Genomic DNA, 57,671 nt, shown 5'->3' on the forward strand with positions numbered 1-57,671 from the left:
CCTGAACGCGGAACCTTGACACAGCGGAGATCCGCATCCGTTTATCTTGGTGCGTTGACTACTCTCCCATTTTTTCGTCTAAAAAATTCATTGCCAACAAAAACAGAAAGTTTCCCCAGGGGCGCAGATTTGCAGCTCATTTTATTGATTGAGCGCCGCGATGGTGTTTCTCGCGTTGCTCAGCCAAGCCTCACGTCGCATCGAAAAGGGTTGCCAGATGAAAACAGAACCTGAAAATCTCGCCCGTATTATCGAGACTGTTGCGGATGCCCCCACAGTGTATGACGCTCTGATCGCGCTTCAAGAGATTTATAATGTCAGTTTCATCACCTACCATCTGACAGCAACCATCATCAGCGAACTTGATGCACCATTCGTGCAAACGACCTATGGGCCTGAATGGATCGCTCGGTATCTTTTAAAAAGATACGTCCATATCGACCCTGTGGTTCAGCAGGGTTTTTTACGGCAGCTTCCATTCGATTGGCGTGAGTTCGACATAACACCCGAAACGGCTGAATTCTTCGATGATGCGCGGCAGTATGGCGTGGAGGGCTACGGTTATTCGATCCCGATTACCGACAAGGCCGGGCGACGCGCGATTTTCTCTATTAATGCGGCTCGACCTACCACCTCTTGGGACAAGTTTGTTGCAGATAACCGGGCAGAGTGGATTGAGGTCGCATATCGGGTCCATTTGAAAGCGATCCACGAAATCCACGGCGGAAAAGATCCTGTTCCCGGTCTGAGCACGCGTGAGCGTGAATGCCTTTCATGGGTGGCGCGCGGAAAGGACCACAAGGATATCGCACTTATCTTGGGCATTTCTGAGCATACCGCGAGAAGTTATCTTAAATCGGGACGTACGAAGCTTGGATGTGCAACTATTTCATCCGCGGCGGTCCAGGCGGTGAAGTTCAGGTTGATTAACGTCTGATACTACGATGGATATCAAGGCTTCGACTCAATCCCTCGATATAGCTCGGCGGTCACACGCATCGGCAATACCCTCGATTGTATGCGCTCATCTGAGCAATAGGCGGCGGCGATAAACGGTGCATTCTTTCGTGCTTTACAGTCCGGAGATTGCCTCGTGTATTTGCTTGTCCAATCTTACCAATATCACCGCTATGCAGGCCTTTTGGAGCAATCATTCCGACTGCGGAAACGCGTTTTTCATGATCGTCTCGGCTGGCAGGTCAACGTCGATCACGACCTTGAACGCGATGTCTACGACGATTTGGGGGCCGTCTATCTCATATGGTGTGACGATGACGCCCGAACTCTCTACGGCACATTGCGACTGATGCCAACAACAGGGCCAACATTGTTGCATGACGTTTTTGCCCGAACCTTTCCGAACACGGATCTTGTGGCTCCGAGCATATGGGAAGGTACGCGGATGTGTCTGGATGCTGAGTTGCTCATGAAGGTTGCGCCAACACTCAGCCCATCGAGAGCTTTTGGCTTCCTCTTATTGGCTTTATGTGAATGCTCCATTGCACATGGTATCGAAACGCTGGTTTCAAATTATGAACCGCAAATGGCGAGAGTATATCGACGCGCGGGATTGATGGTGGATGAGATCGGGCGCGCTGACGGATATGGCCGGTTTCCAGTTTGCTGCGGGATCTTCGATGTCTGCGAGGAAACGCGGCAGCGAATGCAGACGGCGCTTCGAGTTACGCGACCTTTATATATACCTTTTTCGTCGGAACGATCGAACGCGATGGCAATGCCCGCGCTGTAAAGCTCCGACTTTGATGGGAAGAACCTCAAAACAAGAACCAGTCCGGTAATTGTCATATGATTTACCGGGCAGAACACCCAACTTAAAATTTCTGGATTGAAGACTTTGCTTATGAAGATTTGGCTACGCAAATTGATCGACACGACCTCCATGATGAAAAACAGACGGGCAACGACTGATCTGCTTGATGGCCTTACACGAGACTTGGGGTTCGATTGTTATCGCGCGACGATTGTGCGTCATACCGGACGGGGGAATTGCATGCTGTCCAACGCGCCAAGGGAGTGGCTGGACAAATATTGGCGGGAACGTTTCGAAAGGCTTGATCCGATTCCGACCCTTGCCCGCAAGAAAATGGAACCTTTTGTCTGGAGTTTCGAGCATGAACGTAAAGTCGCACGTGGGGCCAAACGGGTGTTTTATGTAAGTGCGCATGAGGCTGGCATCAGAGCGGGCATATCAATGCCGGTGGCCACGCCTTTTAACAATCTGTTCATATTCACTCTTTTCACCGGAGACGTCACTTTACCCCGCAAATTCAAACTTCAGCCTGTCCTGACGGCAAACGCAATGTCTCTGCTTTACGTCTCCATCGACACTACCGGAGCAGCATCGTCCAAACCACAGGACATCGAACTCACAGGAAGGCAGTCGATGGTGCTCAAATGGGTCGCAGAAGGGAAAACGACTAAAGAGATTGCGATCATCGAGAACATGACGCATCACAATGTAGATTTTCATCTAAGGAAAGTGCGCAAGATTCTCAAGACCGTGACTCTTTCTCAGACGACGGCGTTGGCAACGAAGCTGAAGCTGATTTGACACGCCCTTGCTCTGCAAACATCTCCGGTGATTTCGAGACGAAGGCCCTAGCACGCGCCTCCCTTCGTCGCAGCATCATCTATATGATGAAAACGCGTACTCAGTTTCGGCGACAATAAATTTGCGCGTTCTATCCCGAGATTTTGGTCATTCAAATACAGTTAGCCTGAGTGGTCGGCACGGCTTAAGCCTCCGGTGTTTTTCGGGCGGAGCTCATACAATCTACGATGGCCATCGGGAGCATCCGATGAGCGAACCTGCCCTGCCTACTCCATACGCTCGAGCTGGCGAATAAACTTTCGAAATATCAGGACCGATCCCGTCAATCCCTCGCACGCGGAATTGAGTAAATATCCTCGTCACAGAGGGTTTATATGCTGTGCCGAAGTTTTTCGATATGCGCCCTGCAGAGCGTTTCGATCAGGGTATGAAGTTCAGCCGTCCGTTCCTGAAGCCACGCAAGCGCCTCTTCACTGATCTCGAACTGTTTTGAATAGCGCGCCTTGACGTAGGCCTCGTTGAGGATGTTGTACCATGCGGTAAAGCGCTGGTGGTCACGCGGCCAGATATCGACCAGCCGCCGGTCACGATCCTCGGAAAGCCCGCGCAGGAATTTCAGATTGTGCGAGGGCGGAGAATAGTTGGTGAGTGTGAGGAGATAGCAAGAGTAGGCGGATTCGACTGCCTGGTGCAGAGTGAAGGCTGCAAGGTTGAGGTAGCCCGATTTGATGTAAAAGTCCGCACCTTCCAAGAAACCCATCGCATTCCGAAACTGCTTTTCAAAATGGTCCTCTGCCACCCTGAGCGCATCCGCTGGGCTGAGCGGCTTTGGTTCGGCCAGTGGTCGGTCATCGAACTCGTAGAGAATGATGCCTTCACGGGCGAGATCGACAAAGAAGTACTGCCCGTCATGCAAAAAATTGCTGATCTCGCGGGCGCCATGCACGATCAGACCAACAGGCGTTTCGATATCCTTATCCCACATCAGCCGGTCGGTGGCCTTGTCCCAGTATTTCGGGTCGGCCAGTTCCTTGTTGCTGACGATGACCAGAATATCGAAATCTGAACGATAGCCTTTCGAGGTATGCGGTTCGTCAACAAAGGTGCCGCGGGCATAGGAACCAAACAGGATGATCTTGTAGATCCGGCCGTCTTTCTTCGCATCCGACTTCGAACGCTCAACCACGCCAGCAAACTCTTCATGGATGATGCGGACGACCTTTTCCAGTTCGACCTGCTTTGCCTGCGGAAGATGTCCGATATCCGATTTCATCGCCTTCACCATCGATTCTTCTGAACCGTCAACTTAACCGAGATCGCTAGACCATTGCTACTCCACAATCTCGTAGTGGTTGCGGGGCGGTTCCTTTCGATCCTCCTACTATGCAGGCTTCAAAGAATCGTGGCAATCATTAATCACCGCCGGCTATCAATAATGCATCTGGACCAAGGAGATCGATGGCACTATCCTTCGATAAATAACTGGCCTCCTATGGCTCTGTTTGTACCTGTGACGGAAGGAACTGGGATGGATCTCCGCCAAATGAGCACGTTCGTGGCCGTCGCGGAGGAACTGCATTTCGGGCGTGCCTCGATCCGGCTCAGCCTCGCCCAGCCCGCAGTCACCGCCCAAGTTCAGGCGATTGAGAAGGAACTGGGCGTTTCACTTCTCATTCGTTCCACACGCCGCGTTCAGCTAACACCGGCGGGCTCCGTTTTTTATGAGCGTTGCGTCCAACTGCTTCGCGATGTCGATGAAAGCTGTGCAGTCGCGCAGGCGGTTGCTGGCAAGGCTGCCAGCAAGATCACCATCGGCACCATTCACCCGGCAACTTTCGGTCTGTTGCCTGATTTTCTTGCGCGCATCGGCCGACGCTACCCAGATATTCGCATTCATATCCGCAACGGCACGACGGAATCCATCGTGCGCGACATTGAGCGTGGACAGGTCAATATCGGTTTTGTTCGTCCACCGGAAAATAATGGCGCGTTGCGATGGCAGGCCATAACTGAGGAGCGGTATTTGCTGGCCGTCTCCAAAGAGAATCCTCTGGCTGAAGCGCAGACCATCACACTGGACGACCTGCGTCGCCAGAAAATCATCTCTTTCTCCCGCTCGAACCTGTCTTATACTGAGCGGTATTTTCTCGACACCTTTCGCGAACACGCACTTTCAGACCGGATCGCCTACACCTGCGATGATACCTTATCACTGATCGCGCTTGTCTCTGCGGGCGTCGGTGTGGGTTTCGTTCCAGAATGGGCTGCGAACCTTCCGAACAAAAACTTCCGATTAAAGCCGGTCGAGGAAGTCGATTTGCGCATCGGTCTTGGACTTGCATGGAGCAACCAGGACCCCACCGCCAATCGTGACGACGTCATAGAGATCGGACGACAACTTGCAGCCCAGATTGCGAAAGCGACCGGTCGTAAACAGCGCGAGTGAAAACCACAAACGGCACTGCCGTTGATCCCAATTGTAATGTGCACTTTGCACCTGAAGGGTCCCTAATGAAAATTCCGGCTCTTCACCTTTAATGTATCGATATGCAAATCGGGAATATAAATGTCCCTCGCCTGCACCGCTGGCTTCGGATTATCCCGAGGATCGGGACCTCCGCCATTCTTAACCTCGTCTCCGCGCCCGTAGGACAACGGAAAGTCACCATTTCGCTCTCCAAGGTTTCTAAGGTTACTTGAGAAATCAAACAGCTTCTGGGCAACGAGATGCACCACTTCCCCCTCCTTTTGAATCTTCCCATGGATGCCCATCATGCTGGCGGTCATCAACACGCGCCTCTGACGCTCGAACAATGAAGGCCAGACAACGGCGTTGACTATGCCTGTCTCGTCTTCCAGGGTCAGGAACATCACTCCCTTCGCGCTGCCCGGTCTTTGCCTGACCAGCACGAGGCCAGCGGTCCACAGCCACTTGCCATCTCGCTCGCCCATTGCTTCAGCACATGTGACTATGCGTTTGGCCTTGAGATCGTGGCGAAGAAAAGACAACGGGTGCGCTCTTAATGTCAGCCCAGTATGCGAATAATCTTCAACGACTTCCCTGCCCTCGGCCATCGATTTCAGGCTGACATCAGGCTCCTGCATCTCGGAAACTGTTCTCGCTTCCCGCTCAGCCGCTGCAGCCCACAGTTCCAACGGCTCATCACGCAATGCTTTGATATCCCATAGTGCCTGCCGTCGTTCGAGTTTTAGCGAAGGCAGGAATGCATCTGCCTCTGCCAATTTCACCAGAGATGCCGTTGGTACACCCGAGCGCCGCCACATATCGTCTGCACTCTCAAATGCCTGGTTGGCACGCGCGAGAATGATCTTGGCAGCATCGTTTTGAGATAGCCCTTTGACAACACGCATACCAAGGCGCACGGCGAAACGGTCAGTTCCCGCCATCGGCTCCATGGTACAGTTCCATCTCGATGAGTTCACACACACGGGACGAACCTCGACACCATGCTGACGGGCATCGGTGACGATTTGGGCCACGCTGTAGAACCCCATAGGCTGGCTGTTGATGAGTGCCGTGCAGAAGACATCGGGATGCCAACACTTTACCCATGAAGAGGCATAGGCAATCAGAGCAAACGAAGCCGCGTGTGACTCCGGAAATCCATATGAACCAAACCCCTCAAGCTGGCTGAAGGTGCGTTCGGCAAATTCGGCGGAGTAGCCGTTTTTCACCATACCACTGACGAGTTTGTCCTTGAACTTCGAAACCCCGCCTGTGAATTTGAACGTAGCCATGGCGCGGCGTAATTGGTCTGCTTCACCCGCAGAAAAACCAGCACAAACCATTGCCACCTTCATAGCACTTTCCTGAAAGAGCGGGACACCGAGGGTTTTGCCAAGCACGGCTTCCAGTTCGGGTGTCGGGTATTCAACCTTCTCCTTACCTTCACGACGACGGAGATAGGGATGGACCATGTCGCCCTGGATGGGGCCGGGCCTGACGATCGCGACCTGCACCACCAGATCATAAAATGTCCTCGGCTTTAACCGTGGGAGCATGGACATCTGCGCACGGCTTTCGATCTGAAACGTGCCAAGAGTGTCGGCTTTGCGGATCATGGCATATGTCCGTTGATCCTCCTGTGGAACATCTGCCAGCCCCATGGGAAGTGCTTTATGCTCGGCCAACAGTTCGAACGACCGCGCCATGCATGACAACATACCCAGCGCGAGGACATCAACCTTCATGAACTTCAAAGCTTCAATGTCGTCCTTGTCCCATTCCACCACCTGTCGATCATCCATGGCCGCTGGTTCGATCGGCACGAGATCGTCAAGCCTGTCCTGTGTCAGCACGAACCCACCCGGGTGCTGGCCAAGGTGCCGAGGCGCACCCATTAACTGGCCTGCGAGGTCGAGCGCCAGTTGCAGCCGATAGTCCGACGCATTCATGTTGTTTTCTTTGAGTTGCTTCTCGCCGACACCATCTCTGGACCACCCCCATATGCCAGAGGACAACTGGCCGATAAGGTCTTCAGGTAGACCCAAGGCTTTTCCTACATCACGCAGCGCACCCTTTGCCCGGTAGCGCGTGACCGTGGAACAAAGAGCCGAACGGCTACGACCGTAGGTTTCGTAAATCCACTGGATGACCTCTTCACGTCTGTTGTGCTCGAAGTCCACGTCGATATCCGGCGGTTCGTCGCGTTCCATGGAGGCGAAACGCTCAAAAAGAAGATCAGAGGTTTCAGGGTTGATCGAAGTTATCCCGAGACAGTAGCAGACGGCAGAATTGGCAGCCGACCCACGCCCTTGGCACAGGATGTCTTTGGATCGGGCAAACCGCACGATTGAATATACCGTCAGGAAATACGGCGCATATTTCATTACCCTGATCAAATCGAGTTCGTGCAGGATCGCCTTACGGACTTTTTCAGGGATACCCTCGGGATATCGATCCGCAGCTCCCTCCCAAGCAAATTTCGTCAGCGATTGCTGGGCATCTAATCCTGGAACCATCGCCTCTTCGGGATACTGGTATTGAAGTTCGCTCATGTCGAAACGGCAACGGTCAACGATCTCGCGCGTCCGAGCCAAGGCCTCTGGATACTCGGAAAACAGACGATGCATTTCCTCTGGTGCTTTGAGGAAACGATCCGCATGGCGCTCACGGTCGAAACCGACATTGTCGATTGTCGTGCGGTTTCGTATGCAGGTGACAATATCCTGAAGCTGCCGTCGCGACGGATCATGGAAAAGGACATCGTTTGTTACGACTGTCTTCACTTTGTGGCGGAAGGCCATGTTCGACAGATTATGGAGGCGAAGTCTGTCGCGTGGTCTACGACGAAGACACAAGCTTACATAGGCACGGTCACCGAAGACGGCTGAAACCCTGCGCAACTGGCTCGCATACACATCATCCGCTTCATCCGGGAGCAATATCGCAATCAGTCCGTCGTTATAGGCTTCGACATCGGTGAGATCGAGGATGCACCTGCCCTTTCCTCCCCGGCTCTTTCCCAACGACAGCAGGCGCGTCAGGCGCGAGTATGCAGGACGGTTCATTGGGTAGACAAGGATCGACATGCCGTCTGCAAGGTCAAGACGACACCCTACCACCAGGCGAACACCTGTTTTCTTTGCCGCTTCCCAAGCTCGGACAATGCCCGCGAGCGAATTACGGTCGACGACACCGAGCGCATCAATTCCGAGTTCGGCAGCACGCGCAAACAACTCGTCTGCACTGGACGCACCACGCAAAAATGAGAAATGTGTCGTGACCTGAAGCTCGGCGTAGTTCATCCGAATACCCCATGTACGAACCACAAATGCGAGCCAGTTTCGGCATCTACGCCATCGCCGGCACGGTAGACCCAGTACCGCTCACCTGTCTCATCTTCGACAACGAAATAGTCTCGCACTGCCTGACTTTCTCGTGGCCTTCGCCACCATTCTCCGAACACCCGCTCAGGACCGTCAGCGCGTTTGACGCGTCGACGTTTTCCCCGCCAGGTGAAAACCGCAGGTGGTTGGTCCGGGAGCAGAGCAACGACTTCGATGCGTTCCGGATACGGCAAAAGTCTTGAGGGCCGTGGCCATTTCGACGCCCAGTCAGCACCCGTCTCAAGGGCAGTCGGCGCGATACGGAGGACGGACCTTTCCGGGACATCGGACGCAACTGGCGTCATCCGATACAAACGTTGTCCTCGGTTGCCGAGAATGTCCACAAGAGGCGTAATGTCAACGACCTCTTCCTCGATCAACGAAGACGCCGTTTGCTTTTCCTCCAAGGGCTCGGCCATGATTGCGACAAGCACCAGCTTCTCGATACCAAAGCCGGGGTCGATCTTTTCGATGCGATCACACAAAAGCTTGGAGAGACGTGCCGGATCGCGGACTGGTTTGGCGAGCCCTGCACGCAGGCACTGGCGCGTATTGTCAACACGATGGATTTCGAGGTCGGATCGTCGCACACCAAGACCACGTTTCTCCAGCTCACTGGTCAATTGCGCCACCAAGCGGCGAACGTACTTTTCGATCGTCTCGGCAGCACCGATTGGTTCCTGAAAATTACGAAAGACCTCGACAAGTTCTGGAGTTCGAATTGGCTCGATCGGTTCAGCAACCCGGCCAAATAACTGGTCCAAACGTCGTGCTGGCTCAGGGCCAAATCGAAGGGTCAATGGCGCTCTCGGCATTGCCGACAGTTCTCCAACCGTCTCCACACCGAGAACGCGAAGACTTTGAATCATGTCTGCGGGAAGTCGAAGACAGTGGATAGGTAGACTAACGACTGCTTTTTGGACTTCACCAATGGGCACGACTGTCGTTTCGGTGGACGTTAGCCTGGCAATGGCATGAGAGGTTCCCCATGTGTCGGATACGGCCGCACGCGCAGTTAGTCCTCGAGCACGCAGCATGTTCACCAGACCGGATATCAGCATCGCTTCACCACCACGAAGATGGTCTGCGCCCTCGGTATCCATGACGATGCCATCACAACCATCGACGGCAACTACCGGGCTATACTGCCTCAGCGCCCAAAGAGCCAAGCGTTCGAGAGCGGCTGCATCTGCTACGGGATCAGCGTCAATCAACACCAGGTCAGCAATCACTGCCTGGGCTTTGCTAGCCGACATGCCAACACGCAGTCCAACTTTTCGAGCCGCTGCATCTGCAGCAGACACCCATCGTTTTGAGCCGGACCTGGATATTACCACCAGTGGTTTTTCAGCCGGCACGGCTCCCTCTCCATGTCGACGTATTCGATCCGTCGACAGAAACGGGAAGTAAACAGATACGACCCTCGGCATCACAGGCTCCTAATTCAAACTCAGCACACTCGCCTGCTTTTACTCTTATCAATTCGGCCAACCATCGCGCCCTTCCGACGCCTGCGACGGGTAAGTGCTCAGATGGCAAAACACTGATCCGCCATCTCGTCGTTGAAGCTGTTGGACTTCCATAATCTGAGGCTTCGTTCTGTCGTCGCCATCGTCGAACGACGAGCCCCAAACTGCCCGTTTTCTCGGCCGCCAGGTGCAGGCGGCGGGATGCGGTCATCGGAAGCCGGACTAATTCTCCAACGACGGCTCCAAACCCGCCAAAGGAAAGTCCCTCCTCCATCGAGGCGAGCACATCCTCATCCTTGTTTCCCTCGCAGTAGATCACCCGATCCGGATGAAGTCCGGCTTGCGAAACCGCCGGGGCAAAAAGGTCAGGGCGCGTAAGGCACCAAAGGATTTTTCCCTTTGATCGGGCGGCGATACCCGCTGCGAACAGCGCGGCCGCCGCACCGTCAACGGTACCTGCGCCACCACCTGCGAACTCATGGATAGCACCAAGGGCTATCCCACCGCCTGGGAGATGGTCGTCTATCTGACGAACACCAAACGGTAACGTCACAGCCTTATGCGCAGAGCCACCTTCGAGATGAGCTATACTTTCCCTCAGGTCATCGATAACTCTCGAACTGCGCGCATACGACATCGTCCGCGGACCGCCTTGGCTCACGTTGGAACATGGACTTCATGTCCAGAATTGCTAATGTTCTTCTTTTGTTCTTTTCCTGAATATGAGTCAAGCACATCGAATTCGCCACACAACCAGCTTTCGGGCATTTTTTCGCGGAAACATGTGCTGAATCAGCAAGGTAACGATTGTGTGGAAAATTTATTTCGTAAGGCTTAACTGTCAGTGCCCCCACAAAGACGACCCGGTTAACGATGTAAACTGCGTAGAACCCTGCAGCTCTGAACGACTTCAGAGAATTATGATTGTCCGGCGCGCTTTGATCTCGGCATCCTCTCGTGCCGAAATTCAAACGCTTTATCCCTGTGTCTGCCAAACGCCCTGTCCATGAGGATCGCTAACAGTCACCGCCTTTTTATTAAAAACCCCAATAGCAATACCCTCACATGAGGGCACAGTTTTGAGGGTATTTCGCACGATCAGCAGCAAATGCATGCTGCCAACCACATCATATTGGAGTCATCATGTATCTGATCACCCAAGCGTCCGGATACCGAAGCGATGTGCGTTCTTGCCCAACTGACGCCGAAGACCGGAACACCAAGCCTCTCCACACATCAACGCACTCACTAAACCGAGCCATTCTGCGCTCGAACTGGCGCCATTCTTCGGCGCGAACGGAAAGAAAACTGTAACGGCAGAGAAATCATGACTTACCAGAATGCTACTGAGGCCTTTGTCGCCTTGCAACCCGCACCGTATGTTGTCGAGAAAATCTGTAGGTGGAACCTGAAGGTCTGCCTGTCGATTACCGTACGCGAGGACGACCGGCTTTTGGACTTCGAGGATGGATGCGCGATCATCAGAGTAGTCAAGGATGGCCTGATTTTTCGGATTTCCGCCAGAGACCTGGTCACGTTCTACGGCATTCGAACGCTGATAGAGGGAAGCTTGGGCAAGCTCCCGTGTGGTTCCATCCGATCAATTGAATGGCTGCCAGCGCAAGGCGTTCCATTTCGGGCAATCTATGAACACCTCGGCGATAGATTTGGACACAATACGAATCCCGTAGCTCTGCCGGATCAACAGAGAAGGTGAGCCCGGACATCAAACGGGATGGCGCAATTCTGTGTTTTGGCTCTTCATGCCCTCCAGCGACGGCCGACTTTCGATATTGGGGCAGTCGTCCGCATTGTGGACTGTTTCCTGGTCGTCCCTATGCTTTTCCTTCCCTTTCTCCGAAGTGACACCTATCGGGAGACACTGCGAGCGCGATCAATGGCTCGCTGCTGGCGTTCAGCAATGATTTCCTGACTGCTTTCTACTCGTATCGCCTGTTGCAAGACCTGCAGGCGCTCCCGCATCGCCTCGAAGGCGCGGTGTTGCGCCGACGAAACGCAATTGATGACGTCTTTCTCGCCACGCAGAATCGCATTCCTGCCGAAACGCTCATCGAGCGCCCGGCTGACCTCTGCAAATTCCCGGGCGACGTGTGGCTCAAGAGAACCCACAGCGACACCGCGCTTGACGCTCTTGCCCTTCGTCTGCTTGTTCGCATCGCCCACCAGCTTCCGCAGCGCATCCTCAGCCGCCTGCGACAGGCCGGGAATGGCGACGGCCATGCGCCGACGCTCCTCGGCGACGGCTCGGGTCTCCGTCTCCAGGGCAGTGGCCCACGACGCGCCCAGTGAGCGTACGCGGCTGGCGAGTTCCGGCACAGCCTGAAGACCGTCCTTTCGTTCGCGACCGGAGGCAAGCAACCTCTCCATGATGCGATCAGAGCCACGCAACGCACCATACGCTGCGGGATCGCAGTTGATGGCCGCGGCGATCCTCTCACCGGCAACGCCTTGTTGAACAAGCTCCTCGATCTTGCCAATCGCCCCAGCGGGGTCGCGCCAGATAAGCACTGCGGTCTCGGCGAGTGCCGCGCGATGGTGACGGTAGTGTGCGAGCGCGCCAGCACGCATGCGCGCCTCTTCTTCCACTGGGGTCTTGAATTCGGTCACGGCGGCGAGCAACGGCAGCATGGGTATCGCTTCCTTTCCGACCTCGACGCTCGCGCCCGCAACGATCTTCGAACGATCCTGTTTTTCGGCCAAATGCTGTTCTTCGGAAAAACGCCGGACGACCGAGAACAACCGCAAGAGTTTCTCGTGGCGCTCGGGTGCAATATCCTCGGGCATGCGAGATGCCATATTGCGCTCGGCAACCGCATCGGCCTTCGTGGTGAAAGCGCTCCAGCCGAAGCGTGCGGTCAAGGCGTCATTGACGGCCTTGACCTCCTGGACCAGTTGACGGTCCTCGACGGCATAGGCGAAAGCGGTCTTGTAGGCATCGTCCCCTCCCCGTTCCCGGATTCTTTCGATTTCGACGAGGCGCGCTGTTGTCTGCTTGGAGAGAGCGGGGATCGACAGGGACATATCAGCGCGGCGTTGCTCCTCGCGGACCCCGAAGCGCTCTGCATGGCGGCAAAATTCGGTGGCATGGGCGCGGGCCAGCGGCACCAATTCCGACAGTGCGGTGGTGGCCTTGTCGCGCTCGTCACGAGCAGCACGGCCATCGATCATAAGGTCGGAGCCGCGAAGGCGGCCAAGCCTATCTGGTGCTGCGGCAAGGCTTTCTGCAAGTTTGCGCGGTTCGTTTGTCGCTTCCGATGCCAACGCATTCAAACGGGCAAGTGCTATATCCGGAGCACGATAAATCTTTTCGAGCACCGGAAGCAAGATCGCTTCCCGCTCCTTCCACCGGTCCGAGGCGATCTGCGCCCGGCGTGTATCTTCATCAACGCTACGGGCAAAGCTGGTGGTGGGCGGAATCAGATGTTTTCTGGTCGCCGGAATTTCCGGTGTCAGAGGTTCGGTGCGGTCTTCATGATACGCAACGCGCCGTTCGTGCTCGATCACGAAACCGAGCGCGACGCTCGCCCGCTCCCAGAGCTTCGCCAGCCTCAACCGCTTTTCCGCAATCCACGCCAGCCGCCCCGAAATGCTCTCTTCCATCCCGGCTGCAATCCCGGCGACGGTGTCGATGCCACGCCGCCGTGCAAAATCTTCCGTATGCGCCCGGTAACCGTCCTCACTTTCGAAATCGAGCGTGGTGGTCTTGGCGCCCGACCGGCCAAGACGCTCGACGAGCTGATTGAACAATGCCGGCCGGTGGCTCTCATGCTCGATCCGCCGCGCACGGGCTTCGGCGGTTTCCTTCAATTCTGCGGTCCAGATGTTTCGCTTGACCTCCCTCTCTTCGGTTCGCTTCTCACCGGTCTGCTCATCGACGACGGCGACCACGACCTTGACCTTTTCAACACCATTCTTACGCAACGTGACAGTATCGCCTTCTGCGACACCGGCCTCCTCCAGAGCCGTCGGCAGACTAACACCCCAAAGCCGATGGACCGCACCGTCATCGGCTTTCACATCGGCATAAGGGCTTTCCTTGGCATCCTCATCCTGCGGCCGGAACTTCGCATTGCCAGTTTTGACGAGTTCACCGGTAACGCCAGCCGCATGATCGGCACGCAACTTTTGTCCCCATTCCGGCCTCAGTTCAAAATCCTCGCGCGCCGCATAGAGATCGGCGCGATCACGATGGCGCGTCATCGACACATAGGTCAGATGCTGGTCCATCATGCCAGTGGCAAGCACGAAGGCCCGGTCGACGGTCGCACCTTGCGATTTATGTATGGTCGCGGCGTAACCGTGATCGATGTTGCGATAGCTGTCCTCGCTGATCATGACATCGCGGCCGTTGTCGAGCCGGACGCTCAGGAGTGAGCCATCGCGTTTGCAACCTGTCGAGATGACTGTTCCGAGCATGCCGTTCTTCACATATTGCGGACCGAGGTGGCGCGCACGCGGTTCAAGAAATCGGGCGTTTTCCAGGAAGATGATCCGATCGCCGACGGCGAATTCACGAACCCCGCGCGCCGTCTGAAAGTCGCTGGCACCGGTCAGTGCGCCCTCCTCCATCATCACCTGGCGCAAAGATTCGTTGAGACGCTTCACATCCTCATTGGTATGGGCCAGCACGAGCAGTTCGTCGCCACGAAGCTGGGGGGAAGCTCCCCTGTCGGCGGCGTTCCGCAACAGCTCACGTCTGGCATTCGTCCAATCCGCAACGATACGGTCGACGATTTCGGCACGTGTCTCGGCTTCTGTGATGCGGCCCTGCTGCGCATAGGCATCGACACCGTCTCTGACATTGCCACGCGCGAAGAGACGAGAGGCCTCGCGCGCCCACGCTTCGCGCTGGCGCCGCACGCCGGCAAGTTCAGCAAAACCGATACGGTCACTGATCGCCCGAAACGCTGCACCCGCCTGGATCGGTTGAAGCTGCATGGCATCGCCGACCAGAACAACCTTTGCGCCTGCATCCTCGGCAGCCTTCAGTACCCGACCCATCTGTTGCGATGAGATCATGCCCGCCTCGTCGATGACAAGCACATTGCCAGGTTCGAGCAGGTCGCGCCCGTTGGCCCATGCCAGTTCAAGGGAAGCGAGCGTCCGGGATTTGATGCCGGAACTGTCCTCCAGCCCCTCGGCGGCTTTGCCGGCGAGTGCTGCGCCGATCACCCGGTGGCCATCCCCTTCCCAGGCAACACGTGCCGCAGCAAGCAGCGTCGACTTGCCTGCGCCAGCCAGTCCGACAACGGCAGCAATGCCATTGTCGCCTGTCACATGCCTGATAGCATCGACCTGCTCGGGATCGAGCCGGAATGGCTTTTGCGGATCCTGCGTCTCGACGTTCGCAATTGCCCCAGTAACCGCATCCGCCCCTACAGCAAAACCCGAGCGCTTCGACAGGGTGTTCGCCGACCGCGCCATGTCGTATTCAATGCGCAGGATCTCGCGGGTGGTGAAGACGGCAGGCTCCGCCACCTTGGTAGTCTCTGCGTCGACCTGCTGCGGCTTCAACAACACGAGATGATCTGACGCCATCAGCCGCGCGCGGATATTAGAAAAGTCGATGGGATCGTCGACATAACGGTGCAACGCTTTCGCGATATCCCTCTCGTCGAAGGTGGAGCGTTCGTTGGCAAGTTGCTTCAGCAAAAGCTCCGGATCGCTGAGCAACCGGTCCGCCATCTCCTGCCGACGGGCAAGATTGGCGGGCGCGAAATACATCTCGATCCCCTTGCGGGCGAGCGCCGCCTTTTCAGGCCCGAGATGCTTCTGAGCGATACCATCGAGCCCTTGCTCAGCATAGGAGCGGCCGTCGAGACGGATGTCGTGGCCCGCAAGTGCCAGATGCCGATTGACTGTCTCCGCCCAAGCGATCTTCCACGCCTTCATGATTTCCTTGTCACCGGCCCAGAGCTTGTAGACGATCCTGCCGTTCGGGCGGTCGGGCGTGACAACCCGCAAAGGCGCGCCATTCTCACCGAGCACAGGCACCTTCTTCTTGCCGAACCCCTCATCGGTGAGAGGCCGCAGACCTGTCATCAGGTGTATATGCGGGTTGCCATCCTTGTCATGAAACACCCAATCGGCGACCATGCCATTCGGCGTAAAATTGTCCGCCACGAATTCGCGGACCAGGGTGATGTTCTCGGCCCGCGTGAGTTCTTCCGGTAGCGCGATGATCAACTCGCGGGCGAGCTGCGCGTCCGGTCGCTTCTCGAAAGCATCGACGGCATTCCACAGCGCCTCGCTGGAGCCGGCGACGGATTTCCCGTCGATCGCACTCTTTAGCCAGGCTGGGATATGATCAGGAAGCGCAAGTTCCTCGTGCACCAGTTCGGACGCCCCGCCCCTGTAGCTGAAGGAGGTGCCTGCCTGTTCGTCCATCATCCTTGTGCGATGCCGATAGGCGGCGGCAGAAACGATGCTGCGTCCTGCTCCTCTTCCGATCACCTGCGCTCTGACGAACATGATCGCCATTAACGTCTCCTGCCCTTCCAAGCACGTCGCGCCAGCGACGTATATTGCGCCCTCAAACCGATCGGACCGCAGGTCCGATGCCGCGGTTCGGAAGACGGTGCGGTTCGGAATTCTGGCATCGGCGCTTTGGGGGCTTGTGCAAGGTAGCTTATTTAACTACCGTATTCTAGTCAGTCTAATCGATAAAACGGAAATCCCAAAAAGGCGAAGGATAGGTGTATGGCCTCAAAATCATCAATTCTGGATATCGACACACAAATCGAAAAGCTGCGCGAACGGAGACGTTCTCTAATAGTTAAGTCCGCCGATCGCTTTGCCAGGGCCGCCACGAGGTGGGGGCTGGCGGAGATGGAGATCACCGACGAGGAGGTCGATCGAATCTTCGAAGAGATCGCCGCGCGATTTCGAAAAGACGAAAAGAAAGGCTCTGGTGGCGCAGATGCTCCAACGCATCGACCGGGAGATAGTGGGGCTGGAGCGCCGGAGGCGGTTTCAAATGACGGCTGAGCGCAAACAGGAGGCTCGCGAGAAATTCCTGCTTGGCGGTATCGTCGTCAAGGCGGGCCTCTCGAAAGTCGACCGGGCACTCCTGCTCGGCGGCCTGATTGAACTGGCACGGGTGGCAATTGGCTCGCCCGAACACCGACGACTGCGCGATATCGGAGAAAAGGCGTTCAAGGCGCCCGCGGTAAAAAGCGACCCCACCCATGCCGGGGAGATGCCGGAATGGCACTGAAAGGAAAACTGCATCCAAGCCTTTTGCTTATGCTCGTCCCGATTGTTGTCACGGCGATCACCGTGCATATCGTCGGATGGCGGTGGACTGGATTGACGACCGGCATGTCAGGCAAAATGGCGTACTGGTTTCTGCGCGCCGCGCCGTTACCGGCGCTTCTGTTGGGGCCACTCGCTGGCCTGTTGACGGTGTGGGCCTTGCCGATGCACCGCCGGCGGCCGATCGCTATGGTGAGCCTCTTGTGCTTTCTCGGTGTTGTCGGCGTCTATGCCTTGCGAGAATACGGGCGTCTCGCTCCTTTCGTCGAGCGGGGTCTTGTCAGCTGGGACCATGTGCTTTCCTATCTCGACATGGTTGTCGTGGTGGGAGCCTTGGGCGGTTTCATGGCGATTGCAGCCTCGGCCCGCATCTCCACAGTCGTTCCTCAATCGGTCAAGCGGGCGCGGCGCGCGACCTTCGGCGATGCCGATTGGCTTTCAATGTCGGCGGCTGGAAAGCTCTTTCCGGCTGACGGCGAGATTGTTGTCGGTGAACGCTACCGCGTCGACAAGGAAATCGTGCATGAGCTGCCCTTCGATCCAAACGATAGTTCGACATGGGGACAAGGCGGCAGAGCCCCGCTTCTTACCTATAAGCAGGATTTCGACTCCACCCACATGCTGTTTTTCGCCGGATCGGGTGGATACAAGACCACCAGCAACGTCGTGCCGACGGCGCTACGCTATACCGGGCCGCTGATTTGTCTCGATCCGTCGACAGAGGTCGCGCCGATGGTGGTTGAGCATAGAACCCGAGCGCTTGGCCGCGAGGTAATGGTGCTCGATCCGACGAACCCGATTATGGGCTTCAACGTGCTCGACGGCATCGAGACATCTAAGCAAAAGGAAGAGGACATTGTCGGTGTCGCCCACATGCTGCTGTCCGAAAGTATACGCTTCGAAAGTTCGAGCGGCGCCTACTTCCAAAGCCAGGCACACAACCTTCTGACGGGGCTGCTAGCCCATGTCATGCTCTCACCGGATTATACTGGGCGGCGGAACCTGCGCAGTCTGCGCCAGATCGTATCCGAACCAGAGCCGTCGGTGCTCGCCATGCTGCGCGACATACAGGAGAATTCCGCGTCTGCCTTCATCCGAGAAACCTTGGGCGTCTTCACCAACATGACCGAGCAGACATTCTCCGGCGTCTATTCGACGGCGTCGAAAGACACACAATGGTTGTCACTGGACAGCTATGCCGCACTGGTTTGTGGCAACGCCTTCAAAGCCAGCGATATTGTCAGTGGGCAGAAGGACGTCTTCCTGAATATCCCCGCGTCAATCCTGCGATCCTATCCGGGCATCGGCCGGGTGGTCATTGGCGCGCTGATCAATGCAATGATACACGCCGATGGAGCCTTCAAACGGCGGGCGCTGTTCATGCTCGATGAGGTTGACCTGCTTGGCTACATGCGCCTCCTGGAAGAGGCACGCGATCGCGGTCGTAAGTACGGGGTCTCGATGATGCTGATGTACCAGTCCGTCGGCCAGCTTGAGCGACATTTCGGGAAGGATGGCGCGACCTCGTGGATCGACGGCTGCGCCTTTGCCTCCTATGCCGCGATCAAGGCACTCGACACAGCCCGCAACGTTTCAGCGCAATGTGGCGAGATGACAGTCGAGGTGATGGGAAGCTCGCGCAACATCGGCTGGGACACGAAGAACAGCGCGGCGCGTAAATCGGAGAATGTGAGCTTTCAGCGGCGGCCGCTCATCATGCCGCATGAGATCACGCAATCGATGCGCAGGGACGAGCAGATCATCATCGTGCAGGGACACAGCCCGATCCGCTGCGGTCGTGCGATTTACTTCCGGAGAAAGGACATGGATGCTGATACCCAGGCAAATCGTTTCGTCAAGCTCAGCCCGTAGGTGGTTACGAGGCTGCCCCTGACGCACCGAATCTAGAAGCCGGCAGCCCGCAAATTGCGGACGAGCGTAATATCCTGTTCAGCCAAGTTATTCGAATGACGTGCGGCTGAATAGATTTGTAAATCTTAATTTTCCCGATCGGGATTTTTTGTCGACGCTTCCGGCTAAATTCGAAATATTTTCCCGATCGGGAAAATTTTGTAGACACAGCGCAGATCTTTCTGTTATTTTCCCGATCGGGAAATAAAATGGCAAAACAAGTCAGAAGTCCAGCCGACATCGGCGCCTTGGTCCGCAGCACACGCAAGGAGCAAAACTTGCGACAGGACGAACTTGCCGGCGTTTCGGGCGTCGGCCTCCGATTTATCGTTGATCTCGAAGCAGGCAAGCCGACAGCACAGATCGGAAAAGTCTTGCAGGTTCTGCAAACGCTCGGTTGTTCGATCGATATTTTGGCTCCTGGGGAACGTAGAAAATGACGGTAAGGGTTCTCAATGTCTGGTGGGATGGTCGCATTGTCGGGCAATTCACCCAAGACAGACATGGCGATATCGGCTTTGCCTACACCGAAGCTTGGCTTGATGACGAAAAGGCGCTTCCGCTGTCTGCCTCCCTCCCAAAGCGCCCGACGCGTTTCTCTCGCCGTGAATGCCGACCATTTTTCGGCGGCTTGTTGCCCGAGGAAAGCCAACGCCTTGTTGCGGCGCAAGCACTGGGGGTTTCACCTGCCAACGACTTCGCGCTTCTTGATCGCCTCGGCGACGACGTAGCAGGCGCCCTTCAGCTTTTGCCGGAAGATCAAGAGCCGGTCGCAGCAGGATCTATCACGGACCAGCAGCCGGCATCTCTTGATGAGGCCGGAATTGTTCGCATACTGGACGCACTTCCAACGCGGCCCCTATTGGCCGGCCAGGAAGGCTTGAGGCTGTCGCTCGCCGGTGCGCAATCCAAAGTGCCGCTTGTTTTGATCGACGGCCAGCTCGCACTTCCAGTTCCCGGCCAGGCAACAACGCATATTCTGAAGCCGCCAATCGCGCGCTTTCCAGGAACAACTGAGAATGAAGCCTTCGTGATGAGGCTCGCAGAAGCGATCGGCCTTGATGTTGCGCCTGTCGAACCCAGATCGGCGAATGGGCGCCCATTTCTTTTGGTCGAGCGTTATGATCGCTATCGCGATGCCGAAGGTCTGGTTCGCCGCATCCACCAGGAGGACTTCTGCCAAGCACTTGGTGTGCCGCCTGAAACGAAGTATGCCAGCGAGGGAGGGCCGACCTTTAAGGATTGCTTCGAGCTGTTGCGTCGGGTCTCTAAGCGGCCGAGCACGGAGATCGCAAAACTCTTGGACGCTGCGATTTTCAACCTTATTGTCGGAAACGCAGACGCACACGGAAAGAACTTCTCAATTCTATACGACGACCAGGGTCCGAGAATGGCTCCGTTGTACGATCTGCTTTCCACGGTGACCTATCCAGATCTTTCACCGAAAATGGCGATGCGGATCGGCAAGCGCGCAACGCTTGCCGAGATGGACGGTGATGGTTGGCAATCTTTTTCAAAGGAGACAGGTGTCGGCTTGCTCTTAGTACGCCGTCGGGTGAAAGAACTAACTGATGCCACAGGGGACGCGATTCCTCGATTAGCAGAAAATATGTCCCCAATTGCCGCGGATTCTGTGACGTTAAATCACGTAGCGGCTTTGGTCGCAGACCGTGCCAAACTCGTGGCTTTGAGCATATAACTCAACAGCGCCAACCATTTCTGCCGGACATAACCAAAATATTGAGTTGTAGCCCCGGAACTCCCCTTCAAGAAGATTCGCAAATCCGCCATCGACGCCAGTCAGATGAAGCGTAGCGACGCCGGGCGCGGCTGATAAGCTGGTGAAGTACCTGAAGGCTCTTTTCAATTGGGCTATCAGCGCCGAGCTGGCGACTTTCAACCCGGCGACCGGAGTGACCAAAATCAATAAGTCTCGCGGCTTCCACACCAGGAGCGAAGCGGAGCTGGCGGGCTATCGGGCCGCCTACCCATTCTGCTCCATGGCCCGGTTTGCAATGGGACGGATGCTGATTTGTCAGAATACCAGTCGCATGGCCTTAGAAAGGCGCCCGCGACGATCCTCGCCGAGGTCGGCGCGACTGAACATCAGTGGATGGCAATCTTTGGCTGGTCTGATTCCAAGATTGCGCAGCGCTATAACAAAGCCGCCCAATCCAAGCGGATCATTGATGCCAGTTGAGCGCCGCAAAACCTATGTGGCCCGCAAAAGTAACCCACTTTCACCAGACCGGAGTTCGAGTGAGACAAATCGAGGAAAAATGAGAAACAACGTCCACAAACAGAAATGGTGGACCCGGAGGGACTCGAGGCCACTTTTTGCTCCCAACAATGCAGATCGGCCAGCGCAAAAATGCCGAGGTCCGGCCCCGATCGCTCGGGGCCGGCTCCGTTCAGTTCGGGTTGTTCCAGAGGATCACCTTCTTCGCTGGATCGCCGCCAGGAGCTTGGGCGAGGTTACCGAAGATGACGCCGATCTCTGGAGCCTCCAGTTTCACGGAGAGGTACTCCTCGCCGGTCTGGCGTGCGATGCGGTTCCAGCCTGCGCCGATTTCGAAGCCGGTCTTGCGGTGGATGACCCGGTAGTCCGGGGCTTCCTCAGTCGCCTTCTGGGCGTTCGGGATGATGGCGATTGGGGCGTTGACCCGAATGGTGGCGAAGACGCCTTCGAGAATGCCGTCGGTCTTCTGCGTCAAGGTTGCGATCGTGGTGGCCATGGTACTTTCTCCTTCGGTTGTTCGGGACCATTCCCGATGGCGCACGAAGAGACGGCCGACCTGCTGCGGTCAGCTCGGGCAAAAATTTTGCGAAATTCTATTTTCCGCTAGAAGCGAACAACTGAAATCGAATTTCGCAAAAATTTTGGCCGAGTCTTACCCCTTTAGGGGTTGGCCGCAAAAGCAGGCGGTCGTCTATACGAGCGACATAAAACGGGAATGGTTCGGGGCAACTGAAGGGCGCGACAAATCCATGGCTGCCCGGTCAAACGCTGCGGGCTGGCCACCTCGCGCCTCCTCAGCGCTTCGCCGCTGTCCGGGGCAACGTCTTGCCGTCGCCTTTCACAATGCTTCACGCGATGAGCACGCCTCCCGCCGACATCGCGCTGTTGCGTGTCTGCGAACTCGGCACAGTAGTCGGGCCGCCGCCTGCTGGCCGCGCGGCGATATCGCATGGCGCAATTCGCATGGAGTATCGGGATACAGGCCTCACCAATTGCCTTGTCTGGGCCTCGTAGCCTGACGTCGCCATACCAGCAGGTGAGAACTCAAGGCAATCGGAGCAACAGCGCATGACCATCACCGTGCCATCGCGAATGCGGCTTTTGCGAGCGGCTGCATGCTTCTCCAGCATGGCGTGTTTGCCATGATGCGATGAGCCCGCTTGGCGTTGACGACACGCTTATCGGCGGCTCGACTTTCGCGATTGAGGAGCGCGGCGAGACGCCGATAGCCTGAGGTTGGTCTCTGATCCACAAGCCTGCGGATTATGGGCAGAAGCTCCGTATACTCAACCTTGCTATGAGGTCTGCGTGGCTCTTATCTGCTTTCGAAAGGGCTTCGCGGAGGATTTCGACCTCCATCGTCCTGCGACCGAGCATGCGCTCCAGCTCGTGGACGCGACTTTCAGCTTCCTCACTTCAAAATTGCCGACAATTGGCTCGTCAAAAACCACCGCTGCTGCACGTCCCTCGCTCAAAAGCGCATCACCGGCAAAGCAGATTGGGCGCAACGCCATGACGGCGAACGGTCGAAGATACCGTTTTCTCCAGGTTCGAAACTCTGCTCAAGAATTGTGGGGAACGTGCAAAATTAGGCCGTAAGCGTACCGTCCGTCGGGCAAAAGCACTTGCTGTGGATTTGCTGGTGGGAGAAGGGCTGGGCAGCAAGGTCGGATCACTGCTTGCAGTAAGCCACTGACGTTTATTAAGAATTTAACGGGCCTATCGCACTCATCAATTCCGTGAACGGATCACTGTGAATTGATGATGGGCTTCTTCGTATCTGTTCCGTCATAGCGCGATGAGTTCACGCCTCGGCCGACACGATGGAATTCCAGATTGTCATTGAGATGCTGGCTTCGCAATAGCGCTTTGGCATCATTCCCCTTGATGTCTGTATCAAACCATTCGTCGTATGCAGCGGGATTGAGAATGACCGGCATGCGATCATGGATTTCTGAAATCTTATGCGTAGCCGGCGCGGTAATGATCGTGCAACTCGTCACGTCAAGTTTGTGATTATGCGACCAAATGCCAGCAAACGAAAAACCTTTACCCTCTGGCATCTGAAACAGCCACGGGTCTTTTTTTCCGTCCTCGGCGCTCGTCGTCCATTCAAAATATCCATCCGCAGGAATGAGACAACGTTTCGATTTGAACGGCTCCCGAAACGCACCAGACGTATCGACGGTTTCAATCCTGGCATTGAACATTGCCGCTTTTGACAACTCTTTTGCAAAGAACGGCACCAGCCACCAGCGGCCATAATCGACCACCAAATGGCCATCGTCATCCTTGTGCGCAAAATGAATGCTTTGGGTGGGCGCGATATTATAGCGTGGTGGCATATTAGAGGGCGGTGGGCTTTTATCCAGAATGCTGTAGAGTGCATGGATCTCGCTCCATGTCATTTCATTGGTAAAGCGACCGCACATAATGCCCTCCTTCTCTCGCCTTATGCCCGCTCAATGTCGGTTTTCGTAAAGTCATCACCTTTGAACAGCAGTGGCAAACGGTATTCCTTTGCCAGGGCGTAAACAAAGCAATCGCCCATGTTCAATCGTGCCGGGCTGGCAACAACCTTGCCATATTCTCTCGCCGCTGCGATCGACTTAACGTGGATTGACGCGTTCATGCTCATCTCTTTGACGTTTAGGGCATCAAGCAAAGAGGCAACGTCGACCTGTGCGTCATCGATACATTGTGGAGGAATTGGCGACTGTGCGCTGACAGTCTTGTCGCCTCAATACGAGCCAAGCTTATAACGGCCTCATATACAGTCAGTGGTGAACAGAAAATCTGCCGGTTGGTGTCTTCCAACTTGGCGATGTAATACCCTGCGTCTTCTTCTTCGGCCAAAATAGCTAGGATAGCGGATGCGTTCAGGTACATCAGATTTCCCACTGCTCATCTAGGAAAGCCTTCATATCGAAGGGCTCTGATTTTGGATTAGGGCCAATTCGGCTGCTAACCCGATCCTGAATTTCCTTGATCCGCTCTCTCAAGGGCACGGTCTCTTTTGCGCGATCAAGTTCATGCTGAAGTGCACGGCGCACGGCTTCGGTCTTGTTCGGAGCCTCTGTGATTTCCATGACCTCAACGGCCAGATCGTTCACGCTGTCATCTTTTATATAGAGTGGGGACATGCCAATCACTCCTGAATTTATGGATTAGGATATACACTATGGGATATCAGTATATACAATAAAGGATTGCTAGAAGATCGAATTCGTCCAGTTTTTCCAACCGCGTAACTTCGTTTTATTTGCTCGACAACCCGCTGACCATCCTCGACCTGTTTGAGGAACGACGTCAGGTTGCCGCGAAACGCCGACACCGCGGGGCGATGGCGTCTTTGGCCGGGACTTAGGCATGGCGGAACTCCGTTGGAGCGAGAATTGCGCGCAAAATTCGTCAAGAATGCAAGGGGTGCCTGAATGGAAGAGGGATGGCGCTTGACCAGCGTCGGCCTACTCCGTCCGGACCGATGTACCAGGACCTTTCAGCAACATCGTAATTATATTCATCGACAACGATCCAACAGCCCTTGAGGTCACCCAGGCCTGCCCGCCGGCACACGAAATCAGAAACCTCCAAGGCGATCCGATCGGACTGGGGCGCTTGGGTCGTGATCACCAACAAGGCGATATGGGTGAGGCCGCCATTCGCCCCACGAACCGCGACGAGGATACAGGTCGGTCGGGTCATCCGGCCTTCGGTTTCGCCGCGCTCGTGTTGCCACGACCAAAGATAGGGATAGGCTATCACCTAACCAGGGAGGAACTCACGGCTCATCGTCATACCCCTCACCCCGCGCCAGCCGGTCGATTTCGCTTGCGAAGAGTTCCTGATGTTCCTCCGGCATATCCGAAACGCGATGGGCGCTGCGCGGATCGCCGCCGGTGCGCATCCGCTCGTAACACTCGTAGCTCATCAGCACGAAGCGCGGTTTTCTGTGCTTGGTAAGAACCACCGGTTCACGTGCAGCGGCGTCGGTAACGTCGCCAACCTGCTTGTTGAGATCGCCTGTCGTGAATTGCCGCATGGCCGTGCTCCCTTGTTGATCTCCATATTATCCAGATTTTCCAGATTTGTAAGAAAACGGCGCTTACGCGCCACCTCCTTTCAGTTCCCAGACATTGATGCCGAGCCGGCGGGCCTTGTCACGAAGGTTGTCGGTGATGCCGGAGCCGGGAAAGACGATGACGCCTGATGGCATGACCGAAAGCATGTCGTCGTTACGGCGGAACGGGGCCGCCTTGGCATGCTTGTTCCAATCGGGTTTGAAGGCGATCTGGGTGACCTTGCGTGCCTCTGCCCAGCAGGCGGCGATGCGTTCAGCGCCTTTCGGCGAGCCACCGTGCAGCAGGATCATGTCCGCGTGTTTGGCATGTGCCTTGTCGAGCGCGGCCCAGATCCGGTCGTGATCGTTGTAGTCCATGCCGCCGCTAAAGGCGATCTTGGTGCCGGGTGGGATCAGCACCGCGTTTTCGGCGTGGCGGCGGGCAGAGAGGAAATCCCTGCTATCAATCATCGCTGCGGTCATGTTGGCGTGGTTCACCTTGGAGCCGGTGCGCGGCCGCCAGGCTGATCCGGTCTGGGCCTCGAAGAGGTCGGCAGCATAGTCGCGCATGAACTCGAAGGCATTGCGCCGTTCGAGCAGCGTGATGCCCTCGGCGACATGGCGCTCGAGCTCGACGCTTTTCACCTCCGAGCCATCCTGCTCGCGCTGGCCGGTGCGCTGGGCGTCCTCGTTGCGCTGAAGGTCACGCTGGATACGGTCGCAAGCACGATGGAAGAGGTTGACCGTCGACCAGAGAAGGTCTTCGAGATCGGGCTCCAACCGGGTGTCGCCGAGCATCTCGAACAGAGCGTCGAACATCGCGGTCAGCCCCGACTGCACGACCGGCTCTTCGGGCAGCGGCCGCTGATCTGGCTCGTCCTGGAAGGGGCGATGGCCATAGAGCTGCATTTCGTAAATGACGCGGTCTGTTGGGGAGGATGCGTGGTGCGGCTCCAAGGCGTCGTCGTTGGGAAGCATAAGGTTCATGATGGTCTCCGCCGGTTAGGGCCGCGCCTCTCGCGGCCTGACGGCGATCCCAGTCCATGCGGAGGCGGACCAGAACCGCAGCGTCCCGCGCTGCGGCCACGCAACGCAGTGGGCCCCGCCGGAAAGGTTTTTTGTCTCGCGAGGAGCACCGGAGCCGCATCGGCCCGAAAAGCGGAAGCAGGTTTTCGGAGCTGCCGATGCGCACGAAAGCCGGTGCGGGGAAAAAACCTTTACGGCGGCGGCTGGCGGCCCGCCCGCCGCATGGTAAGGGTCGCCTCTCGGCAGGCCCGCAGGCACCGCCCACACAGGCAGTGACCGGTAACGGACCGGTCTTCCCAACCCGCACGCCCGCAGCCCCGCCTCACCCACCACGGTCGCTTCACGGACAAAGGAAGGCCTGAGCGTCTTCCGGGGCAAGCTGCGCGTGCAGATTGGCGATCAACCGGTCCGGTCCAAGTTGGCACAGATCCTCGTTGAAGTCACCGAGTTGCGGCGTGAGCACGAGCGGAAGAATCCCAAGCGCCTGTGCCCGGCGGCTCAAGCCCTCGATACCATGCCGGCCAGCAGCATCCGCGTCTGCAGCGACGTAGAGGCGCAGGCACCGTGCCGGCGGGCGGAACGCCGCCAGATGATTGGCGGTCAGCGCCGAGACCATCGGCATATCGGACATAACATGCGACAGTGACAATATGCTTTCGATGCCTTCGCCCGCCACCAGGACACGCACCGGGCCACAGACCGGGAAGCCAAAGCGCACCCCGTTGCCAAGCAACCCGCCAAGCGCGCGGCGGGGATCGGTGATCTTCGCTTTGCCGTCGCCACCGGGGTCGAGCCAGGTGCGATGGACGCCTGTGATCTCGCCAGAGGGCGCGGTCACTGCGGCGATGAGGGCGGGCAAGACCCGCGTCTCGCCTGCATCAAAGTCCCTATAGTAGCATGAGGGATGGAAGCGGAGCGCCGGGTGCCCTGCAGCGCGCAGTATGCCGCGCTGGCGCAGGTAGCTGTCGGCCAGTGTGCCACCGATCGGCTGCGCCATCCGAAAGAGACGCCGTGCCCGCTGTCCAGCCGGTCTGTCGACCGGCGGATCGACATGAGGGGCATTCCTGCGGGATGCCAAAACGGACTGGACCGGGCCGATCCGTGGCGCGTTGAGGAAACCCCGGGCCTCCTCTGATACATCGCGGAAGTCCACCAATCCGCACGTCTCGCGCACAAGGTCGAGCAGATCGCCATATTGCGCGGTCGCAGCATCCGCCCACCGCCCGGCCCGTGGCCCGGTGAGGTGCACATAGAGCGACTTGCCCCTGCTGTTGGCGGTGTCGCCAACGACCCAGTAATTGCCGACCCGGCGGCCGGCGGAAAGGTAGTGACGGCAGACCGCCTCGGCATCGCGCGCGAGACGCTCGGCAAGTTCTGAGGCCGATAGCATCGCGGTCACCCCCGACCGTCGACATCGACGATACGATGCCTTGCAATGAGCCGAGAAAGAACGGCCTGGCCAGCCTCCGAGGCGGGAAGGAAGAACCTGAGTTTCCAGCCAATCATCTCAGAGAACAACCCAAACGACCGCAGTTGGTCTCGCATGCCGTCGGTGAAGCCGACAAGCTCGACGCGATGGTCGTTCATCACCCGCACACGCCGGAGCGTCATCTTGCCGGCGAGAGCGACAACAGAGGAGCCGGACAGCAGCGATTGCCACACTTGCGCGTCGGTGACGACTTCGGTTTGGTCGAGCCCGAAATTCCGGCAAAGCCTGGAGAGACCTTCCGACGACATCACGCGCCCGACGATCCGCTCGCCCTCGTCGGTCTCAAGACGATAGACCCGGCAATAATCCTGGGGCAGGAGTTTCCAGATCGGCAACAACAGTCCGGAAACCACATGTAGGGTCGATATGGTGAACTCCGGCAGGTCGGCGATCTCCGTTGCCCAAGCCGTAGAAAAGCTCTGCTTGTCCGCCTCTTCCCAGTGCGTCTCTTCAAGCTGGCGCAACTCGAAGCGGATCTCACCCACGGGCCGGAGAAGCGCCACGCGCGGCTGGACCGAGCCATCGTCGAGCATGATAGAACGCGCAGGAACCTGCACGGCAGGACGGCCGGACTTGCCGTTGATCATCAGCTTCGCCCTTGGGTCGTGCAGAACGAGCCTCAGGGCGTCGGCAAGCTCCATCGGCTGATTGCGGTCCAAACGCTCGATGGTCAGGAGATGCGACTGTGCGCCGGTGGTGGGATGGGTGTAGACCAGCCTCCTTTCCTTCACAGTCATATGGTCGGCGACCAGCGTCTCAAAGCCCCTGTCATAGACACCGGCCGCAATTGCCCCTTCGATGCGAGCCGTCAGCAATTGCTCGAAGGCTTCGAACAACAAGTTCTGCATGGCAATGGTGAGCGCCAGCATGCGGTTCAGGAAAGTGTGTATTGGCGGCAGCACTTCCTTGAGGCCGCCTTCCTCTGATGTCAGCGACAGACCGGTGATCGCCTCGAACTTTTCCAACGAGCATCCTGCGACAGCACCCCCGTAAATCAGCTTGTAGAACTGCCGCAGCGCATCGCGAGCGTATTGGGATTCGAGATTATCCTCGCTCCTGAACATTCCCTGCCCACCGGTCTGGCGCTGCCCGCGGGTGATGGCACCGAGTGTGTCCAGACGCCTAGCAATTGTCGAGAGGAAGCGTCGTTCCGCCTTGACGTTCGTGGCGATCACCCGGAACCTCGGAGGCTGCGCCTGGTTGGTGCGGTGGCTGCGGCCGAGCCCCTGGATCGCAACGTCTGCCCGCCATCCGGCTTCGAGGAGGTTGTGAAGGCGCAGGCGTTGGTTCTTCGCAGCGAGGTCCGCATGATAGGACCGCCCAGTGCCGCCAGCCTCCGAGAAGATCAGAATCGGCTTCTCGTCGGCCATGAAGGCGCGGGTTTCGTCGAGGTTGGCGCTTCCAGGCCGGCTTTCGACCGCGAACCGGTCGATCGCACTGCCGTCGTCGCGACGCACGATGCGGCGTGTGCGCCCGGTGATCTCTGCGACCTGGGTCGTGCCAAATGTCTGGACGATCTGATCGAGCGCAGTTGGGATCCCCGGCAGACTGCCGAGCCGCTCTAGCAATCCGTCCCGGCGCGCGACGGCTTCGCGGCACAGGACCGGATTGCCGTCGCCATCGTAGGCCGGCCGTGACAGCAGATTGCCATCGCCGTCGGAATATTCCTCAAACAGCTGCGTCGGGAAAGAATGATTAAGGTATTCCGCGACGATTTCGCGCGGCGTTATGTCGATCTGGATGTCGTTCCATTCCTCGGTCGGGATCTCCGCAAGCCGACGTTCGGTTATGGATTGGCCCGTCGAAATGATCTGGACGATTGCAGCGTGCCCCTCCTCCAGGTCTGCTTTGATCGCACTGATGAGCGCTGGCGTCTTCATCGACGTCAGGAGATGGTTGAAGAAGCGCTGTTTGGTGCTTTCGAAGGCAGAGCGTGCAGCCGCCTTTGCGTTTTTATTGCGGGTCCCGCCGTTGGACGTGATGCCGGAAGCCTCCAACGCCTGATCGAGATGATTGTGAATGACCTGGTAGGCCTCGGCGTAAGAATCGTAGATATCAACCTGCTCTGCGGTCAGCGCGTGTTCGAGGATGTCGTATTCGACACCCTCGAAAGACAAGGATCTGGACGCATAGAGTCCCATCGCCTTGAGGTCGCGGGCCAGCACTTCCATCGTCGCCACACCGCCATCCTCGATCGCCGCAATAAACTCGGATCGGGTCGTAAAGGGGAAGTCTGCTCCTCCCCACAGTCCAAGGCGCTCGGCATAGGCAAGCGACTCCACTTCGGAGGCGCCGGTCGCCGAGACATAGACGACGCGGGCATCGGGCAAAGCACGCTGAAGACGCAGGCCGGCGCGCCCCTGTTGCGAGGCTGCCTTATTGCCGCGTTCGGACCGCCCCCCGGCAGCGTTCGCCATGGAGTGGCCCTCGTCAAAGACGATCACGCCGTCAAAACCAGTCCCCAGCCAGTCGGCAATCTGCTGGACGCGCGATCGCTTCCCCTCACGCTCGTCGGTGCGCAACGTGGCGAAGGTGACGAACAGGATGCCTTCATCGAGCTTGATCGCCTTGCCCTGGCGGAAGCGAGACAATGGTGTAACCAACAGCTTCTCCTGGCCGAGAGAGCTCCAATCACGCTGGGCATCCTCGATCAAGGTCTCCGATTTAGAGATCCAGAGGTGCCGGCGACGGCCTTGCAGCCAGTTGTCCAGAATGATGCCGGCGGCCTGGCGGCCTTTGCCAGCGCCTGTGCCATCGCCGAGAAACCAGCCGCGACGAAAGCGGTGGGCACCCTCGTCATCCGCCTTGGCGGCCTTCAGAGTATCGAAGGAAGCGTCAACCGACCAATGGCCGGCGAGGTAGCCGGAGTGCGCCTCGCCAGCATAAATGATGCTCTCGAGCTGGGCGTCGGAGAGGTCGCCATTGGTGATGATACGCTTGGGCAGGTGCGGGCGGTAGGTCGGCTTGGGCGGCGCAACGGATGCCATGGCGACGGATTCGACAAGTTTGTCCGGATGCGGCTTCGCGTCCGGAATGTGGATCGCCTGCAACCGATACTGCTCGTAGATGCCGTCAGCGAACTCCCCACGGTTCACAGGCATCTCATCGCGCAGTTCGTAGGAAAGCTGCACGACGATCTCGTCATCGACGCGGGCAGGTGTGAACGTCGCGGCGGACGCAGGACGCAGAAGATGAGCAGCCGGTGAAAGGCAGCGCGACGGGGTGTCGACCGCAGCGGGTCGCAGAGTAGCCGCAGCATTGCGGGCGGCCATCGTCGCAGCGCAGCCACGCACGATGCCTCTCGACAACGCGCCGATGGAGGTCGCTGCAGTCGAAGGAGAGCGGGGCGGAAGGCCGGAGATCCACGAAAGCAGGGTTTCAAGATCAGGAGCGGTGCCCTGCGATCCGATCAGTGTCGCAGGGTCGGGAGCGGCGATCTTGTCGATCACCGTCAGCCGCGTCTCCATCGTCGTGCCGTGACGGGCATAGACACTTCCGTCAATCGCCGCGCTGAACAGGATCGTGCCGCGCTGCTGAAGACGGATGAATGTGTCGCGCCATTTCGGATTATCGGGAGACAGGCTGGAGCCAGTGACTGCAACCAACCGACCGCCAGGCGCGAGACGCGCGAAAGCGGAGCCAAGATGGCGCCAGGCAGTGTCCGCCATACGTCCTTCGACATGAAGACCAGCGGAGAACGGCGGATTCATCAGGACAACGGAGGGGCGAGAGGCAGGGTCGAGATGGTCATCTATATGGGCCGCATCATGCTGCGACACGGTCGTTTCAGGAAAGAGCTGTTCCAACAGACCACGGCGAACCGGCGCGTATTCGTTGAGAACAAGACGTGCATGCGCGAGTTCCGCGAAGATCGCCATCAGGCCGGTCCCCGCGGACGGTTCGAGCACGGTATCGTCCGTCATGATGCCGGCGGCGCGGGCCACAACATAGGCAAGTGGGATCGGCGTCGAAAACTGCTGGAGCTTTTGGCTTTCCTCCGAACGTCGTGTGTGAGTGGGGATTAAGCGCGCCACCTTTGTCAGCATCGCGAGCGTGGCCTGCGGTGTCTTTGAACGAGCGGTGATCGCAGCGCCGAACTTGCGTAAAAACAGAACCTGCGCCACCTCCATCGCTTCGTAGGCGTCTTTCCATGTCCAGAAACCTTCGGCGTCCGCACCGCCGAAAACATTCACCAAGGTGGCACGCAGGTCGGCCGGACCGATGGGTTGGCCATGTTCGAGTGACGGCAAAAGCGCTTGACCTGAGAGGAAGAGTTTGACTGCTCGGTTGGTGTTCTCGGAAGATGCAAGCGAGGCGGTGGTCGCGTTTATGGCGCTGGACGAAATGAGGTTCATGGGAAATCCTGTCGGGAGCGGGAAAGGACAAGCCCGCCCGGACGCTCTCCAAGCCCCGGCAGACCGCCCTTTTCCCGCCCCTCTCTCCCTCTTGTGCGATCAAGGCGTGGACGCCGGGCCTTCAGCCGGGTGCGATTTTAAGATTGCCGAATGCCGCAACCCCGACGACCGATACCGCGTGCAGGACGGCATTACCGCCAGCGGCGATCCAATCTGCCGCCTCCTTCGCTGACAGCTCATGGACATGGACAAAATGACGTTCCGCTACAGCACGCTGGCGCTCGAAGGCATCGCGATCTTCGAACGCGTAGAGCGTGTCGCCCGGACAGTCCCAGTAGACAACGGCAAAACAAACCGGCCGTACAACCTCGGACCGGAAGTTCAGGAAGACCGGCGCAACGGCCGGAGGGCAAAAATCGCCTGCGGGGATGGTCATGGTACTCTCCTTGAAAACGGGAAGGCCCGAGGCTCCTTATGAAGGGCAAAAGCCTGGCTGAAAGGGGAAGCAGATCGAGCGACAGGCACTGCCGCTCTGGGCAGCCCAGGCGCGAGGCGGAAAGCGAGGTCACGACGGATCGAGCGCGTTGGCTCCACCGCCCGCCAGGCCACCCGGCTGGCGGCCACCCTTTCCCTCTGCGACAAACGCAAACGTCTCCGCCGCATCGTCCGGCGGGCGCCCCTTTGGTCTTGTACAAAGCGCGTCAGCACCCGTCAGACACCGCGCGCGTCGTCTGCGCACCGGAGGCAAGACTCGTCATCGGCGGCATCATTGACGCGAGCCTATTGGTTCCCCGTAGAATTGCACTCCGGACCGACTTTGATGTTCCAACCGGGGAAGCGCGCAGCATTGTAAAGAAGTTCCTCCCGCAACGCTTCCAACGCCCCGACGCGGCTGTGTTTGCCCGTCAAGCCTTTCGCAGGCGCAAAAGCGCCAGCACCAGAAGAGCCGGATGATCGGCTGCAAGCAGGAATAGTTCGTGAATCTTCGATGGAGGCCATAAAAAGCAGGCCGATCGGATCAGGAGGAAATTAGCGCCAAGGACTTCGGTGATGAACTCAATACAGTCCTCACACAGCCAGCAGAGAAACTGGAGGGAATAGAAAGAGTCAAAATCGGCGCCTGCGACAGATATGTGGCCATCCTGCGGCTGAAAGCGATCCGGTGTGGCCTCCGAACAATTCTGCTTCCTCGATGTAAGGTGGGTGGTGCGTAATGCATTCCTTTCGTGTTTGTCGGCAATTCCAGGCAGTCGACATGCTCACGCCATCGCTTTACTAACTTTTTTAAGGTAGTCAAAACAGAAACGGCGGTGTAAATTCGATCAAACCGGCAAGGAGGACGAGCGTGCGAAAGTTCATGATTGGCGATCAAACGTTCAACGAACATTCGCCAGAATTTTGCGCATTCCTGCCCAAGGCCTACGAGCAGCGACTTCGCCCGCTGTGTCTTTGCATAGAGACTGGCGTGCCGATGTACATCACCCGCGTCGAGGACCAATATTTCATCAAGCGCATGCCGCTCTCTGGACGCGCGCATGATCCGGTATGTACGTCCTACGAACCGCCCTACGAGCTTTCCGGCCTCGGTCCGTTGATGGGCAACGCGATCCAGATCAGCGCGAGCGGCAAAGCTGAACTGAAATTGGACTTCTCGCTGACGAAACGTGGACCGCAGGCGGGACCTGCGACACCGACAGAACCTTCCGAGCCCGCCATCCGGAGTGAGCCACGCAAACTGTCTCTCAAGGCGATGTTACACTATCTCTGGGAAGCAGGCGAATTGACCGAGTGGCGCTCGACCTGGGTTGGCCGACGGGGCTGGGCGCGCGTTCGCGCCAGCCTCGTCAACGCGGCGTCGCACATGTCGGCCAGGGGCAGCTCGCTGAGCGATATGCTCTATATACCGGAGGTATTCCAGTCCGAAGATAAGGACGGAATCGCTGCCCGGCGCGCAGCAGCGTTAAAAGCTGTACAGACGACCGGGTCCGGGCCGAAGAAGTTGATGATGATCGTCGCCGAGGTCAAGGAATTCGCTCCGGCGCGCGAAGGTCAGAATATCTTTTTGCGCCACATGCCCTTCCCGCTGATGATCAAGGATGGAGCCTCGCGCCGGCTGGCATCGCGCTACGAGACCGAGCTTGAGCTGTGGCGCTCAAACGAGGCGTTCCACCTGATCGTCATCGCCACATTTTGCATTTCCGCGGCAGGCATCGCCTCGGTGGAAGAAATTGCGCTGATGGTGGTCAACAATCACTGGCTGCCGTTCGAGGATATTTATGAGCTTAGGCTGCTGGAGAAGCTCGGCCACCTGAAGCGCAAAACCGTCAAGGGGCTACGTTTCAACCTGCCGCGTGATGCACCGGTCGTCGCGGTGACCATGCAGGAACAGAAGCCGGCGCCCGTCGCAATGTTTATCGTCCCTCCAGGTGCAGATGAAGATTATGAGCGTGCCCTCGCCGACATGATCGAAACACGACCGGAAATCACCCATTGGGTATGGCGTGTCGCTGAGGGAGACATCCCCCGGCTGCCTTGATCGGGGTTACGCGCCACACACAGTTGACAGAACACAGCGAATAAGAACACCGTCTCCACAGAAGTCCATCTGTTGAAGTCAGCCGGAGAATCATGAAGCCCGAGAAAAAGCCATTTGTCGTCGAGTTCAAGAACCGGCGTCGCCAAGCCCCGCAACAAAATTCGATCTGGGGCGCAATCGACCTGAGGGCGGCAAGCAAAGAGGTTGCCGCAAAAGAAATGGCGGGCGAGGTTGATGCGAGCACTGCAAAGCAGTGGTCTGACGTCAGCGTTGACGAGAACATCACCGATATCAGCGTCTGATCACATCATAGACGTGTTCGGAACCACCGATCCGTTGAGATAAACAAGCAAGCGATAATCTTAGGGCCACGGTTGGCAAGAGCGACGACACTCATGCCGGCGGCATCTTCGGATCTCGCCATGGATTCATCCCATGTGCTGCGACCGAGCAAGAAGAGATCGCGGGGATGTCCGAGGCCCGCACCATCATCGATGATGCGAACCATATTGCCGAGAACGTGGTCGATCAGAACCGTTGCCCCCCGCACCCTGGGAATTTTGCAATAGGTAGTTGAGTATGCGGCTGATCGAGGCGTTGGACAGGCAGCCGACCAACCTTTTCTATAGCTTTCGCGGCGAGCTCAGCTTTGAGCGAAAACTCTTTCGTCATCTTGTATCTCCCGAAAAATAAAAAACCGGCACGATGGCCGGCGATGATGGATGCGGGTATGCAGTGGAGCACTTGCGGTCAGGCGGCACTTTCAAGCAGCTTCTTCGCCTTACCTTCGAGTTCGAGCCTTTTATCCTGATGGGACTTCCCCCGTGCCAGCGCGGTGATCCCCTGCACGAAATCGAAAACCGATTCTGGTGGTCTGCCCTCCTCGTTGAGGACAGTTTCGATGATCTTTCCGGTTTCAACCTTCGAGAAACCGCGACGGCGCAAAAACGTTTGCCGGTCCTCCTCATTTCGGGCGACCACACGCTCACGTGCGGCGCGAATACCGGCAATGAAGTGCGCAGGGGAGGAATTTGCGAAATTTGTCAGAGCCGGAGCAGCCTCGTGAGCAAATCGCTGTGCGGCGAATTTCGAGTGGCGGATCGTGATCTCCTCGAAGTTTTCGGTTCCCCAAAGATTTCTGTTGGCGCAGACAGCACGCAGATAAAAGCTTGCAATTCCGAGGGTTTTCGAACCGACCTCGCTGTTCCAGGCATAAAAGCCGCGGAAATAAAGATCGGGTTCGCCGTTTCGCAGACGGCCAGCTTCAATCGGATGGGCATCATCGCATAGGAACACGAAGACATCGCGATCACTGGCATACAAGGTCGTCGTATCCTTCGTGATATCGACAAAGGGATTGTGGGTCATGGTCGACCAGTCGAGCAAGCCCGGGACCTTCCATATTGTGTCGCCCGTCCCGTTTCCGGCAATATTCATGATCGCGGCGATCAGATCCTTGTCCCAGATCCGGCCGTATTCGGGACCGGTTACCGCTCTTAGTTCGAGGCGGCCGTCATCCATCTCCAGGGTTTTGACCATTTCGGCATTGTGATTGAGGAGACCGTGCTGAAGATTGATCGCGGCGAGCGGGGCCGGCAATTGGCGCATGTAGCTTGCTGGTGCACCGACCAGGCTGCAAAGTTGGCCGTAGCTCCAGTGTGTCGGGGCCAATGCTTCACGCCCGCCGGGAACGATGAGCGACAGGCGTTCGGCATTATCACGGGTCGCCTCGACGCGGATATCCCCCGTCTCTACGGTGCGAACGCGCGCGCGGTCGGTTCTCTCGCTGACCGCACAATGAAGATCAGTGAGCGACAGGTAACGCTCGTCGTCAGGACGTGAGAACCACTCTGACGACACCCGCCCGATACGTTCGCCGCGGGAAATGTCGACCTTGAAAGCGGGGGTTCCCGATCGTTGAGTTTGAAAGGGGCTGGAAATCATTGTGTTCATGCTGGTGTCTCCTGAAACAAAAGAGCCCGGCTGAGCGCTCTCGCGGCCAACCGGGCTGGTGAAGGAAGAATGAATAACGTCGCCGTCAAGCTGAAGCCCGCGATGCAAGTAATTGTGGAAGCCCTCTCTCCGGCCCTCCGACAACCGCCACCCCGCAGACGCCCCCCTCTCTCTTTTGCAACCTCGCGATATTTGCTTCCGGTCGGACCATTAACGGTCCATATTCTGGTCAAAAGGAGATCGGATCGATGAAACTGTCGAAACAGGTCAAGCCCATCAGTTATCTCAAGGCTCATGCACCGGAGGTCATTCGCCAGCTCGCCGACAACCGGCAGCCTGTGGTGATCACGTGAGTGGCGAGGCGAAAGCCGTGCTTCAGGACGTCACACAATATGAAGAAACTCAGGAGACGCTGGCGCTCCTCAAGGTGCTGGCGCTGACCAACAAGCAGGTCGAGGAAGGAAAGGTCCGCCCCGCGCGAGAGACCTTCGCCCGCCTTCGCGCGCGCCTGGAGACGCCCGAAACCTGATGCCGTATCGTGTTCTGTTTGCGAAGGATGCGGAACGGGATCTCGAAGATCTCCACCGTTTCCTTGCCAGCTTTGACGGCGTCCAGACTGCCGACCGGATTCTCGAGGAACTTGAAGAAGCCTGCCTGGGGCTTGAAGATTTTCCCACGCGGGACAATGTTCCGAAGGAATTGGCGGGCCTCGGCATCACAGAATACCGTGAATTACATCACAAACCCTAGCGGATCTATCGCATAACCGGAGAGGAGTTCATCGTTTATTGCATTGCCGATGGTCGACGGGACATGCATTCCGTTCTTGAACGGCGGCTTTTGCGCTGAACGGCGGGGGCCCCGCCGAGCCGGTCTTACCAATCATACCACGGCAAATCATCAGCCTTCTCGGCATAGCTATCGAGCAGGACATGGCTGAACCCGTTTTGGCGCGCCCATGTCATGACGGTAAAGAGACCGTCGGGAACGTGCAGGTTCCCTTCGTTTGCGTTCTCGTCATGGGCGTAGAAGAACCAGCCGTCGTCAGATTATCTCCCTCCGACGCAGGGCTATTGTGAGAAGGGTGTTTTGTCGAGCATCTTTGCGGTTTTGGCGCTCACATAAATTGTCGAGATGGTCACGAATATGCGGCTCTCCAATGTCATCATCAGGTTCGACATCTTCGTGTTGTGGGATCAATCCAGTCACGTGACTGGATAGCTGCGCCAGTCGCACGGGCAGGCGTTGCGCTTCAGTCGATCGCTTGAAATATCCCGGAGGCTTCGGGATATTCGGCCGCATAGGCGCAGAGGCGGTCATAGCCTTCGGCGAGATAGTCGGACTGGTACCGGCAGCAGAGATGCGAGAAGGCAAAAAGCGTGGCGATAATCCCTGCGGCTTCCGCCGAGACGTCCCCCCGAAACCCGGTTATCTCGCCAGTGATCCGGAAACGCGAACTGGACTTCGGGGCCAGAAAGAGCGGCTGTCCATCGTATTCATAAAAGTCCCAGAACCCGCCGCGGTAGTCGAGGGGGCTCAGCCGTTCCATGACACTGTAAACTGCGTTCTCACCGATGATCAGTCGTGAGCGCCCAAACAGGGTGGGAAGAAACTCCAGGCGGCACTCATCTGGGACGATGGTGGCGGTTTGGCGGCTGGTTTCGACTGTAGACATCGATTTTTCTCCAGAGAGGCAGGTGGGATGAGGCCGGGTAACCCTCTCTCAACCACCCGGTTCGCCCCTCTCCCGGCCCCACTCTCTCCCGTCAAGCTAACGCTGCCGCCAGCTTGCCGCCCTGATGTGACGGAGGTGCTTGTTTGCAATGTCCAGAAAGCAGAACGGGCCCGGCTTGATCACCGGGCCCGAATCCATGTGTTGGAAGTCCAGAGGCGATTATTCCGCTGCCTCCATATGCTCGCCATCGTCATCATTCTGGTCAGTGGATACCTTCTCCGCATCCTGGTCCTCAGCCAGGAAGGCTGGCAGATCGACATGTACACTTTCGAGAGCATTTTCTTCGGCAACGTCGTCTACCGTCACAGCATCAACCTCGGCAACCGGTGCGGCTTCATCGGACGGAAGCCGCAGCATTTCGGGAAGCCATCCGCTGCCTTCCAGCAACCTGGCGGCTTCACGGGCCATGTCGGTTTTCTTCAGGTGGTCAATGAGTTGCGCTGCCTGCTCACCCTTGGCTTCGCGCACGGCTTGCAGGATATGCGCCTTGGTGATGCGTCCGAGGTAGTTGTCGACTGTTGGCGTCCAGCCCGCCGCGACCATGCCAAATCCGAGCGATCGGGCAAGCTGCTTGGCATGGATATTCTCCTTGGCGCGCCGGTTCCATGCCTGGACGGTGGTGTTCACCGAGAGCGAGACGCAATGGGCAAAGAGCGCCATGCGGCTCGCTTCGTCGAGCGCGACCAGATAATCCCAAACCTCCTCGCCATTGGCGGGAAGATCGTAGCCCCAGGCCTCCTGTCGCTGCTCGATCTCCTTGGCCCATGCCGTATCGCCAAGGCCTTGAGTTTGGCTGAAGGCGGTATGCTCCAGCGTGATTTCCAGGCACGAACCGGCTGCGTGTCTGTAGAAGATTTTCAGGACCGCAGCATGCAGGGCGGCGATGAAGGCGATCACCGGATCGTTGGCCAGTGCGTTGCGCAGCGCCACCGTCCGTGCCGCCGTGAGATCTTCAACGAGACGATCTGAGAGAGGGCGGATCTTGCCGTCTTCGGCGTCCTGCTCCTCGACGGCAGCAGGCCGACCGTTGATCGAGGCACCGCCGTTGGCTGAGGCCGTGGTGGCGCCTTCGCCTGCCTCCCCATCGCTGTCGCCATCATCATTGCCATCGCCATCCGGGTTGGTTCCTGGTTCGTCCTCGGGCCGCACAAAACCACGTTCGATTTTCAGCTCGCCATTGGCCGCCAGCGACACAAAAGCACCGCCGCGCGCGACCTCTTCCGGGTCGAAGACGCAAGGGCGGTCGTTGAGGGCATCCAGCTCATTGCCCAGAGCCTCAAGGCGGTCCTCCGTCTCATCGGACTGCTCATCAGCCTTCGCGTATTCAGCGTCGAGCTTGTCGTACTCAGCTTTGAGCGTATCGTGTCGCGCAAGCTCCTCGTCGGAGAATTCCGCTCGTTCGCCGTAGAAGCGGCGTAGACCGGAGGCGTGGCCGTACGGGAAGTCAAATGCGGCATCAACCCATTTCCACCCTTCCTGTCTCTTGAGGACTTGCGCGTCAGCGGTTAGCTTCTCCAGCACCAGTTGCTCCAGGAGCGCCGGATCCTGCAGCCATCCGCCATTGTCCTGCTCGAAAAGATCGCGCATGACCACACCGCCCGCTGCCTCATAGGCTTCGACGCCCACATAGACGGCCCGGCGGTCGATGGCCCGTACCGCGGTTTCTGTCAGCATGCGCCGGATGTAATATGCATCCTGATTGTTTGAGCGCGAGATCGTGTCCCAGACCTGCTCCTGCCGAACATGATCGTTGGTGATTGAGAACGCCATGACCTGGCCGAGTTTCATCTCGTCACTGGCATAGATTTCGAGAAGCCTTGGTGAGACCGAGGCCAGCCGTAGGCGTTGCCGGACCGTCGCCACCGACATATGGAACCTCGCGGCGATGTCTTCATCGTCGAGCCCTTGTTCGCGCAGCGTCATGATGGCCCGGAATTCGTCGAGCGGGTGGAGATCGACACGCGTGACGTTTTCGGCAAGCGAATCCTCGACCTCGAGGGTGTCGCCTTTGCTGATGATGCAGGGAATGGCAACCGTCTTGGTTAGCTTTTCCTGGCTGACAAGCAGTTCGAGCGCACGATACCGGCGACCACCCGCTGGGATGCGGTAGATGCCGGTCTCCTTGCCGTCGCCGTCGACCTCGGGACGAACATTGAGGCTTGTCAGCAACCCACGATGGGCGATGTCTTCGGCGAGTTCCTCAATGGAGACGCCCGCTTTCGTCTTGCGCACGTTCTGTTGGCTGAGCACCAGCTTGTTGAAGGGGATATCACGCCCGGCATTGAGCGTAATTTTTTGAATGGCCTGTGCCATGTCGTTTCTCCGTAGCGGGCTGGCCGGAGCCTCTCTCCGACAACCTCAACCCGCCGCGAAAACACTTCCCCCCTCTCCCTCACGCCACACCCGCCAGTTTCCCCGTCCCACACGCATCCGCTGCGTCTCCGCCCACCCTGAACCGACCAGCGTGCGCCCAGGGAAAACCAGTGCGCTCTGTCCAGTCTCCAATGGCTCTCCAACAAATCCATCAAGCCGCCTGCTTTCTGCGCACCCTCATGAGATTGACACCGAGGTGTGTTGCGCGCCACTGGAGCCTGAAACCAGTGCGCCATTTCGACCGATGAAAGATCGGATAGATCAAAAAAGGTCCGAACCGGTATGACCTCTGTGTTATTAAGGCGCCCGTGCGAAAGCCTGGATATGGTTCCGTCCCCAAGCACTGATTGGGACAGCGGTTCATTTGCGAAGAAAGCCTAACCTCACAAGAGAGAGCGAAATCGGCGGTGTACGGTATCGAAAGACCGTCCATTGGCAGATCTGTGTCGCGACATGTCACGGATCTCAGGCTGAGGCGGTGTCGCGACGACGGCGAGAACCTAGATCACTGTTTCTGAAAGAGTACGCATACAAATGCAGCTTTTGCATGCGCGATCGAATGAATTCGAGATATCGAAGTGGCTATGGTGCACAACCGGCCCCGTATCGGGCACCGGTTTCCCAGAACCAATCCTGGTCGAGATCCAGGTCGCGGGAAACTTCCACGATAGCTGCGCCCGCGCGATCAAAGATCGCATAGCAAATCTCGGTATCATCGTGGCGCGCATGATAGGCAATTCCATCTGCTCTGGCTGGATGGTCAAACAGCGCCTTTGACCAGCCTTGCGCAGTATCATAGGGGAGCCCGGAATGCGGCACCTCCGCCGTCGCTCCCACGATAGCAAGTCCCGGTCCGGTTAGATCGATCAGCTTCAGAGACGACAAAATTCCAAGCCGGGCATATGCCTTGCGTTTCAAAAAGCCACCGTCGATCAGCGTATTTCCTGGCGAGCGCAAGAACGTCTCGGCAAACGCACCGTTGACGAGCTTCGCGACATAGAGCACGCCATAAGAGCCATCGGGAGCGTTAAAGCGGCCGGTTCTGGATTGGTCATAGAAGATGGGTTCATATATAGCCGTATAGAATCGATGGATTTCACTCCCAGCGGGGAGTGAAACGATATTTGGACGACGGCCATGTAGGTCTGACGGTGGAAATGGGACGGTCACGCGCCCTGCTCACCATAGCGGTTCGCCGCTTCGAGAACCAACGGAAGGCTCCCTTCTCGCAGAAGGTCGATCGGCTTGCGCCCATCCAGACGATGATCCGGCCGCGCGAGGAAGTTCAGCACAGCCCAGGGGCTTTCAACGGGAAGCGCATCCTGTACCTCCTTGAGACCTGCCACCACACTACCGTCCCGGTTGAACTGAAGCGTCGGGTAGCAGCGCCTGTTGCTTGGGCCGGGGACGGCGAGCAAACTTCCTTCTTGCACACGCTTGTCGACAGCCTGACGGGAGACCCCATGCAGGAGCATTCTGACCTGCTCCAGATCGTAGGCACCGCCCGCTGCCTTCAGATCGTTCTGTGCAATCCGAACGCCCTGAAGCACCGCCAGGCTGCGTGCGTCCGGCTCGAAAGCCGCCTTGTTGACCGTGCTGGTCGTCTCGGCGCTTTCTTTGGCCCTGGCAAGCTGGCGCGGTCTTCGAACGATCATGCTATTGCCGCGAAAGCGCTTTCCGACGGTCCGGGCGATAGCGCTCGCCGTTTCCGGTTTCGAGGTCACGACGGCAAGCCGTGCGCCCGCGGGCAACTGGAATCCGGCAACCTCCTCGAAAGGGTTCGCATCAAGAACAAACATTGTCATGATGCCGTTCGGGGTCTTAGCGCTAGTTTTCGACGTCTTGGACGGGGTCTTCTGGGCCATGGCGGTTCTCCTCAAGAGAAAATGGCTATTTGAAGCAACTTTGTCAACTATGACAACTTTGAACAATCCGGTTTGGCTTGGCGGCCTCAACGGTCTTTTGTGGGATAGCCTATGGGGAAGAATGCCTGGTGCGAGGTAAAGCGCGACAATTCAGCATTGGTGAGACCATTCACCCGGTGCTGAAGCGCCGAATGATATCTGAAACGGCACTATATCTCTGCTCTCTGATCACCCTCGGCGCGGCATTCAAGTGCATCGCGAAAATAGATCTCGCTCACCCGAAACCGACCCTCGATCCGTTTACACTGGACGATGATGTCGATGGCGATCGTCAGCATCTCACGAATGTCGTCACGTTCGAGGTCACCGCCACCTTCAGATTCCTTCACCAGCAAGATCAACTGCTCAAAGGCAAGGCGTGCAGAATCGGCATGAACGGTGGTAATTGATCCAGGATGCCCCGAATTCACATTGCGGATGTAATAAAATGCCGTGCCGTCGCGCAATTCTTGCAACAGGATTCTGTCCGGCCGCATGCGCAGACAGGATTCGAGAAGATCCTTGACTCCGATCTTTGCTGACCCCTGACCGCCCTTCGAATAAAAGAGACGGGCGTGGTTGGCCTGCGGGATGACCAGTTCCGGCGTATCCTCGATGGAAATGATCCGTTCGGTATCCGGGATATGCTGGATCAACGCCTTGGAAAGCGTCGTCTTGCCCGATCCCGTCGCCCCGGAGATGATTATGTTTTTCCGGGCCAGCACCGCTTCGCGCAAGAATGTCTTGTGAGCACCGGCGCTATAGAGTTGCGACAGCCGTTGATCCCGCTGCCCGCAGGCCTCTTGTGTGCGGGCCACCTCGTCGAACAGCCCAGCTTCGTCAAGATCATCAAGGCCGAGCGACACCGAGGATGGTTTGCGGATGGTGACGCTGACGGTTCCCTTCGTCGTCGCAGGCGGGATCACAATCTGGATGCGCTCGTCGTCGGGCAAGGTGGCCGACAGGATCGGGTGCGTTTCATCGATCAATTGACTGGAGAAGCTTGCGACCGCCCGGGCGAGTCGCATCAGCCGGTCATAAGTGAGTTCAGGCATATCGTGGGTCTCCCACCCTTGCCCCCCTTCGGTCACAACCTCTCCGGGCCTATTGACGATCACCTCATAGAGAGTTTTGTTGCGAAGGAACGGAGCCAGTGGCAGTAGCAATTCGCGCACCACACCGGCGTCTGTGGCTTCAGTCATCGTCATGCCTACTTTGTCACGAGCGTTGAATCTGGCGTGAAATCTCCGAGAACGGCGCGGTCATAGATGCGGTTGCGCGGTTCCGTGACGCGCAGCCGGTAGACGCTGGAGAAATCCAGATCCCGAGCCACAAAAATCGAAACCAGCGCTCCCTGATGTTTTATCAGGGATGGCGGAATGTTGATCGACTGTTCGACAGCAATCGCCGCGGCCTGCTGACCGGTACTTACGGTATTCTGTGCATCGACGTCTCCATCGCGCAATTGGCTGTTGGCATAGGATGTCACATCGCCAACGATCGACAGCAGGAGCGCACTACCGAACCGCTCCCACCAATGCGTATCGATGTAGCCATCCATACCGGCCCGACCCAACGCATCTGTCGCGGGCGATGCCAGCGTGATAATCACGCCTTTCGGGGTCTTTGCCCGGTTCCAGAGGACAAACAGGCGTTTCTGGCCACGGCGCAATCCTCCACGATATTCACCGACGACCTGCGTGCCCTTCTCCATCAAAACAACACGTCCGTTATCCGACAGGACATCGCGACTGATGACACAACTGGTGAATCCCGGTTGGTCGGACGAAAGCGCCGTCTCAAGCACGCAAGGGATGGAGGTCCCCATGGTGACGATAAAATCGCGGTGGCCGAGTGAGCCAGCGCGCGATCCCTGCAATTGCGTCGGGGCAAGCATACGATTGAAGCGCTGGTCCTCGTCTTCATCCTGCCCCGTGACGCCGCCGAGGGGATAGGCGAGAGGCACGTAGGGCGAGGCGCTATTAGCGGTCACATTGTCTCGCTGACGCCTGGCGGTTGATGTTTTTTCCGCGCCATAGGCCATCACAGGCGCACGGCGTGCGGCGTCGAGCAGCTTGTCGTCGTCGGTAGCAACCTTCTCGGCGATAGTGGGCATCGGAAGGTGGACCTCCATCGGCGTCGCCACTGGGTGGTGCGGTTCCTTGGCAGGCTCGAAATCCGTTGTCTGCCGGATGACGACCCGCTCAGGCTGTATGCCATCCGGCGGCTTGTTCTGACTGCGCATCGACCAGAGCGCGAAGGCGACAAAGGCAACGATCGCAACAGCGACGGCGCCACGCTTAAGGATCGGGTTGTTATCGATCCGCCCGCCTGTCGATGTCTCCGCGCGCTCGCCGGGGATTGGAGCGATTTCTTCGTCGGCCATGACACCTCCTATTGCGTCGTGCCGGGGGCGACCTTGACCACGCGTTCAACCGACGGTGACGTCGTATTCGTCCCGGGATTGATGCCGACGCGATCGTACGCCTCGTTGAAGATGCACAGGACATCGCGGCCCCGACGAAGAATAAACTTGCGGCTGATGGCGTGGACCAGCACCAGGTTGCCGTCGACGGATTTTGGAACCAGGCTTTCGGTGCCGTCCGAATCCTCCATAAAGATCGCTGGCATTTCTTGATTGCCGACGAAGGCGAAAGTCGTGATTTTCCCATTGTCATAGACGGCCTGCGGTTCAAGCGCTTGCGAGCCTTGAGCGGAATACCGCCAGTTGCGGGGTCCATAGGCCTCGTGAAGAGACAGAACACGATCGGCTTCACCGGCTTGCGCTGCCAAGGCGCGAGCAGCTGCGTCCTGTCTCCGACGTTCCGCTTCATCGGCCGGATAGCGATATTTTACATAGAAATACGTGTTCTGCCCGGCCTCAACGCTTCCATCCCGGACGGTCAACTCCATCTGGTAGCTGCGGGTCGACCCGTCGCGCCTGGTTGTCACGACCGAGATATTGGTCACGGGCTGGTTTTCCCGCGGTTTGAGGAACAGGATATGACCGGCAGGCGCTACCTCCCATGCGACGCTGTTGCCAAGCGCGACATGGGCTATTTCCTCATCGTCCGCAAATTCAACCTGGACAGACGACCGTAGCGTGCCGACAACCCGTGTGATGTTGTAGGGCTGGTAGTCGGTAAACCGCACCCGGCTGTCCTGCGACGCACCGCGCGGGATCTCCAGAGCTGATGCCGTCGAGGAAAAGGCAGCAATCAGGAATGGAACGTGCAAAAATCTCTGTTTCAATTGATCGCCTCCGGATCGGCGCGATATTCGCTGACGACGAAACCCAGGGGATTGACCAGTCGGTCGGTGGAAGACATCGGAGCATTGACATAGGAGAAGGTGAGTGTTGCCACCCAATGCGTGGTGCGAACATCATCGCCGCGTGTAACAGTGCGCATGTATCGCACGGATGCCACATTGGCGTTGATCAACGAGATCGACACGATGTTGATCCGCGAGGTCGTGCTCCGGCCATAGGTATTTTGCGGGGAATCCGGATTGCTACCCCGGTAGGACGCTGCGAAGCGGCTCTGTTCGGGCTGCGTCGACAAAAGCGCCACCGTGCGGAAGTTTTCCTCCCCCTCGCTCCAGACGTAGCCTTCACGCGCCCGAACATATCTCGCCGCGAAATATTTCGTCACTGCCTCGTCGTAGGTACCGGCTGTCGCAGTCAGCGCTGACACCACGTCAACGATCCCTGTCGAATTGTCGACCCGCACGACGAACGGCTCTACCGTCTTCAAAGGAGTAAGGCCAGCGATCGCGAAAACGGAGACGACGGCGACGACACTGGCCGAGATCGCAACGAACCAGGCGATGCGAACCGAGCGCTCAACCTGGATAAGCCGATCCTGATCGAAGCGGCGCGCCTTGTCGAAATAGCTCTTGAGGCTGTCGGTGTTCACCATCTCAGATCCCCTCACACGAAAGGTTGGTGCCTGGAACATCGAAGTGTGCGAATGCAGCTGGCGCCACCGCGTCCGGTTCTTTCGCGTAGGGTACCGCGCGGAGCGCAGGAGCGTGTTCGTTCTTAATGGCAGTCTTCTGCTGCTTCCCCTTATCCTCCCATTGCCACATGGCGCGGTTTAGCGGACGCCGCGAATACCCATCGCATTTGGGCAGCGGACTGGAGATCGAGGCGCAGCTGGAAAGGCTTGCGATTAGCAAAAGCGGCAAGAGGATACGGATCATCTAAAAACAACCTGTCCAATGTCTTGAGTGTCGGGGCAATCATTCCGCTTGGTCCGGAGTGAGCCGGCGGCCAACGGCGCGTGCTCCTCGGCCGGCCGCCCTGACGGTATGTGAGGCCGCCCAGGCGAGCGTACTTTCGTGTGCATCACGGGCCGCGCCATAGCCATAGGTCAGCGATGCTCCACCAGCAGCGAGCGCCGAGGCAATTCCGGGCAGTTGATAGAAGACATAGAGAGCGGCGACGCAGATGGCGCAAAGCGCGATCGGGCGCATGAAGACATCACTATACCCCTCGATCACCGTGAAGGTCGTATCAACGCAAGTGATCAACAGCGAGCCGATCGCCACAACGAGCACCTGTAGGATGACGAAGTTTACAAGTTGGCCAATCCAGGATTCCGTGAACCGGCGCGTCGACTGGAACATGGCGAGGGCGATGAAGATCGGGCCAATCGCCAGAACAATGGCAAGTGCCAGCCGCGCATAGAGCGAGACGATGTAACCAATTGCGGCAACCAGAAAACTTGCACCAATGACCAGCATGCCACCAAGACCGGTGACGATATCGATGGGCCAAGATGCGCGTGACCAGATCTCGTGGGCGTTTTTCTGGCCTTTATCAAGCAGGCTATCGAAGGTGGATGCGCTCGGCGTTGCCCCCGAGTTCAGTGCCTGGGCGATTTCTTTTGGCAGGGTGTCAAAAAAGATACCGGTGACATAGGTTTGGTAGTTGCTAGCATTACGCACCAGCATGACGATAATGGCGAGCTTGACTGCCCGGAAAGCAAATTCGATGATCGGTTCCTGTACCGAACCGCGCAGTACCAGATAGCCGTAGAGCACGACATACAGCGTCAACGCTGCTGTCAACGGTCCGCTGATCCAGTTGGCGATATTTGAGGTGCCGCTGGAGATGAAGTTTTCGAGCGGTGCCTTGAACTGCCCGTCGACGAAACTGAACACATCATACATGGCTCATCCTTCGAGTGACTTGCGCATGCGCTCAAGACGGCGCTTGCCGTCGGCGGCTTCAGCATTACGGCAATTGGCCGTATTGCGGAGCTCGCCGGGATTGTTACGGCACTCGCCGATGATATTCGTCAGCAAAGCCTCGTCGGAGACAAGTTCATCGACCGTATAGACCTTGTCTTTCTCACCGGAGCAGCCCGTCAGAAGCAGCAGCACCACCACGAACATAGACCATCTCATTTCAGTGCAGCTCCCATCGTATCCATGCGCTGGCGCCAATCCTCGGCCTTGCGTTGCTCATCGACCTGCAGCTGCGCCTGCTGGACCATCTGCAGTCCCTGCATGCGAAGAATGTCAGTTTGCAGAAATGCGGTTTCGGCCTGCAAGCGAGCCTGCAAATCGGCGATATCCTTGGCGTCGGCGGCACTTGAGATTTTCTGGCGAAGTTCATCGATACCGTCGATGCGCTTGGTGGCGGCATCGTAGATTTGCTGGCCGAGACTTATCTGTCCGGCATTCTTGTTCTGTAAGCGCAAGAGTTCCTGCGCGTAGAAGTCGTCCGCATCGGTGCGGTATGTTGAATTGCCCTCCAGGAATTTCGAAGCGGAATCGCCGACGATGCCAATCCCTGAGCCATTGAACAGGCTCTCAACGGCATTGAAGTCCTGCGGAAGCGCCTTACGGATCGAAGGATTGTTCAATAGGCTGGCGACGTCTGCCATATCGGTGATCTTGTTCAGTGAGCCGTAAAGCTGCTGCGCGTGCGCAATTTGCTGGTTCAGCGCGTCAAGCTGTGACTTGAGCTGGGCGATGCTCTCGATGTGTTTGGCGATCGCCGACTGATCGATAACGGGAATGCCCTGAGCATCAGCGAGGCCGGGCGACGCCAGCAGCGTTGCGACAGCCAGGAAAGCCCCTGTTCTGCTATTGTGGATCATGAAGTCCTCCTTCTTTCCTGAAACACGGTGAGCCAGTCCTCACTATGCTCGCCGAGTTCGGCGCGGATCGCATCGGCCAGCTCCACATTCGCCGTACGTCCGGAGAGGATCGCGAGTTCATCGTCAAAGCCGTTGAGATTGAGCTCGGCAACGACACTGTTGTGGCCCTGCTTGACAATGAAGCGCCGACTTTCAACAGAGAGCTCTCGCGAAATCAGCTCGAATTCGCGCGCCGTCAGCTTGAAACCATCGACATAGTCTGCGTGGTCACCACGCGGGTTGGGCAGAAAAATCTGCGTCGGGCATTGTTCGATGATCGTGTGAGCAATTGGTGAGACGATGGCGTCCCGCGGGCTCTGGGTCGCAAACAGCATGAGACCGTTTTGCTTTCGAATCGTCTTGAGCCTGTTCTGGGCGAGGTCGCGAAACCCTTCATCCTGCAACGCCTTCCAGAACTCGTCGATAACGATGATGATGCGGCGTCCATCGATGAGTTGTTCAATGCGATAGAACAGATAGGCCATAAGCGGCGTGCGAATCTCCTCGACGTCGAGGAAATCGGTCATGTCGTAACCGATGAACTTGGCGCCGATCCCGATATCATCCAGATCATTGTCGAAGACCCAGCCAAGCGGCCCTCCCCGTTCCCAGCGTCGAAGCCGCGACGCAATACCTTCGGGATCGGTATTGTTGAGGAACGTACGCAGCGCACCGATCGAGCGGCGTTCGACAGGAAGGTCCGCGAGACCGTCAACGGCTGAGGCTATATCGCGCAGCTCAGTGGCAGTCAGTTCCCGTGTCGCCGCTCCCACCAGCTTGCCAACCCAGCGGATAAGAAAAAGCCTGTTCTCTGACGTCAGATCAAGCGCCTTCAGCGGCGCGCAGCCAGTTGGCACCCCGTTTTGAAGCGGCAGGTAGGTGCCACCTGCGGCACGAACGAACAGGTCAGCCCCCCGGTCCTTGTCGAAAAACACCACATGCGGATCATGCTTCTCGAGCTGTGAGAGCATGAAATTGAGGAGCACCGTCTTACCCGCACCAGACGGACCGCAGACAAAGGTGTTGCCGAGATCGCTATGGTGGAAATTGAAATAGAACGGCGATCCGGACGCTGTTTTCAACATGGCGACCGCCGGCCCCCATTCATTGCCGTCCTTCTGGCCGGCAGGGTAGGAATGATAGGGGGAAAGAGCCGCGAAATTTCGCGAGGTAATAGCACCCGAGCGGGCGCGATATCGGAAATTGCCCGGCAGTTGCGCCCACCAGGCAGCCTCGAGCCCGAGATCCTCGCGTGCGACAACGGCCCCGCCGCTGGTGAGATGGGCGCGTGCCTTTGCGATATGATCGGTCAGTTCCTTGACAGACGGAGCATATACCGCAAGTCCAAGGTGATGTTCGCCCATCACAAAGCGGTTGGATTCGAGATCATCCATCGCCGCACCGAGCTCTTCGATCTGTGAGGCTGCTTTGTCGGCCGCGCTAACCAGCTGATTTTGCTTGCGGCCCATGATCGCACGGGCGTCGGCCTTCGACGTGAACGCAAAGGACTGTGTCAACACAAGCTCGAACGGCGCGGTCAGGATGCCGTCAAGCATGCCGCTACGCGTCGTTGCCGGATACTCCTTCAAGCCAAACATGCCCGCATAGCGGGTTTGCGCCTCATGACGGATTTCCACCGTCTCACGACCGAAAATCACCCGGTCGGAATAGATCGCTGACGAAATCCGTCCCTCCGTCAGTGGCAAAGCCTCACGACGCCCACCGACAAGCTGGTGGAGAAACGCGCTCGGCTCGGAGAATAAGATCCCGTCGCGCTCATGGAGAGACAGGACGCGCGGGGCGAATCGCCTCAGCCCGGCGACCACATCGACCACCTTGTCGTGCAGGTGTTTGAGCGCCGCTTCGTCCAGCTCAACCCCGGATCGCCGCGCCTTACGCAAACGAGAAAGAAGGTGCGCGGCTTTGTCGACGGGATCACGACTCGGAGACCAGACCAGGGTAAGATAGAGATCGTTGCGGAACAGGTCCTCGCACACCATCCGCGCACGGTATCTGGTATTAAGGCCCTCGGAAAAACGATTGGTGAAGCGTCCGTCTGGATAGTCGTTGTCACGCCGACGGATGACATGCGTCCAGAGCGCCAACCGCTCGTCGGCGATATTTCGATAGAGTGTGTTGAGGTTGCGATGCAGACCGTTCATATCCAGACTATCGGCAGTCTCGAATGAAACACCTTCGAGCACGAGCACCGTCATCAGCGCGCGGGAATCGAGCACCAAGGTGGTCTCGTCGACGTGGCGGACATAGGGAATGAAGGTCTCCGGCCCAAGTTCCCGGGACCGTAATTTGGCGAGATCACGCAAGGCTGAGATCCCTTTCGTTATAGCACCGGACAAGCCTCAACGGCGAGAGTGTCGCCCCGCCCCAATAAGCAGCATTGCGCGCGCGTCCGCGGGTTTCAATCCAGGCAAGCAGGATACGGAACATGTTGTGGTCTTGCTTGACCAGCGACCGGAACACGAGATGGAAGACGATACCGACAAGAGCATAAGCAATGGATCCGGCAGTGATATAGAGGACAGTGGTCAGCATGATGTTGATGCCCATCGCTTCCATGGTCACACCGGCGACCATGGCCGGTCGGGTGCAAGCCAGGAACAGCGTGTCTTCTTCGAGTGCGGGAACCCTCACCATGCTCTTCAACTGCCGACGATGGTGTTGACGAGTTCGGTGGCCCCGAAAATGCCACCGATGCCGATAATCCAGTATCCGGCTTTTCTGAGATCCATATAGCCGAACATCCAGGCAATGCAGATGACGATCACGGCGATGATCGCCAGCAGGCGGGCAATATTGCCGGTGAGCATGGTAACGATGTTCTGCAACACGGTTTCGATACCGGCAGCCTGGGCAAACGCCGGTTCAACAAGGCATGCAGCAATCGCGATTGCCATCAGCGCCGAGGCTGCATAGGGTCGAAGGCTGGTTCTGGAGATCATTCACTCTGCTCCGATTGATCATTGTGGAAAACGAAGACAGAAGAGTGCCGTCTGGAACGGAACACGTTCCATGATGCGGTTTCTTCCGTCTGTGTGACTTGATTGGCGACTGGCTTCGTCAGTTGGTTGTCTGAGCGCTCGTCGGTGGTGTCATCGCGGGTCATTGACCTGGGCGATCCGCCAATCGCGAGTGACGTGAGTTTTGGAGAGAGGCGCATCACCTCATCGCGCACCTGTTCGTCATACCGGACCATGTCTCCATCGGGAGGTTCATATCGCCCATAGAAGGACTGGAGCATCACCGTTTCGGCCCGCGCAGCGCTCATTCCGAAACGCAGAGCGAGGCGATAGTAGCCGTCGAGAAGCGTAGCGGTCGCCTTAAGATTCTCGCATGGGTCAAAGGCATCAGAGACAGAAAGGTTCAGCTTGCGAAGCTCCGCAACACCGATACCACCAAGTCCAATCTGGATATCCTGGCGTTCCGCTATCAAGGCGGTTGCAACCTCGATTGCTTCAGCCTTGCTGGCGGGCTGCGCAGGGAGCGGCATACCTCTACTGATACGAATATTGAAGGGAAGGAACCTGCTCTCAAGGCTCACGACGGCGGCTAGTGTTTCCACCCGGACCTCCGGCGCGCAGTTCTGCGCGATATCGACGAAAGGAGCGCTCATCGCTCAATACCAGACGCGCTGCTTGCCGACGCCATCGATGGTGACGTCGATATAATGCGGTTGAGAACGCAGATTTGGACGCATGATCAGGTAGCCCATGCACTCAAGCCGACCTTCCTGGCGCTGCCACCGCGCCGACAAGACAGAGCCGGAATCTCCAGCTGAATCGTCATGTCCCAAGGAGCAAAGTGACCGGTCTATCCGCTGGAGTTCGCTTGAAACGCAGGTCGTCTGTCGACCGCGTGGACCGTAACTGCCTGATAGGCGATAGCCCCCATTGCAATAGTATGGTTCGTAGCCCGGCCGGGAGCTGCGAAATCCGACGCCGCTGCACGCTGGGAATGAATGGCCTTTGGCAAGCGCGCGCCAGAGTTTTTGAATTGGAGGCCGGCATTCGGCATACTGGGTGGGCCCGCCGGGATTGGAAAGGCACAAGATGACCTCGCATCCCCAATTATCTGCACGCGCATTGCTGCCGGAAATCAGGTAGGATAGCAGCATGACGGAAACAGACAGCAGACTATTCAGCAGAAGGTTTTTCATGGACTTGCCCCTCCGGAACAACGACAGCGCGCTGCGGCAACAATGGCCAACAAGTGCGCAATGCAATTTAACTAACGTATATAACACAGTTAAATAACATGACAAGAGCGATCAAGACACAATTGCACAACCTTGCTTTCTCCGGACTAATCCTGAAGGAGATCTTCGACCATCCGCTTGAGGACGAAACGCCACAAGCACGGTTGAAGGAGATCGGAATGATGACGATCCTTTACACCATGAGCCAGGCCCACCAGAGGCTAACTCTCACAAATATCGTAGATATCTCAGGATTAACACGAAGTGGTGCAAAGGAGACTGTTGATCTGCTCGTCAAGCGGGGCATGCTGAATGAAACCATGGGTACGAATTCCATGGGCAGAGGGACCGCGCGTCAATTCGAGATATCTCAAGACCTTCTGAACAAGCTGAGTACCTTCGAAAGCTGATTGGAAATTGCGGATTAAACTATCCTTTTTACGACACAATATGGCGGCAGCGGACGAATGTTCGTTAGCCTTGAATATCCTCGTCATGCGGGTATCGATGCGCAACAGCGCACGGTCGCATAGCCCAATGTGTACATGGCTAAACGGCGACGATGCAGCCGTGGCCGAGGGATGAAGCCGCGCCTGATTATGGAGCACCCTCGACACAGCCCGCGCCCCGAAAAGCCGACAGGCTAAAAAGATAGATAGTATTAAAGCATAGCCGTTGAGGCAAAAACATCGGCAGATGTCACATCGATAACTCGGCAGAGCGCCGGTGCAAATGCGTTGCCAATGCCAATCAAAACCGGCTCATCTACACCAATTTCAATAATTCCGGCATCAAGATCGCTCAACCGTCCGCACCAGCGCCGCTCTCCAGCTCGGGTAATAGCACTCATGATAACAATTGGTGTGCAATCGCTCATGCCATGTTCGATGAGGCGTGCTTTGATTTCTGGTGCCGTACGACCGCCCATATAAAAAACCGTCGTTACAGTCGGGCTTGCCAATGCGTTCCAGTCAAGATTTTCCGGCAAATTTCCTTTGCGGGAATGTCCGGTCACAAAGCGAACGGATTGCGCATGATCGCGATGCGTCAAAGAAACACCAAGGCGGGAGGCCATAGCGCTCGCCGCAGTTATACCGGGGACAACCTCCACCGGTATATCCTGTGCTTCAAGCGCTGCAATTTCTTCCCCTGCCCGGCCGAAAATCATCGGATCACCCGATTTCAGCCGCACAACCCTTTTGCCTGCCTTGGCGAAATTGATCATCATGGCGTTGATGTCTTCCTGCTTGCAGCTTGTCCGCCCTCCCCGCTTGCCAACCAGCATACGTTTGGCTTCACGTCGCGCCAGCTCCAAAACGTCATTCGAGACAAGATCATCAAACAGGATCACATCCGCAGCTTGAAGGGCGCGCACCGCCTTGAGGGTCAAAAGCTCGGCATCGCCCGGTCCTGCACCCACCAGCGTGACCTTGCCGTATTTGGCTTTCCCGACATCCAGGGCATGATGGATATCTGATATCAATTTTTCCTGCATCAGTTCGTCGGCTTTTTCAGTAAAAGCCCGATCAACAAACCGCTCCCAGAAGTTTCGACGGGCATTTCCCGGCGCAAGTTTTCCATTCACCCGTTCGCGCAGGCTTTGCGCCATATCTGCCCAGCCTTGCAACGAATGCGGCAACAAGGTTTCGATACGCCGGCGAATGGCCTGCGCTAAAATTGGTGCCGCTCCATCCGTGGAAATCGAGACGACAACAGGCGATCGATTGACGATCGAACCAAACTGAAACTGGCAAAACTGCGGCCTGTCGATGACATTGGCAGGGACCCCCGCCTGTTTCGCTGCCGCAAGAAAAATCTTGGCCTCATGGTCATCATCGCAATCAGCAATTGCCAAAACTGCATCCTGAAAGCAGCCATCATGCCATTCTGCATCGTGGTGAAGGATGGCTGCCGCCGGGTTTGGCAAGTCCCGAACCATAAGCAAACCCATCGTTTCACCAAGCGAGCGCTGCGGACAGTAAATGTGCAGTTGCGCTCCACACGCCAGCAAAAGCTCCGCCTTCCACGCTGCAGCATCCGAACCGCCGCACAACACCACGGCTTTCCCGGTTAGATCCCAAAATACCGGCAATTTGGCCAGCGCCTCCATGCGGACGGTTTCATTTCGCGCGGTTTGCACGACATCCATGGCTGATCCCTTCCATCGCAGCGGCCGATCTGTTGCAGGTCGCGTTGGCATTGAAAATGTGGCTGTTGTGTTTGCGCCTGCGCCAGGAGAAAATGGCGCAGGCGTTTTCGGATCCAGGACCGCGACTAGACTGCGGTTACTCTGCCGCGATCATCAGCGCTTCAAGCGTAATGGCCAGCATGCCATTTACATTGCGAACGGGAATGGTTCTCACCCCCCCCTCATCCGCTCCCAAGGCCTTACCCGTCTCAAGCGAGATCACCCAGTTGTGCAGTGGACATGTAACGGACGCGCCGTGGACGATGCCCTGTGAAAGCGGGCCGCCCTTGTGCGGGCAATGATCTTCAATCGCAAAAATCTGATCGTCCGCTGTGCGGAAAACGGCAATCTTCCCCATAGGTGTTTTCACGCAGCGCGCACCTCGCAGTGGAATATCCGAGACATGACCAATTTCGACCCAGTTGCTCATGGTTTTACTCCGCGGCCTGATTAAAACCGATGGTCGCCATCGGATTGAACTCGTGTTTATGTTCGCCAGACACACGTTCGGACCATGGGTCAACCTGCGCAAACTTCTGGCTAAAGACAAAGCGGTTGTAATAAGCGCGTCGCTTTTCTCCATCCTCCATGATCTGGCGGCGAACCTCGTCGTAACCGATACGCTTGGCCCATTTGTAGATGCGCTCAAGATACCGCGCCTGCTCACGGTACATCTGGGTCAGAGCCACAATGTGCTCCAGTGCCTCGTCCTCGGTCTTTACAAGACCAAGAACCTCGGTTCCCTTGATATCCAGACCGGCGGCACCGGCGAAATGGATTTCGAAACCGGAATCCACGCAGATGACGCCGATATCCTTGCAGGTCGCCTCAGCACAGTTACGTGGACAACCTGACACTGCCAGCTTCAATTTCGCAGGTGTCCAGGAACCCCACATGAACTTTTCGATGCGAACTCCAAATCCGGTCGAATCCTGTGTTCCAAAGCGGCACCACTGCTGGCCAACGCAGGTTTTCACCGTCCGCAGACCCTTGGCGTAGGCCTGGCCGGAAATGAATCCGGCCTTGCCAAGATCAGCCCATACCGCTGGCAAATCCTCTTTCTCAATCCCCAACAGGTCGATACGCTGGCCGCCTGTAACTTTCACAAGCGGAATTTCGAACTTGTCGACAACGTCGGCGATTGCACGCAATTCATTGGCATTGGTCACACCGCCCCACATTCGCGGCACAACTGAATAGGTGCCATCCTTTTGAATATTTGCGTGAACGCGCTCATTGATGAAACGGGACTGGTAATCGTCGGCATATTCATCTGGCCAGTCACAGACGAGGTAGTAGTTCAGCGCCGGGCGACATTTCGCGCAACCGCATGATGTCTTCCATTCCAGCTCCTGCATGACAGCAGGAATTGACTTCAGACCCTTGGCTTTGATCAGTCGGCGAACATCATCATGGCCAAGATCCGTACATTTGCACATCGGTTGAACGGCTGCCGGATTGTAACTGTCGCCAAGCGTCAGGGTCATCAACTGCTCAACCAGACCCGTACAGTTGCCACAGGAGGCAGAGGCCTTGGTGTGGGCGCGGACATCATCAAGCGTCGTCAAACCCTTAGTGGTGATGGCATTGACGATCTGTCCTTTGCAGATACCGTTACATCCGCATATCTCCGCATCACTCGACAAAGCTGCAACAGCAGCCATTGGATCAAGTGGCGAGCCACCCTGATAGGACTGTCCAAAAATCAGAGTATCGCGCATTTCGGAAACATCTGTGCCCTTCTTCAACATGTCGAAGAACCAAGACCCATCTGATGTTTCACCGTATAGGACGGCCCCGATGATGCGATTTTCCTTAAGGATCAGGCGTTTGTAGACACCGGCAGTGGCATCACGCAGCACAATTTCCTCACGGTCATCACCTTCAGCGAAATCGCCGGCAGAAAACAGATTAATTCCTGTGACCTTCAATTTTGTATTGGTAACGGAGCCATGATATTCCGCTTGGCCGCCAATCAGCCTGTCTGCCAAAACCTTTGCACTTTCATAGAGCGGAGCGACAAGGCCGTAGCACATGCCACGATGTTCGGCACATTCACCCAACGCATAGATCGAGGCATCCGATGTCATCATGCCATCGTCGACCACGATACCTCGGTTGACGGCAAGGCCGGCATCTTTCGCAAGGCTGGAGGACGGACGAATGCCAACCGCCATAACCACCATCTCACCTGGTATGATGCGGCCATCCTCGAGTTCGATACCCTCCACCTTATCCTCACCGAGAATACGCTTGGTGTTCGCTTTGGTGATGATGTCGATACCGCGATCCGTGAGAGCCTTTTCCAGAAGATAGGCCGCGGCGGGATCAAGCTGGCGCTCCATGATGGTCGGCATCAGGTGAATGACGGTAA

General features: G+C 57.3%; 51 protein-coding genes and 6 pseudogenes (2 of these 57 cut by a window edge). 18 read left to right on the forward strand and 39 right to left on the reverse strand.

Going from position 1 to position 57,671, the window contains the following annotated elements:
• The 4 genes from PYL13_RS16750 to PYL13_RS16765 form a co-directional block, all read left to right on the forward strand.
• Positions 1 to 234, forward strand: partial view of a hypothetical protein gene (locus tag PYL13_RS16750; RefSeq protein WP_275642401.1) — the 3' portion only. Its footprint begins 321 nt before the window's first position; the window shows 234 of its 555 coding nt (coding positions 322–555); the start codon falls outside the window, past its left edge; the stop codon is at positions 232 to 234.
• Positions 218 to 937 carry a LuxR family transcriptional regulator gene (locus tag PYL13_RS16755; protein ID WP_275642402.1) on the forward strand — a complete coding sequence of 240 codons (720 nt, stop codon included), beginning with the start codon at positions 218 to 220 and terminating at the stop codon, positions 935 to 937. Before PYL13_RS16750 ends, PYL13_RS16755 begins: the two co-directional genes overlap by 17 nt.
• Positions 938 to 1,093: 156 nt before the next feature.
• A complete protein-coding gene (locus PYL13_RS16760) occupies positions 1,094 to 1,750 on the forward strand; it encodes an acyl-homoserine-lactone synthase (RefSeq protein WP_275642403.1) in 657 nt (218 codons plus the stop codon).
• A gap of 111 nt (positions 1,751 to 1,861) precedes the next feature.
• A complete protein-coding gene (locus PYL13_RS16765; RefSeq protein WP_275642566.1) occupies positions 1,862 to 2,572 on the forward strand; it encodes an autoinducer binding domain-containing protein in 711 nt (236 codons plus the stop codon).
• Between the two features lie 370 nt (positions 2,573 to 2,942).
• On the opposite strand, the gene PYL13_RS16770 is transcribed toward PYL13_RS16765, so the two are convergent.
• Positions 2,943 to 3,845, reverse strand: coding sequence for a nucleotidyltransferase and HEPN domain-containing protein (locus PYL13_RS16770; RefSeq protein ID WP_275642404.1), 903 nt, complete (start codon positions 3,843 to 3,845; stop codon positions 2,943 to 2,945).
• Positions 3,846 to 4,100: 255 nt separating this feature from the next.
• Between PYL13_RS16770 and PYL13_RS16775 the strand changes: the two genes are divergently transcribed.
• The gene (locus PYL13_RS16775) at positions 4,101 to 5,018 is read left to right on the forward strand and encodes a LysR family transcriptional regulator (protein ID WP_275642567.1); all 918 of its coding nucleotides are present in this window, start codon (positions 4,101 to 4,103) and stop codon (positions 5,016 to 5,018) included.
• A 62-nt stretch (positions 5,019 to 5,080) separates the two neighbouring features.
• On the opposite strand, the gene PYL13_RS16780 is transcribed toward PYL13_RS16775, so the two are convergent.
• Genes PYL13_RS16780 through PYL13_RS16790 form a run of 3 tightly spaced genes read right to left on the reverse strand, consistent with a single transcriptional unit; the run spans position 5,081 to position 10,528 of the window.
• Entirely contained in the window at positions 5,081 to 8,341 is a 3,261-nt protein-coding gene (locus PYL13_RS16780) for an error-prone DNA polymerase (protein ID WP_275642405.1), read from the reverse strand.
• Complete coding sequence (locus PYL13_RS16785) at positions 8,338 to 9,852, reverse strand: DUF6504 family protein (RefSeq protein ID WP_275642406.1); 1,515 nt, start codon at positions 9,850 to 9,852, stop codon at positions 8,338 to 8,340. The genes PYL13_RS16780 and PYL13_RS16785 overlap by 4 nt, the downstream gene beginning before the upstream one ends.
• Entirely contained in the window at positions 9,770 to 10,528 is a 759-nt protein-coding gene (locus PYL13_RS16790; protein WP_275642407.1) for an ImuA family protein, read from the reverse strand. Before PYL13_RS16790 ends, PYL13_RS16785 begins: the two co-directional genes overlap by 83 nt.
• A gap of 690 nt (positions 10,529 to 11,218) precedes the next feature.
• On the opposite strand from PYL13_RS16790, the gene rctB reads away from it, so the two are divergent.
• Positions 11,219 to 11,608, forward strand: a complete 390-nt coding sequence (gene rctB / locus PYL13_RS16795; RefSeq protein WP_275642408.1) for an SMa0974 family conjugal transfer regulator — start codon at positions 11,219 to 11,221, stop codon at positions 11,606 to 11,608.
• Between the two features lie 152 nt (positions 11,609 to 11,760).
• Here the strand turns inward: rctB and traA are convergent, their stop codons facing one another.
• Positions 11,761 to 16,392 carry a Ti-type conjugative transfer relaxase TraA gene (gene traA, locus PYL13_RS16800; RefSeq protein ID WP_275642409.1) on the reverse strand — a complete coding sequence of 1,544 codons (4,632 nt, stop codon included), beginning with the start codon at positions 16,390 to 16,392 and terminating at the stop codon, positions 11,761 to 11,763.
• A gap of 219 nt (positions 16,393 to 16,611) precedes the next feature.
• Here traA and PYL13_RS16805 point away from each other — a divergent pair, with 219 nt between their 5' ends.
• The 6 genes from PYL13_RS16805 to PYL13_RS16830 all read left to right on the forward strand — a co-directional run bounded on the left by PYL13_RS16805 (position 16,612) and on the right by PYL13_RS16830 (position 21,277).
• Positions 16,612 to 16,899 (forward strand): TraC family protein, encoded by a 288-nt coding sequence (locus PYL13_RS16805; RefSeq protein WP_275642410.1) that lies wholly within the window; start codon positions 16,612 to 16,614, stop codon positions 16,897 to 16,899.
• Entirely contained in the window at positions 16,889 to 17,128 is a 240-nt protein-coding gene (locus PYL13_RS16810; protein WP_275642411.1) for a conjugal transfer protein TraD, read from the forward strand. Before PYL13_RS16805 ends, PYL13_RS16810 begins: the two co-directional genes overlap by 11 nt.
• Positions 17,119 to 19,038, forward strand: coding sequence for a Ti-type conjugative transfer system protein TraG (gene traG, locus PYL13_RS16815; protein WP_275642412.1), 1,920 nt, complete (start codon positions 17,119 to 17,121; stop codon positions 19,036 to 19,038). The genes PYL13_RS16810 and traG overlap by 10 nt, the downstream gene beginning before the upstream one ends.
• A 248-nt stretch (positions 19,039 to 19,286) precedes the next feature.
• Positions 19,287 to 19,517, forward strand: a complete 231-nt coding sequence (locus PYL13_RS16820; protein WP_071832086.1) for a helix-turn-helix transcriptional regulator — start codon at positions 19,287 to 19,289, stop codon at positions 19,515 to 19,517.
• A complete protein-coding gene (locus PYL13_RS16825) occupies positions 19,514 to 20,776 on the forward strand; it encodes a type II toxin-antitoxin system HipA family toxin (RefSeq protein WP_275642413.1) in 1,263 nt (420 codons plus the stop codon). The genes PYL13_RS16820 and PYL13_RS16825 overlap by 4 nt, the downstream gene beginning before the upstream one ends.
• 333 nt (positions 20,777 to 21,109) lie before the next feature.
• A complete protein-coding gene (locus tag PYL13_RS16830; protein WP_275642414.1) occupies positions 21,110 to 21,277 on the forward strand; it encodes a tyrosine-type recombinase/integrase in 168 nt (55 codons plus the stop codon).
• Positions 21,278 to 21,488: 211 nt separating this feature from the next.
• On the opposite strand, the gene PYL13_RS16835 is transcribed toward PYL13_RS16830, so the two are convergent.
• A complete protein-coding gene (locus PYL13_RS16835) occupies positions 21,489 to 21,812 on the reverse strand; it encodes a DUF736 domain-containing protein (RefSeq protein WP_275642415.1) in 324 nt (107 codons plus the stop codon).
• A gap of 359 nt (positions 21,813 to 22,171) precedes the next feature.
• On the opposite strand from PYL13_RS16835, the gene PYL13_RS16840 reads away from it, so the two are divergent.
• Positions 22,172 to 22,330, forward strand: coding sequence for a hypothetical protein (locus tag PYL13_RS16840; protein ID WP_275642416.1), 159 nt, complete (start codon positions 22,172 to 22,174; stop codon positions 22,328 to 22,330).
• A gap of 3 nt (positions 22,331 to 22,333) precedes the next feature.
• Here PYL13_RS16840 and PYL13_RS16845 read toward each other — a convergent pair.
• From PYL13_RS16845 to PYL13_RS16895, 11 genes and pseudogenes are all read right to left on the reverse strand, one after another.
• Positions 22,334 to 22,889: pseudogene (locus PYL13_RS16845) on the reverse strand (transposase); the annotation flags it as partial.
• Positions 22,890 to 23,064: 175 nt separating this feature from the next.
• On the reverse strand, positions 23,065 to 23,748 hold the full coding sequence (locus PYL13_RS16850) for an SOS response-associated peptidase (protein WP_275642417.1): 684 nt from the start codon (positions 23,746 to 23,748) through the stop codon (positions 23,065 to 23,067).
• A 20-nt stretch (positions 23,749 to 23,768) separates the two neighbouring features.
• The gene (locus PYL13_RS16855; protein ID WP_275642418.1) at positions 23,769 to 23,948 is read right to left on the reverse strand and encodes a type II toxin-antitoxin system VapC family toxin; all 180 of its coding nucleotides are present in this window, start codon (positions 23,946 to 23,948) and stop codon (positions 23,769 to 23,771) included.
• Between the two features lie 256 nt (positions 23,949 to 24,204).
• Entirely contained in the window at positions 24,205 to 24,459 is a 255-nt protein-coding gene (locus tag PYL13_RS16860; protein ID WP_275642419.1) for a type II toxin-antitoxin system VapB family antitoxin, read from the reverse strand.
• A 125-nt stretch (positions 24,460 to 24,584) separates the two neighbouring features.
• Positions 24,585 to 24,687, reverse strand: a pseudogene (locus tag PYL13_RS16865) (antitoxin of toxin-antitoxin stability system); the annotation flags it as partial.
• 103 nt (positions 24,688 to 24,790) lie between these two features.
• Positions 24,791 to 25,081 (reverse strand): annotated as a pseudogene (locus PYL13_RS16870) (hypothetical protein); the annotation flags it as partial.
• A gap of 16 nt (positions 25,082 to 25,097) precedes the next feature.
• Positions 25,098 to 25,358: a type II toxin-antitoxin system prevent-host-death family antitoxin gene (locus PYL13_RS16875; protein ID WP_275642420.1), complete on the reverse strand. Its 261-nt coding sequence runs from the start codon at positions 25,356 to 25,358 to the stop codon at positions 25,098 to 25,100.
• 63 nt (positions 25,359 to 25,421) lie between these two features.
• The gene (locus PYL13_RS16880; RefSeq protein WP_275642421.1) at positions 25,422 to 26,363 is read right to left on the reverse strand and encodes a DUF2493 domain-containing protein; all 942 of its coding nucleotides are present in this window, start codon (positions 26,361 to 26,363) and stop codon (positions 25,422 to 25,424) included.
• A 379-nt stretch (positions 26,364 to 26,742) separates the two neighbouring features.
• A complete protein-coding gene (locus PYL13_RS16885; protein ID WP_275642422.1) occupies positions 26,743 to 27,792 on the reverse strand; it encodes a DUF7146 domain-containing protein in 1,050 nt (349 codons plus the stop codon).
• Between the two features lie 5 nt (positions 27,793 to 27,797).
• Positions 27,798 to 32,246, reverse strand: a complete 4,449-nt coding sequence (locus PYL13_RS16890) for a strawberry notch-like NTP hydrolase domain-containing protein (RefSeq protein ID WP_275642423.1) — start codon at positions 32,244 to 32,246, stop codon at positions 27,798 to 27,800.
• Positions 32,247 to 32,367: 121 nt separating this feature from the next.
• Positions 32,368 to 32,682 (reverse strand): hypothetical protein, encoded by a 315-nt coding sequence (locus tag PYL13_RS16895; protein ID WP_275642424.1) that lies wholly within the window; start codon positions 32,680 to 32,682, stop codon positions 32,368 to 32,370.
• 909 nt (positions 32,683 to 33,591) lie between these two features.
• On the opposite strand from PYL13_RS16895, the gene PYL13_RS16900 reads away from it, so the two are divergent.
• Entirely contained in the window at positions 33,592 to 34,782 is a 1,191-nt protein-coding gene (locus PYL13_RS16900) for a DUF1173 domain-containing protein (protein WP_275642425.1), read from the forward strand.
• 92 nt (positions 34,783 to 34,874) lie between these two features.
• Positions 34,875 to 35,084, forward strand: coding sequence for a hypothetical protein (locus tag PYL13_RS16905; protein ID WP_275642426.1), 210 nt, complete (start codon positions 34,875 to 34,877; stop codon positions 35,082 to 35,084).
• Positions 35,085 to 35,532: 448 nt separating this feature from the next.
• On the opposite strand, the gene PYL13_RS16910 is transcribed toward PYL13_RS16905, so the two are convergent.
• Positions 35,533 to 36,735 (reverse strand): DUF932 domain-containing protein, encoded by a 1,203-nt coding sequence (locus tag PYL13_RS16910; protein WP_275642427.1) that lies wholly within the window; start codon positions 36,733 to 36,735, stop codon positions 35,533 to 35,535.
• 248 nt (positions 36,736 to 36,983) lie between these two features.
• On the opposite strand from PYL13_RS16910, the pseudogene PYL13_RS16915 reads away from it, so the two are divergent.
• Positions 36,984 to 37,264 (forward strand): annotated as a pseudogene (locus PYL13_RS16915) (type II toxin-antitoxin system Phd/YefM family antitoxin).
• Positions 37,264 to 37,584, forward strand: a pseudogene (locus PYL13_RS16920) (type II toxin-antitoxin system RelE/ParE family toxin). The pseudogenes PYL13_RS16915 and PYL13_RS16920 overlap by 1 nt, the downstream one beginning before the upstream one ends.
• A gap of 26 nt (positions 37,585 to 37,610) precedes the next feature.
• Here the strand turns inward: PYL13_RS16920 and PYL13_RS27055 are convergent.
• The 18 genes and pseudogenes from PYL13_RS27055 to PYL13_RS17005 all read right to left on the reverse strand — a co-directional run.
• Positions 37,611 to 37,769, reverse strand: a pseudogene (locus tag PYL13_RS27055) (DUF5983 family protein); the annotation flags it as partial.
• 218 nt (positions 37,770 to 37,987) lie between these two features.
• On the reverse strand, positions 37,988 to 38,410 hold the full coding sequence (locus tag PYL13_RS16925) for an antirestriction protein (RefSeq protein ID WP_275642428.1): 423 nt from the start codon (positions 38,408 to 38,410) through the stop codon (positions 37,988 to 37,990).
• Between the two features lie 219 nt (positions 38,411 to 38,629).
• A complete protein-coding gene (locus PYL13_RS16930) occupies positions 38,630 to 40,783 on the reverse strand; it encodes a ParB/RepB/Spo0J family partition protein (protein WP_275642429.1) in 2,154 nt (717 codons plus the stop codon).
• Positions 40,784 to 41,425: 642 nt separating this feature from the next.
• Positions 41,426 to 42,013 carry an RES family NAD+ phosphorylase gene (locus PYL13_RS16935; RefSeq protein ID WP_275642430.1) on the reverse strand — a complete coding sequence of 196 codons (588 nt, stop codon included), beginning with the start codon at positions 42,011 to 42,013 and terminating at the stop codon, positions 41,426 to 41,428.
• Positions 42,010 to 42,708 (reverse strand): hypothetical protein, encoded by a 699-nt coding sequence (locus PYL13_RS16940; protein ID WP_275642431.1) that lies wholly within the window; start codon positions 42,706 to 42,708, stop codon positions 42,010 to 42,012. The genes PYL13_RS16935 and PYL13_RS16940 overlap by 4 nt, the downstream gene beginning before the upstream one ends.
• 209 nt (positions 42,709 to 42,917) lie before the next feature.
• On the reverse strand, positions 42,918 to 43,949 hold the full coding sequence (virB11, locus tag PYL13_RS16945) for a P-type DNA transfer ATPase VirB11 (RefSeq protein WP_275642432.1): 1,032 nt from the start codon (positions 43,947 to 43,949) through the stop codon (positions 42,918 to 42,920).
• An 8-nt stretch (positions 43,950 to 43,957) separates the two neighbouring features.
• Entirely contained in the window at positions 43,958 to 45,133 is a 1,176-nt protein-coding gene (gene virB10 / locus PYL13_RS16950) for a type IV secretion system protein VirB10 (protein WP_275642433.1), read from the reverse strand.
• A gap of 8 nt (positions 45,134 to 45,141) precedes the next feature.
• Positions 45,142 to 45,999 carry a P-type conjugative transfer protein VirB9 gene (gene virB9, locus PYL13_RS16955; protein WP_275642434.1) on the reverse strand — a complete coding sequence of 286 codons (858 nt, stop codon included), beginning with the start codon at positions 45,997 to 45,999 and terminating at the stop codon, positions 45,142 to 45,144.
• On the reverse strand, positions 45,996 to 46,667 hold the full coding sequence (locus tag PYL13_RS16960) for a virB8 family protein (RefSeq protein ID WP_275642435.1): 672 nt from the start codon (positions 46,665 to 46,667) through the stop codon (positions 45,996 to 45,998). Before PYL13_RS16960 ends, virB9 begins: the two co-directional genes overlap by 4 nt.
• 1 nt (position 46,668) lies before the next feature.
• Positions 46,669 to 46,950 carry a hypothetical protein gene (locus tag PYL13_RS16965; RefSeq protein ID WP_275642436.1) on the reverse strand — a complete coding sequence of 94 codons (282 nt, stop codon included), beginning with the start codon at positions 46,948 to 46,950 and terminating at the stop codon, positions 46,669 to 46,671.
• 39 nt (positions 46,951 to 46,989) lie between these two features.
• Complete coding sequence (locus PYL13_RS16970; protein ID WP_275642437.1) at positions 46,990 to 47,922, reverse strand: type IV secretion system protein; 933 nt, start codon at positions 47,920 to 47,922, stop codon at positions 46,990 to 46,992.
• A gap of 3 nt (positions 47,923 to 47,925) precedes the next feature.
• Positions 47,926 to 48,159, reverse strand: a complete 234-nt coding sequence (locus PYL13_RS16975) for an EexN family lipoprotein (protein ID WP_275642438.1) — start codon at positions 48,157 to 48,159, stop codon at positions 47,926 to 47,928.
• Positions 48,156 to 48,857 (reverse strand): P-type DNA transfer protein VirB5, encoded by a 702-nt coding sequence (virB5, locus tag PYL13_RS16980; protein WP_275642439.1) that lies wholly within the window; start codon positions 48,855 to 48,857, stop codon positions 48,156 to 48,158. The genes PYL13_RS16975 and virB5 overlap by 4 nt, the downstream gene beginning before the upstream one ends.
• Positions 48,854 to 51,220: a VirB4 family type IV secretion/conjugal transfer ATPase gene (locus PYL13_RS16985; protein ID WP_275642440.1), complete on the reverse strand. Its 2,367-nt coding sequence runs from the start codon at positions 51,218 to 51,220 to the stop codon at positions 48,854 to 48,856. Before PYL13_RS16985 ends, virB5 begins: the two co-directional genes overlap by 4 nt.
• Complete coding sequence (locus PYL13_RS16990; RefSeq protein ID WP_275642441.1) at positions 51,213 to 51,551, reverse strand: type IV secretion system protein VirB3; 339 nt, start codon at positions 51,549 to 51,551, stop codon at positions 51,213 to 51,215. The genes PYL13_RS16985 and PYL13_RS16990 overlap by 8 nt, the downstream gene beginning before the upstream one ends.
• Before the next feature lie 5 nt (positions 51,552 to 51,556).
• Positions 51,557 to 51,856: a TrbC/VirB2 family protein gene (locus tag PYL13_RS16995; protein ID WP_250985165.1), complete on the reverse strand. Its 300-nt coding sequence runs from the start codon at positions 51,854 to 51,856 to the stop codon at positions 51,557 to 51,559.
• Positions 51,853 to 52,527, reverse strand: a complete 675-nt coding sequence (locus tag PYL13_RS17000) for a transglycosylase SLT domain-containing protein (RefSeq protein ID WP_275642442.1) — start codon at positions 52,525 to 52,527, stop codon at positions 51,853 to 51,855. Before PYL13_RS17000 ends, PYL13_RS16995 begins: the two co-directional genes overlap by 4 nt.
• A gap of 3 nt (positions 52,528 to 52,530) precedes the next feature.
• The gene (locus tag PYL13_RS17005; RefSeq protein ID WP_275642443.1) at positions 52,531 to 53,070 is read right to left on the reverse strand and encodes a hypothetical protein; all 540 of its coding nucleotides are present in this window, start codon (positions 53,068 to 53,070) and stop codon (positions 52,531 to 52,533) included.
• A 98-nt stretch (positions 53,071 to 53,168) separates the two neighbouring features.
• Between PYL13_RS17005 and PYL13_RS17010 the strand changes: the two genes are divergently transcribed.
• Positions 53,169 to 53,519 (forward strand): MarR family transcriptional regulator, encoded by a 351-nt coding sequence (locus PYL13_RS17010; protein ID WP_275642445.1) that lies wholly within the window; start codon positions 53,169 to 53,171, stop codon positions 53,517 to 53,519.
• A gap of 251 nt (positions 53,520 to 53,770) precedes the next feature.
• On the opposite strand, the gene cysG is transcribed toward PYL13_RS17010, so the two are convergent.
• The 3 genes from cysG to nirB form a co-directional block, all read right to left on the reverse strand.
• Complete coding sequence (gene cysG / locus PYL13_RS17015; protein ID WP_275642446.1) at positions 53,771 to 55,258, reverse strand: siroheme synthase CysG; 1,488 nt, start codon at positions 55,256 to 55,258, stop codon at positions 53,771 to 53,773.
• Between the two features lie 136 nt (positions 55,259 to 55,394).
• Positions 55,395 to 55,727: a nitrite reductase small subunit NirD gene (gene nirD, locus PYL13_RS17020; protein WP_192489291.1), complete on the reverse strand. Its 333-nt coding sequence runs from the start codon at positions 55,725 to 55,727 to the stop codon at positions 55,395 to 55,397.
• Positions 55,728 to 55,731: 4 nt separating this feature from the next.
• On the reverse strand, positions 55,732 to 57,671 hold the 3' portion of the coding sequence (gene nirB / locus PYL13_RS17025; protein WP_275642447.1) for a nitrite reductase large subunit NirB. The gene runs 508 nt beyond the window's last position; 1,940 of the gene's 2,448 nt are visible here — the last part of the coding sequence; the start codon falls outside the window, past its right edge; its stop codon occupies positions 55,732 to 55,734.

The sequence above is a fragment of the Agrobacterium sp. Azo12 genome (assembly GCF_029193765.2).
Lineage (GTDB): Bacteria > Pseudomonadota > Alphaproteobacteria > Rhizobiales > Rhizobiaceae > Agrobacterium.

Coding starts and splice junctions, on each gene's coding strand:
- PYL13_RS16755 (WP_275642402.1), top strand. CDS start 218: ATGAAAACAGAACCTGAAAATCTCGCCCGTATTATCGAGACTGTTGCG.
- PYL13_RS16775 (WP_275642567.1), top strand. CDS start 4,101: ATGGATCTCCGCCAAATGAGCACGTTCGTGGCCGTCGCGGAGGAACTG.
- traG (WP_275642412.1), top strand. CDS start 17,119: ATGGCACTGAAAGGAAAACTGCATCCAAGCCTTTTGCTTATGCTCGTC.
- PYL13_RS16940 (WP_275642431.1), bottom strand. CDS start 42,708: ATGGCCCAGAAGACCCCGTCCAAGACGTCGAAAACTAGCGCTAAGACC.
- PYL13_RS17010 (WP_275642445.1), top strand. CDS start 53,169: ATGACAAGAGCGATCAAGACACAATTGCACAACCTTGCTTTCTCCGGA.
- PYL13_RS17005 (WP_275642443.1), bottom strand. CDS start 53,070: ATGAAAAACCTTCTGCTGAATAGTCTGCTGTCTGTTTCCGTCATGCTG.
- PYL13_RS16855 (WP_275642418.1), bottom strand. CDS start 23,948: ATGAACGCGTCAATCCACGTTAAGTCGATCGCAGCGGCGAGAGAATAT.
- PYL13_RS16995 (WP_250985165.1), bottom strand. CDS start 51,856: ATGATCTCCAGAACCAGCCTTCGACCCTATGCAGCCTCGGCGCTGATG.
- PYL13_RS16850 (WP_275642417.1), bottom strand. CDS start 23,748: ATGTGCGGTCGCTTTACCAATGAAATGACATGGAGCGAGATCCATGCA.
- PYL13_RS16975 (WP_275642438.1), bottom strand. CDS start 48,159: ATGAGATGGTCTATGTTCGTGGTGGTGCTGCTGCTTCTGACGGGCTGC.
- virB5 (WP_275642439.1), bottom strand. CDS start 48,857: ATGATCCACAATAGCAGAACAGGGGCTTTCCTGGCTGTCGCAACGCTG.
- PYL13_RS16960 (WP_275642435.1), bottom strand. CDS start 46,667: ATGGTGAACACCGACAGCCTCAAGAGCTATTTCGACAAGGCGCGCCGC.
- PYL13_RS16990 (WP_275642441.1), bottom strand. CDS start 51,551: ATGGTGAGGGTTCCCGCACTCGAAGAAGACACGCTGTTCCTGGCTTGC.
- rctB (WP_275642408.1), top strand. CDS start 11,219: ATGACTTACCAGAATGCTACTGAGGCCTTTGTCGCCTTGCAACCCGCA.
- PYL13_RS16860 (WP_275642419.1), bottom strand. CDS start 24,459: ATGTCCCCACTCTATATAAAAGATGACAGCGTGAACGATCTGGCCGTT.
- PYL13_RS16885 (WP_275642422.1), bottom strand. CDS start 27,792: ATGCTATCGGCCTCAGAACTTGCCGAGCGTCTCGCGCGCGATGCCGAG.
- PYL13_RS16805 (WP_275642410.1), top strand. CDS start 16,612: ATGGCCTCAAAATCATCAATTCTGGATATCGACACACAAATCGAAAAG.
- PYL13_RS16785 (WP_275642406.1), bottom strand. CDS start 9,852: ATGCCGAGGGTCGTATCTGTTTACTTCCCGTTTCTGTCGACGGATCGA.
- PYL13_RS16780 (WP_275642405.1), bottom strand. CDS start 8,341: ATGAACTACGCCGAGCTTCAGGTCACGACACATTTCTCATTTTTGCGT.
- PYL13_RS16835 (WP_275642415.1), bottom strand. CDS start 21,812: ATGGCCACCACGATCGCAACCTTGACGCAGAAGACCGACGGCATTCTC.
- virB11 (WP_275642432.1), bottom strand. CDS start 43,949: ATGACTGAAGCCACAGACGCCGGTGTGGTGCGCGAATTGCTACTGCCA.
- virB10 (WP_275642433.1), bottom strand. CDS start 45,133: ATGGCCGACGAAGAAATCGCTCCAATCCCCGGCGAGCGCGCGGAGACA.
- PYL13_RS16890 (WP_275642423.1), bottom strand. CDS start 32,246: ATGAACCTCATTTCGTCCAGCGCCATAAACGCGACCACCGCCTCGCTT.
- PYL13_RS16825 (WP_275642413.1), top strand. CDS start 19,514: ATGACGGTAAGGGTTCTCAATGTCTGGTGGGATGGTCGCATTGTCGGG.
- PYL13_RS16840 (WP_275642416.1), top strand. CDS start 22,172: ATGAGCACGCCTCCCGCCGACATCGCGCTGTTGCGTGTCTGCGAACTC.
- PYL13_RS16770 (WP_275642404.1), bottom strand. CDS start 3,845: ATGAAATCGGATATCGGACATCTTCCGCAGGCAAAGCAGGTCGAACTG.
- PYL13_RS16925 (WP_275642428.1), bottom strand. CDS start 38,410: ATGTCTACAGTCGAAACCAGCCGCCAAACCGCCACCATCGTCCCAGAT.
- PYL13_RS16880 (WP_275642421.1), bottom strand. CDS start 26,363: ATGAACCTTATGCTTCCCAACGACGACGCCTTGGAGCCGCACCACGCA.
- nirD (WP_192489291.1), bottom strand. CDS start 55,727: ATGAGCAACTGGGTCGAAATTGGTCATGTCTCGGATATTCCACTGCGA.
- PYL13_RS16970 (WP_275642437.1), bottom strand. CDS start 47,922: ATGTATGATGTGTTCAGTTTCGTCGACGGGCAGTTCAAGGCACCGCTC.
- PYL13_RS16910 (WP_275642427.1), bottom strand. CDS start 36,735: ATGAACACAATGATTTCCAGCCCCTTTCAAACTCAACGATCGGGAACC.
- PYL13_RS16875 (WP_275642420.1), bottom strand. CDS start 25,358: ATGCGGCAATTCACGACAGGCGATCTCAACAAGCAGGTTGGCGACGTT.
- PYL13_RS16810 (WP_275642411.1), top strand. CDS start 16,889: ATGACGGCTGAGCGCAAACAGGAGGCTCGCGAGAAATTCCTGCTTGGC.
- PYL13_RS16790 (WP_275642407.1), bottom strand. CDS start 10,528: ATGTCGTATGCGCGCAGTTCGAGAGTTATCGATGACCTGAGGGAAAGT.
- PYL13_RS16895 (WP_275642424.1), bottom strand. CDS start 32,682: ATGACCATCCCCGCAGGCGATTTTTGCCCTCCGGCCGTTGCGCCGGTC.
- PYL13_RS16820 (WP_071832086.1), top strand. CDS start 19,287: ATGGCAAAACAAGTCAGAAGTCCAGCCGACATCGGCGCCTTGGTCCGC.
- PYL13_RS16965 (WP_275642436.1), bottom strand. CDS start 46,950: ATGATCCGTATCCTCTTGCCGCTTTTGCTAATCGCAAGCCTTTCCAGC.
- PYL13_RS16905 (WP_275642426.1), top strand. CDS start 34,875: ATGAAGCCCGAGAAAAAGCCATTTGTCGTCGAGTTCAAGAACCGGCGT.
- traA (WP_275642409.1), bottom strand. CDS start 16,392: ATGGCGATCATGTTCGTCAGAGCGCAGGTGATCGGAAGAGGAGCAGGA.
- PYL13_RS16765 (WP_275642566.1), top strand. CDS start 1,862: ATGAAGATTTGGCTACGCAAATTGATCGACACGACCTCCATGATGAAA.
- PYL13_RS16930 (WP_275642429.1), bottom strand. CDS start 40,783: ATGGCACAGGCCATTCAAAAAATTACGCTCAATGCCGGGCGTGATATC.
- PYL13_RS17000 (WP_275642442.1), bottom strand. CDS start 52,527: ATGAGCGCTCCTTTCGTCGATATCGCGCAGAACTGCGCGCCGGAGGTC.
- cysG (WP_275642446.1), bottom strand. CDS start 55,258: ATGGATGTCGTGCAAACCGCGCGAAATGAAACCGTCCGCATGGAGGCG.